Source organism: Pseudomonas sp. HK3 (assembly GCF_052920985.1).
In genome coordinates, this window is record NZ_JBREXD010000001.1 from 814045 (window position 1) to 871715 (window position 57671).

Genomic DNA, 57671 nt, shown 5'->3' on the forward strand with positions numbered 1-57671 from the left:
CTCTACATCTGCACAAGGGGCGGACTCGCCGAATAATTCGGCACCAATTAACATAGGTGCGCGACTGCTTAATAACGATTTTGCGCGAGTATGCAAAACAGAGCTGCAATAACTCAGGCGATTAATGCCTTCTTTCGCCCAACTATGGGCATCCATACGCGCAACTTGCGGCGTGATATCCGCACTCACACCCATTAAGCGACCCGTTAACTGATCGGTTACTTTAAAGGTGTGTAAATTTAGATCACTGCCAACACCCGTTAGCAATGATTCAAGAAATTCTAATTGTGGCGGGACAACCAGCTCATATCCCCAATTAGAAAAGGTATCTAATAGGGTACGGCGCATGGTTTCAAGCTGCTTTGCCTCGGGAGGCAAGAGTTCTTCGATACCGTCGGGTAACAACCAGCGATCGGCTTGATTCATACTGAACTCGCTCTTATCTCTAGGTAACTATGATTAAAAGCCCTACACCACAGAGCATGCTCACAAGGCCAACTATTCGCATCGTTTTATCGTCCATGGTGGCTATTTGAACCACCAAGCGACGCCAGCGACTGGGGTACAAAAAGGGAATGATGCCTTCCAGTACCAAAACCAGACTAAATGCGATTAGAATTTGCTGCCAAACAGAGCTGTCTATCATAAGGGTCGCTACATATACGCTCTATATCATCCTGATATCGCGATACACGGTACATCCTGTACATAAAAAAACCGGGGATTAGCCCGGTTTTGCGAATTCTACACGTTTTTTTACCGAATCCCAAGCAGTAAGCAAAGTCGCCCTGCCAGAACCCCTTTCGTCAAACTGAGCCACTCACACAATTGACCCCAAATTATAGTCACAATCTAATGAGCGTTTTCATAAACATAAAAAAAGGCCGCTTAAGCGACCTTTTATGGCTACATAATGGCTTGCGCCAGCTTACTTGCCCCTCATGTCCTTCATATACTTAAAGAAGTCACTATCAGGTTTCAGCAATAACACATCTTCTTGGCCGTTAAAGGTTTGCTCGTAGGCTTTCAAAGAACGTGTGAAAGAATAAAATTCAGGGTCACGGTTAAAGGCTTTAGCATAAATACCGGATGCTTTCGCATCACCTTCACCACGAGTTACTTCAGATTCTTTATATGCATTTGCGACTAATACTGTCTTTTGACGGTCAGCGTCGGCACGAATACCTTCAGCAAGCTCTTTACCTTGAGAACGAAGTTCACGAGCTTCACGCTCACGTTCTGCAGACATTCGACGGTAAACGTTGTTCATCAAGTCTTCTGGCAGATCTATACCTTTAACACGGGTATCTAGGATCTTAATACCAAACTGGCTTTCAGACTGCTGATTAAGAATCTTGGTCAAATGCACCATCAACTCATCACGCTCACCAGAAACCACTTCTTGAACGGTACGGTTAGCAAATTCAGCACGGATGCCATCATTCACTAAGTTAGCCAGTAAGCTAGCCGCTCTAAAACGATCACCTGATGTGGCTTTATAGAAGTCACGAACATTTTCGATTCTCCATTTTACAAAGCTATCAACAATTAAGAACTTTTTACCTGCCGTTAAGAAACGCTCAGGACGGGCATCCAAGGTTAAGATACGCGCATTAAACTTCTTAATGTCATCAATCATAGGCATTTTGATGTGAATACCTGGCTGAATATCATCATCAATGATTTCACCAAAACGCAGCTTAATCGCACGCTCAGTTTCATTCACCATGTACACGCTAGACAAACCAAACAGCACAATAGCAACGGCAACTACGCCAAGAACAATAGACTTAGGACTCATTATCGACCCTCCCTAACACGACCGGCTTGACGCTGACGTAACTCTTCAACAACTTGATCAGCGATACCTGAAATATCCGCATTAGAAGCGGTGCCAGAATCACGAGCACCTCGGTTTGACTCCATGATTTTATCCAATGGGATGTACATCATGTTGTTTCCGCCCTCTACATCAACCAGCACCTTGCTTGAATTACCATACACTTTGCTAATGCTATCTAAGTACAAACGCTCACGAGTAACTTTTGGCGCTTTGCGATATTCTTGATGCAATTTCACAAAACGATCCGCTTCACCTTCTGCTTGAGCAATTACTTGCTCTTCATAAGCATTGGCTTCTTCTAGCATACGCTGTGCTTTACCACGAGCCTCTGGCACGATGGTGTTGGCGTAGGCTTCAGCTTCGTTTACGTAACGCTCTTTATCTAGCTTCGCGCTTTGTACGTCATCGAATGCCGCTTTAACTTGCTGAGGCGCCGTCGCATCTTTGATATTGACTTTATCGATCTCAATACCCGTTTGGTAATTACTCATATATCGTTGCAAACGATCACGTACATTGCCTGCAAGTAACGTACGACCACTGGTTAGAATTGGGTCCATGTTTGTGCTACCCACTTCATGACGCAATGCCGATTCAGCTGCGTGAATAAGCGACTGCTCTGGGTCTTCAACACGTAATGAGAACGAAACAGGATCAACAACACGGTATTGAACGTTCATTGCTACTTCAACGACGTTTTCGTCTTGCGTTAACATAAGCTCTTTGAGTTCAGCATTTCGAACATTGGTCACATTGACAGGGGTCAAAATCTCAATAAACGGAATAATGAAACGCAGGCCAGGCTCTAATGTGCGGTCATATTTACCAACACTTAATACAACGCCACGCTCTTGTTCATCGATTGTGAACACAGACATGTAAACAAACATGCCGATCAAACCAACTAGGATCAAACCAAATAAACCGCCGGCACCAGAGCCGCCATTTTTTGATCCGCCAGTACCGTTTGATTTCTTACCACCAAACATACCGTTTAATTTGTCCATCAATTGCTTTAAGGCTTCATCTAAATCAGGTGGCCCTTGATTGTTGCCACCACGATTATTATTGCCCCAAGGGTCTTTGTCGTTTTTACCGCCACCAGGCTCATTCCAAGCCATAAGCACTCCATTTAGTTTTTTCATATTAAAAAATCATAACCATTTGTTTTTTATGATACGCCAAACAGTATCACTATTACTGCCAGAACTCTTTTTCTTTCGGAATAAATCGCTCTGACGAAATACCCGCTCGAGAAAGTAATTTAAGCATATCTTCTTTTTCTATACGCACATCTAAGACAAACTGACCACTTTCATCAATGGTTTCATTTAAAATAGCGCCCTGATCATACAATAATGCACGCAATTGCCCTTCTTTAGGGCTTAACTCTATCGTTTGTTCAAACAAATTATTGGTAAGCATTTCACCAATCACCTGATTGACAAGCTCAAGACCATTTGCGTCTTTTGCACTGAGCCATACGCGCCAAGGCATACCACTTTCGTCTCGATCAATACGCGACTTCTGCCCCGGCATTAAATCAATCTTATTAAAGACCTGCAGTGTTGGTCGATCCAATGAGTCTATCTCATCTAGCACGATCTCAACTTGTTCCATATTTAACGCACGATCATCATCCGCACAGTCAATCACATGAAGTAATAAATCGGCTTCACGGGTTTCTTGCAATGTTGCTTTAAAAGCGTCTACAAGTTTATGCGGCAGATGGCGGATAAATCCAACTGTATCGACCAATACAATCTCACCCAAACCTTGTACGGGTAAGCGGCGCAACGTTGGATCAAGAGTTGCGAACAATTGATCCGCTGCATAAACCTCAGCATTGGTAAGGGCATTAAATAATGTGGATTTACCCGCATTGGTATAACCGACCAAAGACACAGATGGAATAGACGAACGCTTACGCGCGCGACGACTCTGGTCTCGTTGGCTTTGTACTTTCTTTAAGCGGCTTTTGATTAGTTTTTCGCGATCACGCAATAATCGGCGATCCGCCTCAGATTGGGTTTCACCCGTCCCTCGCATACCATAACCGCCCTGCTGGCGATCTAGGTGCGACCAACCGTGAACAAGACGCGTGGCTTGATATTGCAACTGTGCCAGTTCAACTTGCAACTTACCCTCATGGGTACGGGCACGCTGAGCAAAAATGTCCAGAATCAAACCGGTACGGTCGACTACTCGGCATTCTAATTCGACTTCTAAGTTACGCTGTTGGCTTGGGGATAACGCATGATTGAAAAGAACAAGTTCAGCCTCGCAAAATTCGACGGCTTCACGAACTTCTTCGAGCTTTCCTTTACCAATGTAGGTTCTAGAATCTGGGGAACTGCGAGTGCCAGTAATGAGAGCAAGAGCGGCTAGCCCTGCACTTTGAACTAACTCTTCAAATTCACGGGGATCTTCCTTTTCAGCACCTTCAGGAAAATCAATGTGGACTAGTACTGCGCCTTCGCCGCTATCGGGACGATCAAAAAACAAGGCCTACCTCATATTAAATAATATCGCCCACTGTGGTGCACGATTGCAGGCACAAACAAGCGAAGTAATAGCAAAATAGCTCGCACCATAGACAACCTAGGCTGAATATCGTTCGAGCTATTTAGGATAATTCGATTATTCTTCGTCTTTATCTGTTGCCGGTAGGCGAACATTACGTGACGGCACAACAGTGGAAATGGCGTGTTTATAAACCATTTGGCTCACTGTGTTTTTCAGCACGATGACGAATTGATCAAATGACTCAACCTGACCTTGCAGTTTGATACCATTAACCAAAAAGATGGATACAGGAATACGTTCTTTACGAAGCGCATTCAGGTAAGGGTCTTGTAGGGAGTGCCCTTTTGACATTATTTTTATCTCCTAATGATTGAGCGATTCGCCCATGCCCTATGCAATTGTGCGCGGACTATGCCACAACTATGGCCTCGGATTCTACTATTTTCAAGGCAGAAGGCGCTAACTTTAATGGTTTAGTAACAAATCAATGACAATATGCCAACCATTTATTAAACCTAAGATAAGTATCTATCTACAAAGTGGTAGATGCCGACTTCAACGCTTGGTCATAAATCAATAAGAATGTGCCTTTGATTTATACCGTCTCAATTTTTTACTGCCTTTAAAGTAATAGACGCTTACTTAGTATTTAGTGAAATAAAACTCACGCACACTAAATTTAGCAGCAGCATAACAGACTATAAGGCGGGATTGGGCCAATTAAATTCACTCTTATTAAAACAATATGTTGTTTAAAGCGATGGAACTTCTGACTTCAAAATAGATAGCGCTGTTTTTACTAAATTAGGGTCTTCACTTTCTAGCCAGTTTAAGTTTTTCCAGCCTCGTAACCATGTCACTTGACGCTTAGCGAGCTGGCGTGTTGCGACCACTCCTTTAAAGATCATTTCGTCATAACTTAGTTGCCCATCAAGGTATTCCCATACTTGACGATAGCCCACTGCGCGAATGGCAGGCAAGCTTTCATGCAGGTCACCTCGTTGATACAACGTGCGTACTTCATCAACAAAGCCATCTTTTAACATTTGTTCGAAACGCATTTCGATACGCTCATGCAACGTTTTGCGCTCTTTGGGGCAAATGGCAAATTGCACAACTTGATAAGGGATACTTTTTTGCTGCTGTTGCGCCCAATGCTCGGTCAATGTTTTGCCTGTTAACCGATACACTTCCAATGCACGCTGCACGCGCTGAGGGTCATTCGGGTTTAAACGCGCCGCCGACTCTGGGTCAACTTGCGCTAATTTTTCATGAATAGCAGGCCAACCCATTTCTGCAGCCTCATCTTCTATTTGTTTGCGCACTGCGTCATCTGCTTCTGGTAAATCCGCGGCGCCTTCCAATAAAAATTTAAAGTACAGCATGGTACCGCCCACCAACACCGGCATATTACCTCTTGCTGTGACTTGCGCCATGCAGGTTAAAACATCTTCACGAAAATCTGCGGCACTGTATGGCTCTGACGGATCACGGATATCAATTAAGTGATGCGGATACTGGGCTAGCTCAGCGGTGGTGGGTTTTGCGGTGCCAATGTTCATATCTTTATACACCAGCGCACTGTCGACGCTGATTAATTCACACGGCAGCTCATCATAAAGCGCGCACGCTAGGGCCGTTTTGCCCGAAGCCGTTGGGCCCATAATAAAAATGGCTGGTGGTAATGGTGACTGTGACATTATTGCCCACGCATAAATAATTTATCTAACTCTTTCATTGAAAGCTGCGTCCAAGTGGGGCGACCATGATTGCATTGGCCGCTTCTCTCGGTGATTTCCATGTCACGCAGTAAACCGTTCATTTCAGCTATGGTGAGCTGACGGTTTGCGCGCACGGAACCATGGCATGCCATACTCGACAACACTTCGTTTCTAAACTCGGTCATGTGACGTGAGCCACCATGCTGACGATAATCTTCAAGCACTTTCACCACCAGCGCTTCGCTATTGGCACTGCGCAGTAATACCGGCATTTGACGAATCACTAAGCTTTCAGGGCCTAAACGCTCTAACTGAAAACCAAGCTTAGATAACTCTTGCGCTTGCTGCTCAGCAATATCGGCTTGCTCTTGGCTCACATGAATGGTCTCTGGCACCAGTAACGGTTGCGATGCGATGCCTTGCTCATCATAAGCTACCTTTAAGCGTTCATAGGTAATACGTTCGTGGGCGGCGTGCATATCGACCACGATTAAACCATGCTCGTTTTGCGATAAAATAAACACACCATGTAATTGCGCAACGGCATAACCTAATGGTGGAATTTCTTTATTGCCTGCCGTGTTCATGTCCATGGTCGCCATGGTATTGGTATTAGGCATAGGCTGTGAAAACGAAGAACCACTTGGCACGGCACCGCCTTGATGCAGCTGCCCATAATTTTGCATGTGCTCTTGCACTTGCCCAGGCGCAATCGATTGAGGCGTGTAATTATTTTGCCAAGGATTACCTGTGGCCTGCGCCTGTTGCAATGGCATATTGTTTTGCCCGGCAAACTCACCCGCGGCAATTCCCGTCACGTGTGGCTGGCTGTGCAATTCAGTGTTTGAATCGGCGTTTGGCTCTGGGGTTTCTGGACGCACTTCTCCAAGGGCTTTATGCAACGAGCGGAATAAGAAATCATGCACCAAGCGGCCATCACGAAAGCGAACTTCATGTTTGGTTGGGTGAACGTTTACATCCACCAGCGCCGGGTCTAATTCTAAATACAACACAAACGCGCTGTGGCGGCCATGATATAAAACATCTTGATACGCTTGGCGAATAGCGTGGGCCACAAGTTTGTCACGCACGATACGACCATTTACAAAAAAGTACTGCATATCGGCTTGGCTGCGGCTAAAGGTCGGCAAGCCAACCCAGCCCCATAATCTTAAGCCGGCACCTTCCATTTCGATGCTCACCGCTTCTTTCATAAATTGAGCGTTGAGCAAACTGGCCACCCGTTTTTCTTTATCAAATTCGGATAGGCATGGACGCAAACTGTGGATCACTTTTTGATTGTGACGCAATTGGAATGAGACATCATAACGGCTCAATGCCATGCGCTTAACCACTTCTTCTAAGTGGTTAAATTCGGTTTTTTCGGTACGCAAGAATTTGCGACGAGCAGGCGTGTTAAAAAATAAGTCACGCATTTCAATGGTGGTGCCCACAGGGTGCGCGCACGGTTTAACCTCGGTGGCCATGTCACGGCCTTCGGCTTGCACTTGCCACGCTTCGTCGCTTTCTTGTTCGTGAGAGCTTAATACCAAGCGCGAAACAGACGCAATGGATGCCAATGCTTCGCCGCGAAAACCCAAGCTTTGCACGGACTCTAAATCATCAAGGTCTTTAATTTTACTGGTGGCGTGACGGCTTAACGAAAGCGGAAGGTCGCCTTTTTCAATACCAAAACCATTATCACGGATGCGAATTAACTTAACGCCCCCTTGTTCAATATCCACTTCGATGCGATTAGCACCTGCATCTAGGCTATTTTCAACTAACTCTTTCACCACATTTGCTGGGCGCTCGACAACTTCACCAGCAGCGATTTGGTTAGCAAGACGAGGACTTAAAACTTCGATACGTTTCATGGTGTTCTTTTTGAGTTTGATGAATGTCCAACCCGTTAAGAGGCTGGCACTTTGATCACTTGGCCGACGCGTATGATACTGGTTTTTAAACCATTTAGCTCTTTGAGCGTCGACATGGATGTAGCGTGTCGCTGTGCTATGACAGAGAGCGTATCACCTGGCGCGATGACATATTCTCTTAAGCGATCACTGGTATTACGCACGCTCGCTAGATAGGTACCCGGCGGCGGATACTGCATAAAATAACGCTTGATGCCTTGATAAATCGAGGTGGCCATTCTGCGCTGATACGACGAGGTTTTTAATTTCTTTGCTTCGCCTGGGTTGGATAAAAATCCCGTTTCAATTAACAGTGAAGGAATATCAGGCGACTTTAAAACCGCAAAACCTGCTTGCTCCACCTTACGCTTGTGCAGCTTTGAAACCCCTCCCATGCTGTTAAGCACCATTTGCCCCAAGTCTAGGCTCACACTCAAGCTGGCCGTCATGGACAAATCCAATAGTACACCGGCCAATAAATCTTCTTTGTCGTCTAGGCTGACGCCGCCAACCCCACCGATTAAATCTGATGAGTTTTCTTTATCGGCCAACCAGCGCGCCGCTTCGGATGTGGCGCCTCGCTGCGACAAAGCAAACACGGAACTACCGCTTGCGCGATGACTGCTAAAGGCATCCGCATGAATCGATATAAATAAATCGGCATTCGATGAGCGGGCTTTTTTGGTTCGCTCTCGTAAACCAATGTAGTAATCACCTGTGCGCACTAACACGGGTTTAAAGCCTCGCTCTTTCTTTAATAAAGCCGCCAACTTTTGCGCAATGGCCAATACCACTTTTTTCTCGTAGATCCCACCATGGCCAATGGCACCAGGGTCTTCACCGCCGTGCCCCGCATCAATGGCAATAATAATGTCACGGCTTGTGGCTTGGGTTTGTTTTGCATCCAGTATGGGTTTGGATATGGTTAGTGGTCGCGTGCCGACGTTTCTAGGTAATAAATCTACCACCAGACGATGACTGTATTGATCATTGGGCGCCAGAGGAAAACTCTTGGCATCCACCGCGTGGCGTAAATCCAATACGATGCGCAGGTCTTTTTTATCACGCATGCCCCAACGCACTTTTTTAATGGGGCCAACTTTTAGGTCGAGGTCTTTGAGTGAGTCCAGCATTTTGCTGTTCTCAATATCAATCACCAAGCGATTAGGCGAGCTTAATGGGAAAATTTTATGTTCGAATTTCTCATTTAAATCAAAGACAAGACGTGAGTTATCGGGGGCGTGCCAAAGCCTAACCCCTTGCACATCGGCAAGCGTTAGGCTGGATATTGTCATTAATAAAACGGCTAATACGGTACGCACGTTACTTCTTTTTATTGGAATGAAACTCTATGCCCAAGCCATTAGCTGGGCGCGTCCTTTTTCGGAATGACTATTAAACGTCAATTCCCGACCTTGTTGCCAAGGTTCAATCACGATGTCGATATCGGCTTCAGGTAACACACCCGCCCCTTTTTCTGGCCATTCGATTAAGCACAATGTGTCATCTGCAAAATAATCTCGAACCCCCATAAACTCTAATTCTTCTGGGTCTGCTAAGCGGTACAAGTCAAAGTGGTAAACACGCAGGGTACCAAGCTCATAAGGTTCTACCAAGGTGTAAGTGGGGCTTTTTACATTTCCGTTATGACCCAAGCCCTGAATCAAACCGCGGCTCAAAGTGGTTTTCCCCATTCCTAGGTCACCATGTAAGTGAATCACTAAACCGGGCTGTAAAGACTTCGCCTTAGATTGGGTCCAATCTAGCATGGCCTGCTCATCGGTAAACTGCTGTGATATTTGGTCCATCTGTGTCTCTATCTATATGAATGACAATCAATTAATAACGACCGTAATTTGTCAATTTAGCAACTGGCGTAATTCAACTAGCAAATCACTGGCCAGTAAACTACTTTGTCCTTGTTTTGAGCCCTCGTCGGCAGCTGCGCTATGTAAACATACCGCGCCACTGATCACTTGATGGCAATGCTTAGGGAGTGCGTCCAAATGCTGAGCCATAAAGCTGGCGGCGATTCCGGTTAACACATCGCCCATACCGCCACTGGCCATGCCAGGATTACCATCTGTGCAAACGTTAATGCCTTTGTGATCACCCATGATGGAACCTGCGCCTTTTAATACCACATAACTGCTATATCGTTCACTTAATAGCCGTAATGCAGCAAAGCGATCTTGAGCGATTGTTGGTATATCGACCCCTAATAAGCGGGCCGCTTCCCCTGCATGGGGTGTCATCACACTCACTCGCTGCGACAAATTATGCTTAATATTCCCTTGTGCCAGTAAATTCAATGCGTCCGCATCCAGTACAACGGGCAACTGGGTTTGCATCACTTGTTGTAGCATTTGTTGACCCCAGCTACTTTGACCAAGGCCTGGGCCAATGGCTATAACATCCGCTTTGGCCAGCAAAGGTAATAACTGCTGGCCAGACTCGATACCGTGCGCCATGACTTCTGGCTGACGCGCCACAATAGCCGATACATGTTCTGGGCGAGTTGCCACACTGACCCGCCCTGCACCACTGCGCAATGCCGCCGAGGCACTTAAGCTTACCGCGCCCGCCATACCACTATCGCCACCAATAATCAGAACGTGACCAAAATCGCCTTTGTGTGCGGTGACTTTTCTTGGGTGAAAAAACGGCCCTTGTTGAATGCTGTGCCAATTAAGCAAACGCGAACTGGTTTGTAGGTGGGAGCGAACCGTTTTGGGTATCCCCAAATTAGCCATTCGAACTTGCCCAACGTAGTCAGGGGCATCGCCTGTGAATAAACCTTGTTTGTTGAGGAGCATCGTAACGGTGATGTCCGCAATCACAGCAACCTCTGCCACATAACCCGTTGTAGCGTTAACACCGGAAGGCACATCCAATGATAAAACAGGCAACGGACTGTCATTCACTTGCGTAATCAATTCGGCAACGTCTTCACTTGGCGCGCCAGTCATACCAACCCCTAAGAGCGCATCAACGATGACACAATTAGGCTTATACCAATTAATTTGTGCACTTGATATTACGCTTAACCCTGAGGTTATGGCTGCTTCAGCGGCCTGCTTGGCCTCGCCTTCTAAGCGATAAATAGGGCCGTCAAAGACGAGCTGAACATCGATGCCATGCTCTTGTGCAATGCTGGCCATTTCAAAACCGTCGCCGCCGTTGTTACCTTTACCGCATAACATGATGAGCTCTTGCACATTGGGCCATTCACTTAGCATGACAGCAAAAGCCGCTTGAGCCGCCTGTTGCATTAGCGCATAACCAGAAAACCCTAAGTCATCAATACAATGGCGATCTAGCTTTTGGCATTGCTGAGCGGTGTATAGCGCAATTCCCATATCTGATTTCAAGCGCAGTGCTGTTTGTGTCGTCATCCGTGCCTACCACAATCGTAAATAAGCCGATTATACCTGCATCACGCAAGTTCTCCATGGTTCAAATTAAAGGAGCGTTTACTCGTTTTTAAGAAAAATTGACGCCATGAATGATTTATTATCCAATTCGCGCCTTTGTGCTGATTGAAATTTAATGGATTAAAATGAAAGCCATTCTACTCGTTTTAACATTGTGTACCGCTCAACTAAGCTGGGCGTTGTCGTTTCCGACTGAGTTTGATAAAGACATAAAGGATTGTGAGGCGTTACTTGAAGACGTCGCGCAATCAAAATGCGGGAAAACCGCATTGGGGCTGTTAAAAGGGGTCTATTTAAAAATTGGGCTTAACTTTTCTAGACGCTCCATGAAATTTGAGAAAACAAATATCAACGAAACCTAATTTGAAATGGTCGGCGAGCTCACTCCATCACCCTTACTTTCACTTAGTTTAGGTGACAATTATTTCGAGAACTCAAACTTTGGCTATCAACTGGGTGGCAGTTATTTCTCAGACACCGCGTTTAAACAGAAAATATCTCGTGGCGATCACAGCAAATCGGTTGATCTACTCACTTACAGTAAAATGACGGTTTACGCATTTTCACCTACCTTGTTTTATACCTTTAGCCGAGAAGACGACACGCCAGACAATGCACTAACCACTGGCTTGGGGCTTAATGTTGGTTACTCCAAAGTAAAAGGCACCGCCTATGTCACTGATGATAAAACCAATAGCGCGTGTTACGCCGCCGGTTCAAATTTACTAAAAGGCACCGCGAGCAAGTCTGATATCAAGCAAAATTGTCGTCTTGATGATTATGATTCAGATGGTCTCAGTTATGGTGCGCGCCTGTATTTAGCCTATGAATTTGAAAAATGGATCACTGAGCTTTCAAGCAGTGTCTATATTCAGGGGATCGAACGCGGCTATAAGTTTTCGACCTATGACATAAGCCTAGGGATTTCACGCAAGTTGGGGTTTTAATAGCAGTAATTCATAGAGATAGCCTGCTAAGTGACGTAAAATTCAGCGTTTCTCTAAAAGGTTTCTTGTGTTTATGATCACCCCAGAACAAAGCCAAGCGCTGGCAAACGATATAAAAGTCTGGGGACAAGAGCTGGGCTTTGCCCAAGTGGCGATTACCGATGTGGACTTGCAAGCCCACGGCGAGCGCTTAGTCGAATGGCTAGATAAAGGCTACCACGGTGAAATGGCATACATGGCCGATCACGATGACATGCGTTACCGCCCTGAAAAACTCCATCCCGGCACCTTTCGCATTATCAGTTTGCGCATGGATTACATGGCTCCTGAAGTGGAGACCATTCGCGTACTGAATAACCCCAATCAAGCTTACATAAGCCGTTATGCATTAGGCCGTGATTACCACAAACTTATGCGCAAACGCATTACCCAACTGGGCAAAAAAATAGAACAAGCCATTAGCGAATTAGAGCTGTCGCCTAACTTTCGCGCCTTTGTCGACAGCGCACCAGTACTTGAACGCGGCCTTGCGCAAAAAGCGGGGATGGGTTGGATTGGTAAGAATGCCATGCTCATTAACCCAAAAGCTGGCAGCTATTTTTTCTTGGGGGAATTGTTCACTAATTTACCTCTGCCTATTGATGAGCCTTATAAAGAAATGAATTGCGGCAGTTGCACCGCCTGCATCACAGAATGTCCCACTGGCGCTATTGTGGATAACCACGTGGTCGATGGGCGTAAATGCATTTCGTATTTAACCATCGAATTAAAAACCGCGATCCCGGTGGCGCTGCGCAGCAAAATGGGCAATCGTATTTTTGGTTGTGACGACTGCCAACTGTGCTGCCCTTGGAATAAATTCACTAAGGCATCCCAAGAAAAAGATTTCACCCCGCGCCACAACCTAGACACGGCCACCCTGCTCGAATTATTTGCGTGGGATGAAGCCACTTTTTTAAGTAAAACCGAAGGCACCCCCATACGCCGTGCGGGCCATGAACGCTGGATACGCAACATTGCCGTGGCACTGGGTAATGCGCCGTATTCATCTGAAATCATTACAGCTCTAAACGATAAATCTCATTTCAACTCTGAATTAGTACAAGAGCACGTCAGTTGGGCACTCACGCAGCAGCTTTCTCATCAACGTTAAACCCCGCATCACACTAAAAGCAAACACCTGCAACCCCTGCAAATTGGCGATTTAGCTGTCACAATGTTATGGTTTGATGCATCACCACGCACTTAGATTGATATGAGTCGTAGGCTCAGGGCTAAAAATAAAAATCATTAGACATCTAAACGCGGTCAAAACGAGTACGAGCATCAACTGATTCGCTTAAACCAATAATTGACGCGTTATTTTTCAGCCCCATCTAAAACTCAAGCAATAAAAAGCCAAGGGCGGTTCAATGAAAACAAAATTATCTATACAGCATGTGTATAAGATTTTTGGTAAGAACCCGAAAAAAGCCATGAGAATGGTGGAGCAAGGGAAGACAAAAGATCAAATATTCGCTGCAATCGGACAAACTGTCGGTGTAAAAGACGCCTCCTTCGACATTTACGAAGGCGAGATTTTCGTCATTATGGGGCTTTCCGGTTCAGGTAAGTCCACCATGGTACGCATGCTTAACCGCTTAATTGAACCAACCCAAGGCAAAATATTTTTAGATGATACCGACATCGCCTTACTCGACGAAGAGGCGCTTCGCCAAATACGTTTGCATAAAATTTCCATGGTGTTTCAATCCTTCGCACTCATGCCTCATATCAGTGTGCGCGACAACGTGGCCTTCGGCTTAGATTTAGCCGGTGAAGTCTCCATTGAAGAGCGCCAAAAACGAGCCGATGCGGCTCTAGACCGTGTGGGTTTATTACCCAATGCAGATTCTTACCCAAGAGAGCTTTCGGGTGGTATGCAGCAACGTGTTGGCTTAGCCCGTGCGCTTTGTATTAATCCTGATGTATTGCTGATGGATGAAGCGTTCAGTGCCCTCGACCCGCTTATTCGTACCGAAATGCAAGACGAATTATTACGCTTACAAGCCGAAGATAAACGCACCATTGTATTCATTTCCCACGACTTAGATGAAGCGGTACGCATTGGTGATCGCATTGCCATCATGCAAGGTGGTGAAGTAGTTCAAGTGGGCACACCCGATGACATCATCAATAATCCCGCAAACGATTATGTGCGTTCGTTTTTCCGCGGTGTCGATGTCAGCACCGTACTAACCGCAAAAGATGTTGCTCGTCGCACACAGCAAACCTTAATCAAAAAGACATCCGATACCGGCATCAGCACAAGTTTACAGCTGTTAAAAGATAATGATCGTGACTTCGGATATGTGGTCGACGCCAGCAATCAGTTCATTGGCGTGGTATCAACAGATTCGCTCAAGAAAGCAAAGCAACAAGAAAAGCCTATCGAAAGCGCATTGTTAAAATCACCGCAAACGATTATGGCTGACATACCACTTGGGGATTTGATTTCTGATGTGGCTCAATCACCTTGCTCACCACCGGTTGTTAACGATCAAGGTAAGTTTTTAGGGGTGATTAGTAAAACCGTTTTATTAGAAGCACTGGATCGTCAAACAGGAGAAGCGCTATGAGCCAAGACAACCCATGGGGCACTCAAGAAAACAACAATGCCGATTATCTTGCTGATAAGTCTAACGAAGTCGCTCAAAGTTTTGATTGGACAGAGCCATTCAAAGTAGACGGTGGCATCGTGCCATTTAACGATATGGTAGATGCAACCCTTGATGCTGTGGTGCCTTTTTTACGCCCGTTGTTTCAGGCACTCTCGCAACCCATTGGTTGGATCTTAAACTCCATCGAAGCGTTTTTATTATGGGTACCCGCACCGCTTATCATTATCGCTTTAGCGTTAATGGCTTGGAAATTATCCACCCGTAATATCGCCATTGGCTCGTTTTTAGGCTTGTTAAGCATCGGATTAATTGGCGCATGGGATGATGCCATGGTGACGTTGTCACTCGTCATCACGTCGCTGTTCTTTTGCGTGATCATCGGCTTGCCCATGGGCATTTGGCTATCACGTTCTGACAAAGCGGTCTCAATCGTACGCCCTATTTTAGATGCCATGCAAACCACGCCCGCCTTTGTATATTTGATTCCCATCGTCATGTTATTTAGCCCGGGTAAAGTAGCGGGTGTTGTGGTGACCATTATTTTTGCGGTGCCGCCCATGATTCGCTTAACCAACTTAGGCATTCGCCAAGTCCCGGCTGACTTAATTGAAGCGGCCAAAGCATTTGGCACCAACCCAAAACAACTGCTGTTTAAAGTTCAGCTGCCTCTTGCTTTGCCAACAATTATGGCTGGGGTCAATCAAACCTTAATGCTTGCGCTTTCAATGGTGGTGATTGCTTCTATGATTGCCGTACCGGGTTTGGGTTTAATGGTGTTACAAGGTATTGGGCGAAACGACATAGGCATCGCGGCCGTTGGCGGTTTAGGCATTGTGGTTTTGGCCATCATTTTAGACCGAATCACTCAACACATTGGCCGCACTAAACATTAATTAAACACATGTTTTTGAATTAAACATTCATTTAAAAGGAAGCAGATATGACATTTATGAAATCATTAACCGCCCTGCCGGTTTTGTTGGCCGTCCTTATTTCAGGTTGCTCAGACAAACCTGATGCCGCCACTGAAACCAGCAGTGCCAATAAACCTGGTGCAGGTGTTAGCGTAAAAGGATTCCACAGCCCCATCGCTGAAGAAAAATTTCAAACCTTAGTGATTAACCGTGCACTTGCAGAACTCGGTTATGACGTTCAACCTATTTTAGAAGTTGAATACAACGCAGGCTACACCGCCATTGCACAAAATGACATTCAATGGGCCGCCATAAGTTGGGACCCTCTGCACAATGAAATGTTTAAAAATTCAGGCGGCAACGACAAAATCATTCGATTAGGTAAATACATTACCGGTGCGGCTCAAGGATATTTAATGGACAAAGCCACCGCTGAAAAATACAACATTGATACTATTGATGATTTGAAAGACCCAAAACTGGCTAAATTATTTGACTCAACTGGCGATGGCAAAGCAGACCTAACAGGCTGCCAACCCGGCTGGGGCTGTGAAGCAGTGATCAATCATCAACTTGATGCATTTGAATTACGTGATACCGTCAACCATGTACAAGGCAGCTATGCGGCTATTATTTCTGACACCATTGCACGCTACAAAGCAGGCCAATCAATTGTGTATTACACATGGACTCCTTATTGGGTATCCGGTGTATTAATACCAGGCCAAGATGTAATCTGGCTACAAGTGCCTCGCTCTGCACACCCACAAGGCACCGATACTCAGCTCGCTAATGGTGATAACTATGGGTTTAATGTAAACAGCGAACGAGTCGTTGTGAACAAAGCATTTGCTGATGCAAACCCTGCGGCTAAAAAACTATTTGAAGTGGCTAAATTAAATATCAACGCAATTTCAGCCGAAAACAAACTCATCGCTGATGGTGAAAACACCCTAGCTGATATTGAACGTCACACAACTAACTGGAATTGAAAACAACCAAGAACTGTTTGACTCATGGTTAGAGGCTGCAAGAAACGCCGCCATGTAAACAGACGGCTCAGCCAAATAAGAAGGAGCCTTATGGCTTCTTTTTTTGTTGCATTAAAATTAAATATTGCGGTATCGCGTCACACCCTAATCTTGATACCACATAGAAAGCGCAACTTGCTCCATTGCATACCATTGATCACCACTGGGTTTCCATTGTTCAAAATTTCGAGTTGCCGCCAACAAAAAGTCCATTAATCCTAAATGCTGACGCAATACCCGCGCATGCCGATGCGGCACCGTCGGGTGAAATAATCCGCTAAAACTCAATAACTGAATGGGCCGTTTTTTCACCCAATTCCAAGAGCCCATTTCTAATGTAATCGGTAATAAAGTGCGACCTTGCTGCTGACATTTACGGTGAAAATAATCCCACACATCACCATGACTTAAGTACGCCGTGGACTGCGGTTCAAATAAATAATTATGATTTGGATAATTGCGCTCCCATAAAACTTTAAGCGCCATATACACGGGCACATCACTAATAGGCTGACGCCTAAACGCATAAGGAATCCAAAGTTGATCTTTAAAACCAAAGCCACTGTGAATATCTAATGCAATAACAGGCTTATCTTTTGAGGTAATACGATCAATGACTTGTTCAAGTACAGCAAACTCTGTTTGCACCTCACCACCTTGTTTACCGCGATACCAAGGTAAGCGCGAACTGAACCGCTGCCCGCCTAATAAAAACGGCACAGGGTCTTCTGCCTCAATTGGCGCGTGGCGATTAATATCAATACCACTGGCATTTGAGCGCGTGTTTAAATACATACCAGCCGGGTTCACCATGGGTAAAATCACGAGCGCCACATCGGTTTCAAACTGGCTACGCCATAACCCATCCCAACGGTAACGCTGCAATAACGATTGCAACCACGCCAGCAAGGCTTGAGTCCCGATACGCTCGACACCATGAATAGCCGCGCTGATAAAAAAAGTGGTTTCACTTGTTTTAGGCGAGCCGATGGTCAACATAGGAATCGGCAATTGAATATTATGCACAGCAATATCAGCCAATAACTCTACACCAATCACATCTTGGTTTTGGCTAATAATTTTATCAAGCTCAAGATATTCCGGCACATAGGTTTTCAACTGACCTTTATGACACTGCACAAAATCATGCAATATCTGAGCGTCATTCAGTTGCGTTTCGTTATCATCGGCCAATGCTAATTTTGACTCAAAAACCGAACGGGTTGTTTCATTTTCAGCGGGGGGAGTGGGCGCCACGTTGACATCCATTTTGAATGTTCCTACCAATTCAGCCCAAACAACGATGGTTTAGACTCATAAGAAAAGTGTAGCTAATACTAAAGCAGGGCGGTGGTCATGTCCTGCCTGTCACAAAAATTTCACAAAGCAGAATTTCACCCTTCAAACTGTTATTATGTGGAGCATTCTTTGCCTAAAAGCGAAACCTCATGACCAATATCGCAGTGTTCGTAGATGTACAAAACATCTATTACACCACCCGTGACATGTACAAGCGCTCTTTTAATTATAAAAAGCTATGGGCTGATCTTAGCGAGCAAGGCACCATCACCCACGCCTATGCTTATGCCATCGACCGTGGCATTGATAGCCAAATAAAATTTCAAGATGCCCTGCGTAACATTGGTTTTGAGGTAAAGCTTAAACCTTTCATTCAACGGCGTGATGGCAGTGCCAAAGGGGATTGGGATGTGGGCATTACCATTGATATCATGGAATGCTCACCAGAGGTTGATCAAGTCGTATTACTAAGTGGTGATGGGGATTTTGCAATTTTACTAGAAAAAGTCCGCAATAAATTTAAAGTAAAAACTAAAGTCTATGGTGTAGAGTTTTTAACGGCGAATGGCTTGATACAAAGTTGCGATGAATTTGTGAATATAGAAAAAGACATGCTGCTGTAACCTTTTAAATAGCTAAACCATCTAAAAAAAAATTAAAGACATAATGCGCCATGCCGATATTTAATTTATCGAGCACAGGTGCACTTATGAAAATAACGTCATCCAATTTGGTGTTTAACCAAAACACACAAAAGCAACAAACCGCTGCGCGTGTGCTCGACTCCAGTATTTCTATTAACCGTGGCAGTGGCAGTGCTAATAGTGCTTCAGCGTCGATCAAGCAATCTCAACTCATTGAAGCGTTAAGCTTAATCAATAGCACCAGCATGAGTTTAATTAAAGATGCGGATGGTAATTTTCAAGTCGCACAAAACACGCATGCAATCGAATCCATTACCCGCCTCGCCCTGTTGATGATAATTACCGTGCGGGCATTATCATCAACAGGGCAAAATAGTGGCATGGCCATCGACGTGGCAATCAATCGTATATTTGCCTTTGAATCGAATACGGATATTCAAATGAATACGCTGGGAAAAGTCACCACAGAAGATGGTCGCGAGATTGATTTTTTATTAGAACTTAATTACCAACCGCGATATGCAAGTCACGCAAACCAGTCAATTCAGCGGCAGTCGAGATTTGATTGATCCGCTGGTGATTAATTTAACCGGCGGTCCGGCTCAATTAAGTGACAGTTATTTTGAATTTGATTTAAATGGCGATGGCCATACCGAAACCTTACATCAAACCGCCACAGGCACGGGGTTTTTAGTCTTTGATAAAAACGAAAATGGCATCATTGATGATGGCAGTGAAATGTTTGGCCCTCAAACCGGTTATGGGTTTGCCGAGCTAAGTGCGTACGATGAAGATGGTAATGGTTGGATCGACGAAAACGACAGCATATTCGCACAACTGTCTTTTATGGATTTTAATCAAGATGGTGAGCAACAACTGCAAGATCTTGCCACTGTTGGTTTAGGTGCCATTGCGTTGCAGTCAGCAGAAATGGATTTTGATCTTTACGATTCACAAGGTAACTTTCAAGCCCAAGTGGCACGCAGCGGTGTTGCATTAATGGAGAACGGTGCCGCCGTTAGTATTCAAGAAATTTATTATGCTGATCAAGCGTTTGGCCAAGGCCAATTAGAGCGTACAAGAGAAATAGATGTTAATAATACCGGTGCCATTACCCAGAATATTTCACCTTTAACTCAGTTTCAATTCAACAACAACATTGTTAATGCCCGAAATGCAGAGACCAGTGTAACCTTAGACTTACCGAACGACTCTAACCCCATTACACTCGACAATGTGCAGCTCAGTGATGTACCGCTCAATAATGCACAAACCGCAAGTCTCAACTCGAATGTCTTACCTTCACAGGTTCAAATTCAAAACAGTGTATTACTAGAGTCTAGCTCTACGACGGCTATTGATATGAGTGCATCTGAAAAACGGGCATCTGTTCAGGCGTATTTTCAAAATAGAATTAAAAACGAACAAAGTGATTTAATTGTCAACAATGACCCTCTGAATCAACACCATATACGCCAATCTAAACCTGATGATTTGACGCCATCCAAGGCATTTGAATGATAGCCAGTCGTTTTTTAAAGCAGAAAGCACCCAGGACAAAAAATTAGACGATTTAAAGCTATTAGTCGAAAATTTAAAACTGATTCGAGAGCGACAAACGACGATGCAAGATAAACTCAATATTTATCATCAGGTAGGCCAGTTAAAAGACGTTTAAAAAAACGCTGAGAAGTATTTTATATTTTACTTACAAGGCCATCATGGCTTTTAAGTAAATACCGTGACCAACCGTTAGTTGATTCGGCGTAACAACATAATCTTCTTCTGAGGTGGAGCGCCCACCTAATATAATACCGGTTAAACTCACCTCATAGCCCACACCCCAAGCTAAACCTGAGTTTTTATCAAATTCTAATAACCCATAATAACCAAGTTGAAAGGTAGACCGACTGGCTAAGCCAGAAAGACTGTCAGCTGAAACCGTGGAGTCCACATCATTATTGGCTCTGGCTATATTGGCATCTGAGGGCTCTATGGTCATATAACCGATCTCAGCAAACACTTCAGAATTAAACCCTGATTCGTATCCTGCCCCACCTGCCAAACGCTCCATTAATTGATTCGCCATGTAATACCCAAAAAACATATATTCGACTTCGGGGTCTATCCATGACACTTCACATACGCGGGTCGCACAATAGCTATCATCGAAAGCTAAATTCACAACGACTTTAGAAGGTTGGCTCCACTTTGCATAGGTTACGCCGGATTTTGAGTTCCAACTATCATAGCTGTACAGTTTAAAACCTTGGTAGTCGTATTCAAATTCGCTTTGTATCGGCTGGTAATCTAAATCGCTATCACTTTTGAAGCGCCCAGCAATTTTTCCTGATTCAATGCTCGCGCCCCAATCACCTAAACCAAACTTCACTAAAATATTACGACTGCGTTCTTGATCTTGATCTAAATCGGCAATGATACCAAAGAACATGTTATCGCCAACATTGAGAGTAAAGTCTAATGTTTGAAAACCCGAGTCGTCATAATCAATTGCAGAGGAGTCCTCACCTATATTTTCAAAGGTGAGGCTTTTGTATGTATAACCTAAGTAGCTTTGTGTTTGAGCGTAACTAAAATTGGAAACCATAAGAAAGATTAAAACTGATAATTTTTTCATAATAATTTCCTGATAATGTTAGTTAGATGCTCATAATGGTTTTACGGTAATACTGCATTTCTTCAATACTTTCACGGATATCATCTAACGCTTGATGAGACCCTTTTTTGGTTAAACCGGATAATTTTTCTGGTGCCCAGCGACGGGCCAATTCTTTTAACGTGCTCACATCAATGTTGCGATAATGGAAAAAATCTTCTAGCTCTGGCATGTATTTGTTTAAGAAACGACGGTCTTGATGAACACTGTTACCACACATAGGGCTAACGCCTTTGCCTATGTATTGCTGTAAAAAGGCGATGGTTTGTTTTACCGCTTCGGCTTCACTCGTTTTACTGTCTTTGACACGCTGTACTAAGCCAGAATTACCATGGGTTTTGGTGTTCCAGTCGTCCATGTTATCAATGATATTGTCTGGTTGGTGAATGGCTAACACAGGGCCTTCAGCTAGAATGTTTAAATCACCATCGGTAACAATTGTGGCAATTTCAATAATCACATCGGTGGCGGGCTCTAGGCCTGTCATCTCAAGGTCAATCCAAATTAGGTTATGCTTGTTTTCCATCTTGTGTCCTTTTTGCCTTGAGCACTGCTTTACGTGGCAAAGCACTATATAATTCATTAAAGACCAATTTGAACACATATCTATGTCAAAACGAAAGCTCAATAAACGTCAGACTTGGCGAATCAATAAGATCCAGCAAGAGCGCAGCGAGCGTGCCAATAAGAAAGAAGAGCAAATTCATGACGAACTAGAAGGTGGTGACCTTGGTCCCGAGCAGTCTGGGCAAGTTATCGCTCACTTTGGCACACAGGTATTAATCGAGGGTGACGATGGCGAGCAAAAGCGCTGTCACATGCGTGCCAACCTTGGCGGCTTAGTCACGGGCGATTCTGTCGTATGGCGCATAGGTAAAGACGAACACGGCGTAGTGGTTGCGCGTAATGAGCGAGAGTCTGAATTACGTCGCCCCAACATGTATGGCGAGTTAAAGAGTGTCGCGTCAAATATAGATTATATGGTCATTGTGGTGGCACCCGAGCCTTATGCTCACCGCAACTTAATTGACCGCTACCTAGTCGCCGCTGAGATGAGCGGCATTGAGCCGGTTTTATGTTTAAACAAAATCGACTTAATTAACGACGAGAACCAAGAGCACTTTTTGCACCTTGTGCACGATTACCAAGAAATTGGCTATCGCTTTATGCATGCCAGCACCAAAATTGAAGAGGGTTTAGAAGACTTAAAAGCATTCTTAAAAGACCGCATTAGTGTGTTTGTGGGCCAAAGTGGTGTCGGTAAATCCAGTATTATCTCTACCCTATTACCTGATGAAGACATTCGCGTGGGTGCACTAAGCGAGCAAAGCCGTAAAGGTAAGCATACCACCACAACCGCAACCCTGTTTCACTTCCCTAGCGGCGGCGATTTAATCGATAGCCCAGGGATTCGTGAGTTTGGTTTATGGCACATGGAAGAACATGAGATTCTTGAAGGCTTTGTTGAATTCAAACCCTTCATTGGCACCTGTAAGTTCCGCGACTGTAAACACAATGCTGAACCCGGTTGTGCGATCAAAAAGGCATTAGAAGATGGCCACATTAGCGAGCGTCGTTATGACAGCTACCAACAGATTATTAATAGCCTATTAGATGTGGCTATGCGCCCCCATTAAGTATCTGGTAAATCACCCATAACAAGCCATACTGATTGTAACTATTGTGTAGGTACTGTTAGATGCAACTTGTTATGTATATTAGTGATTATGACCGCCCCCTTAGTGACTTAAACAGTGACCTAAGGGCTATATTAAAGACGGCTATCACTCATAATTTAACGAATAATATCACTGGCATATTGTTTTTTGATAAAGGCAAGTTTATTCAAATATTAGAAGGTGAAGCCGAACACCTCACCCCTCTGCTTGATCGCATTCAACTTGATACACGTCATAAAAATGTCAATATCCTCATGAATGAGCCTATCGAAAAAAGAGAAATTGATAACTGGAGCATGAAGGCATTTGACCTGTCTGAAAACGAACCTCAAGACTGGGCATCGTTAGAAGAATTACGCGACGCTTACTTAAATACATTCAAGGTATCGAGCAAGCAAATATCCTCTTGGATTGAACACTTTATTAAAGACTACCCTCGTTTCAAACAAAATGAGCGTATTTAGATCATGTAATTTAAAAATAGAGTACTTATTTTTTGTAGTAACATGCTTATTTCATAAAACTTAATATTGTTTATGATGGGCAGTGAAGAATAACCCCACAGCCACGAAGCGGCTGATTAATTGGCTCTTTTATATTTATATTTTAATGCAAGAAAATTCGCTATTGCTACCGTTACGAAAATACCAAGTAAATTTACATCCATATAAACGCTTTTTGATAATTTATAAATGCATAAAGCATCGGTTAAACACATAAGATCACGCTAAGCAGAAGAATAATTAGCTATCATCGTAAGAAACAATGACGTCTATTTTTCTATTTATAGGCTTAATTATTATGTGTTTTTTACAAGCACAGATGTATTTCTTGAACCTGTCGTACGTTTTTTTGGATCATAGAAGGTATCAACAATTTGAAAAGAAGCTTTTCGCATCATCCCCGCAGATGCTAAGTTTTCTTCATGACGTTCAATATATACCTTTTCGCATTGTTCTTTTTTGGCTAATTCAATTGCCTTTTGCAGTAACGCAGTGCCAATGCCGTTACCATTATAATTTTTGTTCACTACCACATCATTAATGTATGCAATTGTTGAAAGATTCGTATATTGACTTAACTCAGGAGGACATGCTTCTTTAAAGATTAAAATCGCAAACCCCATTATTTCTTGCTCTTCTGCTAGGACAGCAAGTGCCTTGTCGTGTTGTATTAATTGAAATTGTAGATCTATGCTTTCATCTGTAATGTAATTCCATTCATTTGTGCCATCTCGAATTAAAATCTCTCTCATTCGTTCAAAATCAGCTGAATTCAACGGTCTTGAATGTACTTTCATATTTCACCTCTATCTGGCGCATAATGCTTTGTCATAAAAAACGTTACATCGTCACATCTATTGATGGGCCTACCTTAATGGCTTTGTTAAGGTTGTACCACATGATCACCAATTAGTTTATAGAACATTGATGATACGATATATTTCTTTTCCTGCACTTAATGTAACCTTTTATTCATCTTTCTTAATCGATGTAATTAGATGCTCTATTGGGTATCCACAAGTACACACAAAAAGATTCGGTATTACAGGAGAATAATGTCACTCAATATTAGTGCATGTAATTCATAACCCCCGAACAATCACGTAATCCAACAATTTGGGGCGCCATAGCTTCTATTCTGAACGTAGCACCATTTTTACTGCTTTCATAACTTGCTAGGGAAACTTTCGATTGAGCTTACCTGATTTATATAAGAGGGTTATGCCTATTGCCACCTCAAGTAACTCTATTATGATAAAGGATAATTGTGTATTGCTTATACCACCGACAAAATACGAGCCTACAAGTCTGAAACAAATAAATGAGATTATAATTATTGATGCAAGTAACGCAGAATAAACCCAAGTTTTACTAAAGTAATATAACAAAGCAATAGAAACCCCTATGCCGATCATTAGGCTGCAATAGATTAAAATAAATGCAATTTTCCCATCTGAGTCTAAAGCACTTAAACCTATTCTTGCTAGCTTAGAATCAACATCCAATAAAGCATTAAAGCCTGATACGACAAAATAGACTGACATTAATGCAATATAAATTTTACCAAACATATCTGTTTTCATTCATTAATCCTTGATTTTAACGATTTTTATAACACCCTATTAACAGGCTAAATATTGTTGACTAAATTTTTAACGAAGAAAAAAGCCAACTTCATATCGTCCATATTTAACCGCTTTCTATGTATAGGCACTGATACTACAATTCTTGATAAAACAATTTTAAACCTTTGGCTAACCCAACAGGAAAAGTCGAGTAATGGTCTGTACCCTCGACAATTTCATCACTGATGTATAATCCTTGATAATGCCTTGAACGCAGACGTTTTATAAATCTTACATGACCATCAACCATATCATTCCGCATTCCGTTTTCTGGCACTTCTAAAGCACCAGTAGCGACGAATATTTTGGCATTTAGTGAATTATTGGTTTTTGAAAATTCATTTTCTAAATCGAATATATAATCATTTTTGAACCACAAAGAAGGGCTCGTTAAAATATAGCGAGAAAACAGTGATGGTTTGGTTAATAATACCCATGCCCCAAAAGAGCCACCAAGAGAATGCCCTGAGAGTATTCTGTTATGAACGTCAATACGATAATTTTTTTCTACAAAAGGAAATACTTCCCTTTCAATAAATGCCAGATACTCAGTGGCGCCCCCCGTTACATACTTTTTCCAACTTTTATCCACAACAGGCGTAAAATCTCGTACGCGGCTATTCTGACCATTTTCTCCATGCGCAAAAGAGATTCCAACTACTATTGATTTATCCATGCTTGGAAAATGAGTCACACCTGCTGCAACTTTAAATGTATGGGGACCATCATTTAAATAAAGAACAGGATACTGTTTAGATTGATTCTTTTCTTCAAAATAATCACGAGGCACTTTAATATAAAGATCGTATTTACGATTCAAAATAGTAGATTCAATAGTCACAATCTCAGAATTTGATATTTCAAAAACCTGATCTTCATTCGCTGTAGCTGAGAGTACTGCACTGAACGAGAAAGACATACACAATATTTTTATAAGTATTTTATTCATCTTATGCCTAATTAGAGATATCTGAATTGCAGAGGAAAGTACATATTCCGTTTAAACACCTTGTTATTTGTGAATCAAGATTAACCATGCACCACTTTATTTGGGCATCTCGAATTGTGGCATTAAAACGACAAAACCTTCAGTAATTTCGTTTCTTAGCTTAGATAACGCTCGACTTTCTTCGGACTCATAAAAGCTTTTTGCTAGTTCTTTACTTTTAAATTTATAAACAACCATATGTGAGTATGGCGAAGAACCTTCTAAAAAATCTAAATAGTTGGCAATCACTAGTTCGCCACCAAATTTTTCAACTATTGGCGCGGATAATGGCCCTAATAGTTCGATTCTTTCTCTATCGAGAATATTATAATGATAAATAATATAATAATTCATTGCATACCTACTTTGACAGTTAACCATTTATTCTATATCTATGGCAGAGAAATATAATACAGGACACGCGACGTCTTTAAAAAATTAATTAAGGCACTCATGACAATAATAATTATGAATTTTTAAATTCTAGTACTAGACAAAAAAATCTTTCTAACGATTTTTCATGTTGGTTTCGATCAGCATTTTTTGAGTATGTATCCCAGTTGATATCTTGTGGAGATAATCCCATTTCTACGGCCAGAATCATATTTTGCCAGCCTGCTGTGGATTCATAAAATCCATACTTTTCTGCAACCCAATTATGGAACCCCGAAAACGCTGGAATCGTATTATTTTTAATGTTAGCAGTGTACATAGCGGCTTCGAAACCATTTATGTATGAGCGCAAATTTGATAATTTTTGCTCGCCAATATACATGCCAGTGCGAACGCTAATTTTATTGAGTAGATCGTAGAGGGTATATTCCATATGTACCACTTTGATGCTTAACGCCCGCAAGCACAGGAGAGTTTACGAATCCAGAAAGCTTGTTGGCGAATTGGCTGGCTTTATTATGTGTGGTTACTTGCATTGGTGCATTTCTTTATAGGGATGGCTATTTTCATAGTCACAAGTGCAGGTTTCGTAATGATAACTTCCCCCAGAATCTAGACAGGAGTCTGCAACAGGTCGCATCCAGTCAAGTGCTAGATAAATTGCTATAAGAAAAATAATCAGCACTAGTAAAGCACTTAAAATATATCCAAATACTTTCAAGAGTTTATCATTCCGTTACACCTAACGAGGCTGTAGAAAAACACACAGCCTAAATTTCATTATGAAAATAGGGTAAAAATCACTCTATAAATACGCCTCAGTTTAAAATCCATATAGATTTTACCATTAAACTTCCTTGAAATTTAACGTAGAGCGCGCTCTACTTTTCTCTTTGAGGTTTTTCTACAGCCTCAACGCTGCCAACAACGGTGGAGTATGCTGGCGTGATTTTTTGCGTATTTTAGCAAAAAACACGACAGTATACGGAATCCGTTTTGATTGGCCTTGTTAAATGGTTAACCTGAACCACGTACACAGCTCATTCAGTGCTGTAACCTGGGGGGGGCCATATTTAGTTGCTTTTTGATGCAGGAGCCCAATGCTGTTTTTTAGGATATCGGGCGACTCACTAGTGTTAGCTTTACGGCCAAGTTGTATCAAAAACTGTATATGATCATAAAACAGATCGCTTTCTAGCTCCGTGACAGCTAAGGCTACGATTGGATCAATAGCATCGAAAGCGTCATTACTGGAGCAATTGTTGAGTAATGATTCTGTTAACTTTGAACAAAACCACTCATCTTCCGCCCCTTCAGACCTATATTTCTCCATGCCTAATTTGTAGTACTCTGCGATCATGCTCATTGCCATTTAACGCCCTTGATAACCGGGCGAACGAAGTGAGTTCCGGCGACTGCAAGGAGCAAAGTTGATCAGTTTGTTATGCAACAACCTCTACCTTATATAGCAATTCCATTGGTGGTTGTTTGGAATCAATAAAAGACTTCAATTTTTCCAGAAACTCTCCAGAGGTCACTTTTCCAGTGACAAAGATAACGTCTTTCTCTGTGTGCCCTCCTACCATTACATCTTTATATGATTCGTTCGAGCGAAGTTCTTCATAAAATGACTGAGCCCAGTCATTAATTTTCAGAATAGACTGACCTTTATCAGTTTTTGACCACTCTAGGTCATCTGAAATTTCGTCATATTCTTCTTCAATTGATATAAGGAGGTCCTCGTCAACAATATCTCGAAGTTGATCGATTGCAGAACTGAGAACCTCTAAATCTTCACTGGATTCGACAGTAACCTTTAACCCCTTAAGGATTGAATCCGGGATAGTAATTTCAGCCTCTTCTAGTAAATCTTCAATCAGAAAATCAGCAATGTTCTTTTGAATTAGTTTTTCAGACCAAGGTTGGTTCATATTTTATTCATCCTTAAATTGCATAACGCCCGCCAGCAGGGGCGCAGAATGCGTCCCTCTGGCTGGCCTTGTTATGTGTCTGTGGAGACATTATCCCAGTCTTGATTCTCATAACCAGTCATCCAGTTTAAAGCGTAATGTTTTTCTCGAATAACTCCACCATCTAAGTTGTTAGGAGTTTCTTTTTTATTTATTTCAGCATCACGCACTTTCCAGTGTTGATCATAAATATTATCAAGTGTTGACTGGATTTCAGCTTCTGACCGCAACTTAGATTTTTCAAAAAAGGTAGTAGAATCTTTTAGAAAGAATTCGAAAATATCTTCAATTGCATCGTAATCGCATTGCTCTGAACTTGGAGATAAATCCGGCAAATGCCCCAAAGCCCATACGACAGCTTCCAAAGCCTCTACACGCCAGGAGGCATTTATAAGCTGTTTTTCGCTTACTTTTGCTTTACCAAACAGCTTCTTTTCATTAGGTGAGACTGCACCCCATAAGTTCTGGGATTTTAGCCAATCTCTAATCTCCACCCTATTTTCTCTATCTGAAGCTTCAACAACAGAAAATAGAACTATCGCACGCTCACTTATTTCTTTAAAACTACGCATTTAACTTCCTCCATGAAATTGATTCTTGCACGAATATATACATAACGCCCAGCACAGCGGTGAGTTAAACTGGCGCTTGTTTTGCGGTTTTTTGCAAAACAAGTGACAGTTTGACGAGTCCGTTGCTGCTGCTTGTTAAATGCTTACTCTCTACTTTCCACATAGTGAAAAATTTACTTTTTTAGTTACAGACTCTATTTCTTTATCAAATATAGTGCTGTTAGAACCGCTCAATGGGAAAGCCAAAATATATGACTTATTTTTAGTAAAACCCTCAATGATAGAATAAGCCTCAACTGTTGCGTACTTTCCATACCAAGAATAAGACTTCACAACAGGAGTAATACAATCGCCTCTTTTATATTTAGGCGAATTATCAGCCCAGGATAAGGGGCAGAAAGAAATTATTAATAACATTGTTAAAATTCTATTCACTTATTTCTCCAATGGCATTTAACGCCAAAAGCATGGGCGCAGATTTTTGCGTCCAATGCCTTTTTTTGTTATGAATTTATTGTGTAAATTGGTCAAGGAGATAATCTTCTTCCCCTGCCTTTAGCGTTACTTTTATGCCATAGTTCATCTGTGCACCACACCAAGCTTGTCGCTCAACGAACTCAATTTCAGCGTAAAAGTTTGCTAACACTGCTTCCTCTTGAGTCAATACAAAAAATTGAGTGTCTTTTTTTAAATCGACGACCACTTTTTCCGAAGTATCATCGTTAACAAGTTCAAAGCCATAACCTGAGCAAGGACCAACTCCACTCCCTTGATATGAAGACTCTCCTATCACTGTATTAAAGTCATCTTCCGTGCAGGGCATAGGATTAATAGCACAGCCCTCCGTTTGATCAAAATAGGAATTTAGCTCGTTATTTATTAATACGGTTGTCCCGTTTATCGTCTCATCATTTATCATTCTTTTTTTTATCAAATCAGAAAATGATAGTGCTTGAGATAGATCTCTGCCTTGATCGTCATTATCAGGGGTGCATGAGATCAAAGTGAATATAACTAAAAAAAGTGAATAATATTTCATTACTTATCCTTCATAACGAATTAGATATAAGGATTGAAGTGAATTTGGCATGCATTTGCGTAGCAAATTAAGTGACAACATTTAATTCAAGTCCTTATTATCGACTTGTTAAAAAAAGTTTTGAGTAGAAATCTATTAGGTCGACTTCCAAATCTGTTGATTACTGTAATTGATCGAAGCCGTTTTTGATTCTTCTCTTCTAGCGCTCTTTGCTGTCACGCAAAACTCGTTTTACTGCAGCGACGAGCGCTAGAAGCGTAAACTAATAATTCAAATTCGGCTATCTTTTTACTGTATTTTCATACAGTAGTACTATACGAAATTTACAGTTTTATAAATCCAAAACTTGTTTAACATTTTAATCATAAGACCTTGCAAGCTTTCCTACCTTGCAAGGTAAGGGCTACACATTATGTCTCTCTGCACTCAAAAGTACCAACTTTTATGAGCTGCACTCTAGCCCTTATCGTAAATCGAATGATACAAAAAACGGTATATAAAAAAGGAGCCGAAGCTCCTTTAATATTGACTCACTTTAGCGCTGGCCATTAAGCAATGGCTTGACCCATCATTAATGGGGAAGACGCTTTAATTTCATCTAAGAATTTAACCGCATCTTCTGGGAAACAAAGAATCACGGTTGAGCCTAGTTTAAAGCGACCCATTTCAGCGCCTTTCTCTAACTTGATTTCACCTTGGCTGTAGTCTTGTACTTGTGCTTGTTTTGGCAATGGGCAAACTTGGCCTGACCATACGGTTTCGATACCCGCTACAATCATGGCACCCACTAGCACCATCGCCATTGGGCCGAACTCGGTATCGAACATGCACACTAAGCGTTCATTGCGTGCAAATAAACCATCAACACCTTCTGCGGTGGCTGGGTTTACGCTGAATAAATCACCCGGTATATAAACAGTTTCTTTTAGTGTGCCCGCACATGGCATATGCACACGGTGGTAATCTTTCGGGCTTAAATAAATAGTAGCAAATTCGCCGTTCATATAAGGCGCGGCGCGTTCATTATCACCACCTAATAATTCGACAACGCTAAAATCACGACCTTTTGCTTGAAAGCAACGGCCTAATTCAATTTTACCAAGCTGGCTCACCGCGCCGTCTGCTGGGCTTACTAATTTGGCGTCGGCAATAGGGCGAGCGCCGTCTTTTAATTCACGGGTGAAAAAGTCGTTAAAGTTTGCGAATTGATCTAGGTCTTCTATTTTCGCTTCATCCATATTCACGTCATATTTAGCCGCGAATTTTTTAATAAAGGTACTTTTAATAAACTCAATTTTGGTACTCGCAAACCAACCAACTAAACGACTTAAGCTGTGTTGCGGGATGATGTATTGGCTTAAAACAAATAATGCGTTTTTATTCACTGTGTATTCCAATTGTGTCGAAAATTATTGTCCAGTCTCAATGGGTGTATTGGGGTCATTGCCCCATTCACTCCATGATCCCGCATAAGCCTGTACTGGCCAACCTAGCTGTTTGCAAATCACATAGGTTAAACCAGAGCGGCGGTGTGTTTGGCAATGGGTCACAATGGTTTTATCCCCAGTGATGCCCAAATCATTTAATTCTTTTTTTACATCCGCCAGATCACGTAATTGTAAATCATTACGCGTATCTAACGCGCGGATAAACTCATAGCTTTTTGCACCTGGTAAATGCCCTCCACGCGCACTCACTGCTTTTTCACCTGTGTATTCAGGGAGCGAACGCGCATCCCAAATGTCGATGCTGTTATCGGTTATGGCTTGAAGCAGCTGCGCTTTATCAATCGTCACACTCTCATCGATCGTGGCGACGGTGTAGTCACTGGGTGTGGCTTCGCTGGCATGGCTTTCAACCGGGCACTGTTGGGCTAACCAAGCATGAATACCACCGTTTAAAAAACTGTACTGTGTATGCCCAATGGCATCGAGCACCCAGATCATACGACCAGCCCAAGGGCCTCCGTCATCGTCATAGACCACAACGTGGGTATCTTGTGTTAAACCTAAGCGACTAAACAATAAGCTTAATTGCTCTTTGCTTGGCAATAAGCCCGGTGCTGGCGGCACGCCCAGCTGTATATGGCTCGGTGCAACATGAACAGCGCCCGGTACATGGGCTGCAGAGTAAGATTCTGCTTTACCTAAATCTAATATCAATAGATTTGCATGGTCCAACTCACTGACCAACTGGCTTGGTTCAATGATCAATGGCAACGTCATAGGGCATAGCCTCGATGTATTTGAGGGAGTATTTTAAACAAGCTTAAGGCATGTGTCAGGTTTTATCGGGACAATTTATAACGCTCAAGGGCGTGACTGGTACTTTGGCAGACTTTTTTGAAGGCTTGGTATTCTTGATCACTGATGGGTTGCTCAGCACTCGACACATCGGCATATACAACGCCCACAGGCCGATCGCCTGAAAACAACGACATGATCATGAAGTTTTTACTGTTTAACGTTTTGGTCGCATCAGCAGCTAACATATTCGTTGCTTGCTCAACATTCTCCCCATCCACTCTAAAACTCGCGCTTTTCACCACAAGCTTGCCGAATAAGCGATTCTCTTTTAAATTAATTTTAAGACTGCGAATCGGGTCGCTGCTTTCAACCCCAAAACAATACACAGGGCGTAAGCAATCAGCTGTTTTATTGAGTATGCAAATAAATCCACGGCGCATGCCAATGCCTTTATGAAGGGCTTTATTACAGCTTAAGAAAATATTATGTATGTCGTCAAAGTCTGATATTTTTTTATTTAAATGCTGCAACACATCCACAATCACATCACGCTTGACGGCTCTTGGTGGAATCTCTTTTAATTTTAAAACACGTTCGCCACCGCGTTGGGCCTGCATGTTTTTCGACGCATGCGGATCTGACTTTGGCACATCAAACCAACATGTATACGCAGGGCGAACCCAAATAGGTTGGTTAATTTTTTGTTGCGGCCATAGTAGCGATACCGCAGGTGGTAATACTTGTTCGACCATTAATTGTCGGCTCATTTTAATGGCTAGCTGATGGTTCTGCGCTGTCACATGCCCAAGATCGACGCCACTTAAGTGCGACAATACCCGCTCACTTCGTAGTACTCTGTGGCACATCCAGCCTCTTTGCACCTGTTGTGCAAGGTGATTAAGCAACAACATAATGGTTGTCGGTTTGCTTTTTAAATGTCGCAGTACATGGTCGTCATCACTAAAGCGCATGTGTTGATCGCTCAACATTTGAGACCATTGCCTTAGGCTAGGCCATTGTGCACGCTCTAACATTTGTTGGGATAACTCGGGTAGCTGGATCTGACGACCAATCATGCGGTATACATCTTCAAGCAAGCAGCCAAATATTGATTTTTCTACATTCGCGCTGCCTTCAAAATCATGTTGCACTCGATATTGCCATTCACTCATTTTGCCATAACCCACATGCCACATGTACCACGTAGGTGCCCCCGCTAAAATAGTCGCCCATTTTAACTTTTCACCAGAACCGCTATGGGTTTGCTGCGCCCAATGATCCACAAGCGTACCAGCCAAAGTACTCACCGCTTGGGCTTGTAGGTAGCCTTTTTGCTGCGCATCACTTTTATGAAGCGTCATTTTGGGTGCTTGTTTAATGTAATGAATCACGCCCTGCATGCCCAACATGGTCATCACATGATTCAAGTTCAAAATGGCTGTATCAGAATTGGCACTTTTGCGATTAGCCGCTAAGAATAAATGCAGGCACAAAGCAGGGTCTCGCTCAATGGTGTGGGCCATATCAGCAAGAGACGCCCCCGATTTAATTTGCTTAGTAAGCAGCTGGGCTGAGACTTTTAAGATGGGCAATTGAGCTGATGTGGCCAATTCAAGCCAAGCTCGCGCCCCTTTCGTGGTTTTTACTTCCATTCGATTTGAGGAAAGCCCTTTTCTAAACTTTAATTAACTATAGTCGGACTTTGAGCAAACTGGCCCACGGATTTGTCCTTTAATTTTTTAAAGACAAACGGGCTTAGAGGGACAACAGGAATGTTATTCATAGTTGGTTTATTTGTTGTGTGCTTCAGTGTGGTCTACGGCTACATTGGAAGCCATGGTGTACTCGCTGCGCTTTGGCAGCCCTATGAGTTCTTGATCATATTAGGTGCCGGCATTGGCGCTCATATTATTAGCAACCCCGGCCCCATACACATGGATACCTTTAGAGTATTGCCGCAGGTGGTTACCGGTGGCAAAGCCAATAAAGCCATGTACATGGATTGCTTAAGTTTAATTTACGACATTCTTAATAAAAGTCGCAAAGAAGGCATGATGTCTATCGAAAGCGACGTAGAAAACCCACAACAAAGTGGTGTGTTTTCAAAATACCCTGCGATTCAAAACAACCATGCTTTAGCCGATTTCATTGCTGATTACTTTCGTTTAATTGCAGCCGGTAACATGCAAGCCCACGAATTAGACGCACTAATGGATATGGAGATCGACGCTCGGCTGCACGAGTTAACTGGGCCTGCTACTGCCATGCAAAAAATCGCAGACGCCATGCCCGGCTTCGGAATCGTAGCCGCAGTATTGGGGATCGTGATAACCATGGGCGCCATTGATGGCCCCATGGAAGAATTAGGCCGTCACATCGCCGCCGCATTAGTCGGCACCTTCTCTGGCATCCTGTTTGGTTACGGTTTCTTTGGCCCCATCGCCAGTAAAATGGAACACAATGCCCACGAAGAAATAAAGCTCTATGAATCGGCCAAAGCGACCATAGTTGCATCAGTGAATGGCTTGCCTCCACAGCTGGCCGTCGAGTTTGGCCGTAAAGTACTCTTCTCTCATGGTCGGCCAACCTTTAACGAGCTCGAATCAAAAGTAAGAGGCCGTTAATGATAAACACCCCCGCGTGATTTGAGGTCATAACATGGATAAGTTTGACCAACAGAACATCATCATCAAACGCGTAAAAAAAGGCGCCCATGCTCACCATGGTGGCGCATGGAAAGTGGCGCTTGCTGACTTTGCCATGGCTATGATGGCGCTGTTTTTAATTCTATGGTTAATCAACTCATCTAACGAAGAAGAAATCGCCGCTGTCGCCGGCTACTTTAATGACCCAGCCGCCTATGAAGATGGGAAAAGGGTCCCCAGTAAATGGGTCATTGATTTAGGCGGTAGCCCCTCGGTACAAAATAATGTGGCCACCAGCCAAACCGTCGACCCAACACAAGTGTTGCAAGCAGAAGAAATTGAAAGTGCCGCCGAGGCTATTGAACAAGCACGCCTAGAATCAATGGAGGCGGAGTTCCAAGAAAAAATCAATGACAGCGCCACGCTGAGCCCCTACAAAGATCAAGTGAAGGTGGATATCACCAGCGAAGGGTTGCGTATTCAAATTGTGGATAAAACCAACCGCCCCATGTTTGACCCAGGTTCATCGCGCTTAAAATATTATGCCGAAGATATTTTGTACGAGTTAGCCCCTATTCTAGGTTCTGTGCCCAACCGCGTGTCGATTACTGGTCACACCGATAGCAGCGGCAACTCCAATGTTTGGGACGCAGGTAACTGGGAGCTTTCCGCTAGTCGAGCCAATGCCGCTCGCCGCGCACTGGGTGATGCGGGGCTGCCAGAAGTTAAAATTGCACAGGTGGTCGGCATGGGGGATAAAGCGCATTTTAATATTGAAGACCCAACCGACCCCATTAATCGACGCATTGCCATTGTGGTGCTAAACAAACGCACTGATAAAGCGATAGCCTCCCGTGCGGGTGGTTACAACGCTGATAAAGACGCACAAGATGCGGAAGGTGATGTTGGCGAGGTCGATGAAGAGCGCGACGAAGCCGTCAGTAAAACCGGTAGCATATTGCAAGAACTTCAAGAACGCAGCAAGGATACAAAACAATATGATCAAGCACCGCCCGATGTACAAGATGATGCGTTCTGGTAATCGTTTAATCGCATACGTCATTATTATGCTGACCGCCTTTGCCACTTACGCAAAGGCTGAGCCCGTGGCAAAAGTCGTATTTATTAAACCCAAGATGATGATTGAATCAGATAAGGGGATAACCAAACTCGCGCAAGCGAGGGGATGATATTTTTCGACTCGATACAATTCATACTCAGCAAAACGCACGAGCAATTATCCGCTTTAGCGACAGCACGGTACTGACGCTAAGCAGTGATACGACCATGCATATTGATGACTTTATTTTTAACCCGAATAAAAAACAGGCTAGTTTTGAGTTCATTAAAGGTGCATTTCGAATTGTCACTGGGGCTATAACAAAAGCAGCCTCACCCAACTTTACCGTCAACACACCCATCGGCACGATTGGCATTAGAGGCACTGATTTTTGGAGCGGTAATTTACAAGATGATCAAAGCATTGATGTGGTATTACTAGAGAGTGATCACACATTAGAAATTAGCAATGAATTTGGTAAAGTCGTATTAACTCAAGCTGGCGAAGGCACGACGCTAAAACCGAATATGCCGCCTTTATCCCCTCGTAAATGGCCACAAAAAAAACTCGATAAAGCCCTTAATTTAACGCAAACCAAGCAGCCTTAGCTATGTGGTTCAGCGTTTAAAAAATAAAATTCAGACTTTACCAATAACACATGGGGTTGTTTGTATATTCGAAGGCAAGCTAATCCTATTGTAACGTCGCTGAAACTGACTCACCCTATTCTAAAATTGAACACGTTCTCTCGCACAATGATCACTTGCGCTGACCCGATTAGTTTAGCCAAAGGTACATAAAGTGAATGCTTAAATCTTAAGAGTATAATTTTTCATTGAATAAGCTCACTATGATATATAATGACACACTGTGTTATTAACAAAAAAACGAATATTTTATATCACCGATTTTGTCTTTGTATTTTAAACTACCTAATAAGAGATATAGATATATCTTATTAGTCTGCTGATAATATAGGGTTGAAAATTATAATGTGGACCTGCCGTGTCATCCAATAGTTCGTTAGAGTCTCAAAAAAACCCGATTTTAAGCGGCTCAATTGTGAGCAATTTTTTTGCGTTGTTTATTCCATCGATTATTGGCTTGCTGGCATTCTCTTCTGCATCATTAATCGACGGTATTTACATTGGTAACTTTGTCGGTGCAACCGCATTAGCCGCCATTAATCTTTTGATTCCGTTTCTGACCATCGTATTTGGCATCGGCTACATGTTAGCGGTTGGTGGCTCGGTGCGCGGTGGTAAATATATAGGCCAAGGACACTTTAATCGAGCGTCATCGGTCTTTAGTAAAATACTGATTATTTGCATATCTATGTCTTTAATCACAGTATCTCTAGGTCTGTATTTTGAAGAAGGCCTCTTTCGAGCATTAGGTGCCACACCAGAATTAATGCCATTAATGAGTGAATATTTTCGTATACGCTTTCCATTCATGATTGCCGAAATGTTTATCATTGTAATGTATTACTTTGTGCGCATTGATGGTTACGCGAATTTCTCGGCCATTGGGATTTTAATGTCGTCGATCATTAATATTATTTTGGACTATTTTTTTGTAGTAGAACTTGAGTGGGGACTAGCCGGTGCGGCATGGGCCACAGGCTTTGCACAAATATCGGCTTTTGTGTTTTTTACCACTTATTTCATGTCTAAAAAACGAAAGCTATATTTTAGATTTAAGCAACAAAATTGGCTAGAGGTGATGCATGCCAGCTTTAATGGTTTATCTGAATTCATCAACGAGGTGAGTGGCAGTATCATTGCGTTTATTTTGAATTGGCTACTGATTACAACGGCCGGTACGAACGGTGTCGCGGCCATTACTATCATTAACTATTTATTATTCATCGGCATTATGGTGGTGTATTCAATCTCTGAAGCTTGCCAGGTATTTGTCAGTCAAAATTTTGGAGCGGGTAACATTGAACGCATCAAACAATACACGATAATCACTGCAATCGCCTGCGCGATTACCAGCTTTGTTTTCATCTTGTTGTTACTTGGCTTCACAGAACAAATGGTTTCTATGTTCTTAAACGATGATAGCGAGGACGCGGCTAAGCTAGCCATTGATTACGTAGACATCTTATGGCCAATCTTTTTAGTGAATGGTTTTACTATTTGTATTTCGGCCTACCTAACCGCCCTTCATGCGGCAAAAGAATCTGCCACCATCGCATTATCTAGAGGGCTTATTCTGCCAAGTTTATTGATATTTATACTCTATTACTATGCCCCAAGCATTCCTTTCTTGTGGGCACTGCCCATAGCAGAAGGTTTAACCTTTTTACTGGCGATGGTGTTATTTTTACGCAATCAACCCCATAAGCATATCGACTCAGTTAAGCACGATTAAAATCAAAGCTTAATACGTCTTTTATAGATGAGCTATTTTGCTTAAGCATTAAAATACGATCTAACCCAATTGCAACGCCGCTGCAATCGGGTAAACCTTGTTCAAGTGCTGCCAAAAAATGCTCATCTAATACTCGGGTACTGCCATAACGTTCAGCCTGTGTTTTAAATCGATTTTTCTGCTCAGATAAGTCCACCAATTCGTGGTAACCATTCGCAAGTTCTAAGCCGTTCACATATAACTCAAACCGTTTTGCCAATGGGTTACTGTCATTGTCTTCGAACGTTCGGGCTAGCGCCGCTTGACTGGCAGGGTAATTAAAAATAAACACCATAACACCTTGCGGTAAACTCGGCTCGACCACATGGCTCATAATGATATCTAAACACTCATCACGACTGAGCGTTAAATCCTGACCTACAAACTCGGTTACACGATCTCTCAGCTCAATATCGTCAGCATTAAATACATCTAAATTCGCATATTGCTTAAGCGCTTGTGCATAACTTAAATCAATACGACGCTGAAGATATAAAAAGTCACCCACTAACTGGGCCACTTCGTCCATTAATGTTTTTAAATCAAACGCCAAGCGATAGTATTCCAGCATGGTGAATTCAGGGTTATGCCTGCGCCCCACCTCGCCATCGCGAAAAACTTTACAAATTTGATAAATATCGCCGCTGCCCGCTGCTAGCAAACGCTTCATTGGGTATTCTGGGGAGGTGTGTAAATACATAGGTTGATCGCAAGCTTGTGCGATAACAGGCTGCAAATTGGCATCATCAACTGCGGCTTTTGACAACACAGGGGTTTCCACTTCCATCACATCGCGCAAACGAAAAAACTCGCGCACATACGCGTTTAACTTTGCACGTTGTTGGAGTGATTCAATAGAAGCGGAAGGTTGCCAAGGCATTATTAAGTCCCTTTATGTAAAGTGCTCATTACACTGGACAAGCGACGCTCAAACAGAAAACACGTCACGGTGTTATCCAGTGTCATTATGTTTGTAGGTTGAATATTGTCAGGTGTAAAAAAGGTGGGCCACCCTACCATTTAATAGGCTTATCGCTCACTGAGGTGTAATACAGTAAATAAATAAGTCGGGCATTGCCCGACAGATTGATCGCAAGCGTCGCTTTGGTTTTCTAAAACTTACTCGCCTTTAGCGCGAGAAACATAATCACCAGTACGTGTATCGATACGCAGAACCTCACCGATGTTGATGAACAATGGCACACGCACCATGGCGCCTGTGGTCAAGTAAGCTGGCTTAGAACCACCTTGAGCAGTATCGCCTTTCAGACCTGGATCTGTCTCAACCACTTCAAGTTCAACAAAATTTGGTGGGGTTACAGAAATTGGCGCGCCGTTGTACAAAGTAACTTCGTACTTCTCTTGCTCTTTTAGCCAGTTTTTGGTGTCGCCTACTGCATCTGGGTGAGCGGGATACTGCTCAAATGAGCCATCTGTGGCCATGAAGTGGTAGAACTCACCGTCGGTGTATAGATATTCCATGTCGTAATCCATTACGTCTGCACCGTCTAGTTTTTCACCAGACTTAAACGTACGTTCCCAAACACGACCGGTTTTCAGGTTACGCATTTTCACACGATTAAAGGCTTGGCCTTTGCCTGGCTTAACAAATTCGTTCTCTAAGATGGAGCATGGGTCGCCATCTAACATCACTTTAAGGCCGGATTTAAACTCGTTAGTTGAATAGTTCGCCATGGAAAGTCACCGATTAGCTTGGAGTATCAAAAAATTAAGGGCGCTATAATACCCCATATCAAAGGCTTTAGGCAGTAGCTAGAAATTCGCTATATCGCACAAAGCCATGTGCAAATGACGCAAAATAGCCCAAAATACACTATTTGCTCTATATAAACGGTTTAAAGCCGTCTTTGGTTGCCGCGTTTGTCATGAATACACCACACATCAATATTCACTCTATCACTGCCAGTGGCGATGAAAGTCCATCATGGCAGCAGCAACTCGCCAATATCTCTTATAGCGCCCATGAGTTGCTAACCTATCTTGAGTTGCCAAAATCGTTGCTACCGGCGGGTATTGAAGGGGCTAATGATTTTCCGATTCGTGCACCAATGGCGTATATAAATCGCATCGAAAAAGGCAATGTACACGACCCGCTGCTCCGCCAAATTTGGCCATTGCTTGAAGAAACGCAAACACCACCAACCGGCTTTGTGCTTGACCCATTAGGTGAAGCCAGCAGCAACACAACACCTGGTATTGTGCATAAATACAAAAATCGTGTGTTATTAATTGTGAATGGCAGTTGCGCCATTCATTGTCGTTATTGTTTTCGTCGTCATTTTCCTTATGACGATAACCGCTTAAGCCGCCAGCAGTGGCTTGATACACTCGAATACATAAAACAGCGCCCAGAAATTAATGAAGTGATTTTAAGTGGCGGTGACCCACTATCCAGTTCAGACAAACGTTTATTTGATTTAATCGACGCGATTGAAGCGATTCCCCATGTAATTCGCCTACGTATTCATAGTCGCTTGAGTCATAAAATAGCGGATGATGTCAGGGTGGGTAACGGTAATGGGGCCACCCTCTTTTATTTGTTTACGAAATAGTGGTACAACTGAACCTGAGCTACCCAGTACATTGCCAAAGCGCACCATGCAAAATAGTGTTTCGGTTTGACGTTTTGAAAGGGCTTGTAATACCAATTCTGCAAGGCGCTTGCTTGCTCCCATTACATTGGTTGGTCGTACAGCTTTATCTGTACTGATAAGTACAAAGCGCTCTACACCTGCTTTAATAGCCGCTTCTGCACAATACCAAGTACCGAATACGTTGTTGCGTACACCTTCGACAACATTGTGCTCTACCATGGGTACATGTTTGTAGGCGGCAGCGTGATAAATAGTTTGCACACCAAAGGTAGTGAATATGGTTTCTAATCGGTTTTGCTTTTGTACTGAGCCTAAAATAGAGATAACTTGAGTTTCGCATTGCTCATTGTTTTGACAGTAGTGATTCAGCTCTTGTTCTATGCTGTAAAGGCTGAATTCATTGAGTTCTAATAAAATTAACTTATTGGGCTTCTGAGTGATAATCTGCCTGCATAATTCAGAGCCAATACTGCCGCCAGCACCTGTGACTAAAACCACCTTGTCCTTGATGTTTTGGCTAAGAAGATTAGCGTTCGGTGAAACACAATCACGGCCAAGTAGGTCTTCAATTTCTACATCTTTAACTTCTTCTATTTTTGCCTTGCCGCTGATTATGTCTTGTACAGCTGGTGTGGTAAGGATTTCTAGCTGGTTATACGCGAGGTTTTCTATAAGTTGTTTGCGTTTAGAGGTAGTGGTATTGCCTAGGGCCAGTAGGATTTTTTTGACTGAAAATTGTTCTGTTAATAGTTGAACGTTTTTTGATGGGTGAACTTTCAAGCTATTTATAACTGTGCCTTGCTTCTTTTTGTCGTCATCTATTAATGCAACTGGACGAAATTGGTCGCTGTTGGTGAGTGCGTTTACAAGTGCAATACCTTGGCTGCCAGCACCGTAAACTAATACTGATTCACGGTTTGAATTGTTTAGCTGGCTGACAATGTTGCGAATAAATAATCGCGGCATGCCCAATAATGCAAACGCAGTGAACCAATAAATAACGATGCTGGATCTTGGTAAGTTGGCTTGATTGATAAATGATGAGCTTGCTAGTACAAGGGCAGAAATGGTGATTCCCATTGCCAAGTTGCTAAATGCTTTGGCTGCCATGAAACGTACAACTGCACGATAAAGCCCTAGTTTTATAAAAATAGCAGTCGTTATTAATGTGGTGCTTAGCATTACCAAGAGTAATGCGTGGTTTACGCTTATAAGCCATTCACCATACCTGAGAGCAAGTGCAGCATATATTGCTATTGGTATGGCAAATAAATCAAAACTGAGAGTTATGATGCGCTTAGTTGAGCGGGGAGCGTTAAGCAGGAAGTCTAGCATTGAATAGCCTCATCTCGATCCTGAGACTTAGTATAGCGTATAAAAGTGGCTCCCCGAACTGGACTCGAACCAGTGACCAATAGATTAACAGTCTACTGCTCTACCAACTGAGCTATCGTGGAACAACTGATGCGTATGTTATTGATTTTTCGACTATTGTCAAGAATAGACTATAAAATTAAACCCTGCATGGTTGGTTTATGGGTTTATTTCAAATTATGCTGAATTCTAATTAGCATGGAGGGTTTTGTTTGTGGTTCTTGTTTGTAAATTTGTTAGTATCCGCTTTTTGTTTTAGGTGTGTGAAATGAACTCAGTGTTTGGGTCTAAAATTGAATCTAGCCAATCTGTGAAGGTTTGGGTTCTATTTATTTTATTTTCACTATTTTTAGTCTCGCTTTTGGTTGTACCGGATATTGCGAAGATCTTTGCTGTTTTTTTGTTGGTCTTTGGTGTAGTTGATGGTACTAGGTTTATTAAAGCTGGCTTTAAACACGGGCTTTGTGCACCTGAGCGTTACCTAGTTTGGGCTTTTGCTGGCTTTTCACTGGTTTCAGTCGTCAGCTTTATCTATTGGCCTTATACGAAGGCAGCTCATTATCATTTTGAAGATTACTTGGTCTTTATATTAGTGATACCACTTTTTTTAGTGATGCGTCAGGTTAAGTTTAGCTTGTCTCATCTTATTGTTGTTCTTGCTTTGATTGCTGTTTGTTTAGGTTGTTTGTCTCTTTTTCAGTACTGGCATATGAAGACGCAAGGTGGTTTTGTGCTTACCTCTGGAAGCCCAATGGCGCAGTTTTGGCTTCGCCCGAGTGGTGGTGTGAACCCTATGCGTTATGCCGCGATTTGTTTGATTTTTATGGGGTTTGCCATTAATGCTGCTTTGTTTGTGCGTAACAAGCCGGTTGCCTTGAAGGTATTGCTTGCTCTGGCTGTTATGGGTTCTGCTATTGCGTGTATGCTGGCTCAAGTGAGAGGGTCGTGGTTGGCGTTAATTGCGATGCTGGCTGTTTATATTTTGGTGCTCTTTTATGTGGGTCATAAAAAGTTACTACTTGGGTTTCTTGTGGTTTGCGTGTTTGGCTTGGGGGTATTAATTCAGCAGCCGCAGGTGCAGCAACGTTTAGACAGTACGGAGCAATCACTACAACGCTATCTCGACGGGAACTCTCATACTTCTTTGGGTGCGCGACTGGATATGTTCAAGGCCGCGTGGATTTTGATAAAAGAGCACCCAATATTTGGCCATGGGTTGAATAGCTATAGTGAAAAGGCTACTGAGATTCGCCTAGCCACGCCAGGTATGAATCGTGAGGTAGGTATGTGGAGTAATCCGCATAATGAGGTTCTTCAAGTAATGGTTGAAAAGGGAGTTATTGGCCTAGCAACATTGATCGCTATTTTTGCAAGTTGTGCCTATTTGTTTATTTCAGCTTATCGAAATAATAAAGACAATAATGCCGTTGCTTATTTTGCCTTTGGTGGTTTGATTATTTTGGTAGTGTATTTTATGGCGGGTTTGAGTGTGGCGCTATTTGAGCATAATGTGTTTAATCAGTTTTTTACCATTGTGATTTCTGTATTTGCTGGGCAGGTTTATGCGCACAGGGATGTTGCGATGGATGAAAGTGTGGCGAGTAGTTTGTAGGTGTTTTTTTAGGTTTTAATCTGCAGGTGCGGCTTAAGCTGCTTTTTCACCCGCGGGTGCGGGTTCGTACGTTTTATCATTCGCATACCCAAAACACTTACTTCGTTCGCGGGGTATACTGGGTGTGGGTTCGTGCTTTTTATCACTCGCGGGTGCGAGTTCGTACTGTTAGGTGGCTATTTATCGCGAGCAGTAATCAAAACATTCACTATGTTTATGGGGTGTGCTAGCTCGCTCATATAGTTTATTTTGGCCCTATAAACAAAAAAAACCGCCTAGGCGGTTTTTTTTTCTAAGAGCGAGTTTGAATATTAACCAAGCGCTTTTGTTAATCGCTCAATTGCTTTTTCAAGGTTGCTTTCACTAGTAGCAAAGCTAATACGCATGTGCCCAGATGTGCCGAATGCGCTACCTGGTACAAGTGCTACGCCTGCTTCTAGAAGTTTCTCGGCCAAGTCTGTGTCTGTTTCACAGTTTAGCTTCTTTTGTGCGCCAGAGAAGTCTGGGAACAAATAGAAAGTGCCGTCACCTTTTAAGCATTCAATGCCGTCTATGGCGTTTAAAGCTTCGACCATGTAGTCATGGCGTTGCTTAAATACTTTAACCATCTCTTTAACGCATTCTTGGTCGCCATCAAGCGCGGCTTGTGCGGCTACTTGCGAAATAGAGGTTGGGTTTGAGGTGCTTTGGCTTTGAATCTTTTTCATGGATGCAATTAATGCAGTAGGGCCTGCCGCATAACCGATGCGCCAGCCTGTCATGCTATATGCTTTTGATACACCATTTAATACGATGGTGCGTTCATATAGGTCTGGGTTGGCTGTGACGATATTGTTGAATGGTTCGTCGGTCCATAAAATTGGCTCGTACATGTCATCAGTGGCGATGAGTACGTCAGGGTATTTGCGTAAAACAGTACCAAGGGCTTCCAATTCGGCTTTGTTGTAAGCCATGCCGGAAGGGTTTGATGGGCTGTTTAGTACCACTAATTTTGTTTTAGGGGTGATGGCCGCATCTAATTGCTCTGCTGTCATCTTGAAGCGTGCTTCAGCGCTTGTTTCAATGACAATCGGTACGCCTTCAGCCATTAATACCATATCTGGATAGCTTACCCAGTAAGGTGCAGGGATGACCACTTCGTCTCCAGCATTTAATAGGGCTAGGCTTAAATTGAAAAAGCTTTGCTTGCCGCCGCACGATACTAAAATTTGGTTGGCTTCATAGTTTAAGCCGTTGTCGCGTTTGAACTTGCTAATGATGGCTTTTTTAAGATCAGGTGTGCCGTCAACGGCGGTATATTTGGTAAAACCTGAGTTAATAGCATTAATTGCCGCTGTTTTAATATGCTCTGGCGTATCAAAATCTGGCTCGCCGGCGCCTAGGCCAATAATATCTTGGCCAGCAGCACGCAATTCCGCAGCACGATTGGTTACGGCTAGGGTAGGTGAGGGCTTAATGCTTTGAACACGATCAGATAGTTGCAGGTTCAAGGCCACATCCTTAACAAAATAGGGTTTAAAGTAGTGCTTACCCGTGGGTTTAAGCGGCCGTATTCTAACGGATCTTGTTTTATATTGCGAGAATATGTTGTTCTGTGTAGGTGTGTGGCTAGGCTTAACTGCTTGCTTTTGTTGGTTTTTTGGGCGTGTGACTTAAGGTGTTTCTGTGTGTTTTGATACTGATTCGTCGTTAGGGTTTTGATTTTGAGCTATATGAATATTGCTAATTCATTGTATTCAGGATTCTGCGCTCGTAAACTAATCGGCTAGCAGTGATGGGGACGAGATTTCTCGTACGAGTTGGTTTATGTCAAAAACCTTTGAAGTAAAAAGTAAATATGCACCGGCGGGAGACCAGCCAAAGGCCATTGAGCAACTAATGGATGGTTTGAACTCAGGCTTAGCGCGTCAAACGCTTCTTGGGGTGACGGGTTCCGGTAAAACCTTCACCATGGCGAATATAATTGCCCAATCGCAGCGTCCAGCCATTGTGCTTGCTCATAATAAAACACTTGCCGCTCAACTTTATGGTGAGTTTAAGGAGTTTTTCCCTAATAACTCGGTTGAATACTTTGTATCTTATTACGATTATTACCAGCCAGAAGCGTACGTGCCATCCAGTGATACTTTTATAGAGAAAGACGCATCCGTAAACGAGCATATCGAGCAAATGCGTCTGTCGGCCACCAAGTCTTTATTGGAGCGTCGCGATACTATTATTGTTGCAACTGTGTCCGCTATTTATGGGTTGGGTGATCCTGAGTCGTACCTGAAAATGGTGCTGCACCTTGATAAAGGCGATGTAATTGATCAGCGTGGTCTCTTGCGTCGTTTGGCTGAGTTGCAATATAAGCGTAACGACGTGGATTTCTATCGAGCTACTTACCGTGTGCGTGGTGATGTGATTGATATATTTCCTGCCGAATCCGAAAAAGAAGCGGTGCGTGTTGAATTGTTTGATGATGAAATTGAACAGCTGAGTGTCTTTGACCCGCTGACGGGTGAGGTATTGCGCAAACTGCCGCGTGTTACTATTTTCCCTAAAAGCCATTACGTTACACCAAGGGAGACCTTGGTGGATATGATTGACCATGTAAAAGCTGAGCTTAAGCCGCGTTTAGAGCAGTTGCGCAGTAATAATAAGTTAGTAGAGGCGCAGCGTCTTGAGCAGCGTACAGTTTACGACCTAGAGATGATCCAGCAGCTGGGTTATTGCAATGGTATCGAAAACTACTCCCGTTATTTGTCAGGGCGTGAGTCGGGCTTGCCGCCGCCTACATTATTTGATTATTTGCCCGATGATGCACTGATGTTTATCGATGAAAGCCATGTGACCATTCCGCAATTTGGTGCAATGTACAAAGGCGATCGTTCTCGTAAAGAAACCCTTGTGGAGTTTGGTTTTCGCTTGCCATCTGCATTGGATAACCGCCCGATGAAATTTGAAGAATGGGAGGCGATTTCACCGCAAACTATTTTTGTTTCCGCTACGCCAGGTAAATATGAGGCGGCGCATCAGGATGCGGTTGTTGAGCAATTGGTGCGTCCAACTGGGTTAATTGATCCGGTGATTGAAATTCGTCCAGCTACTACTCAGGTGGATGATGTACTAGGTGAAATTCGAACCCGCACCGCACTCGGAGAGCGTATTTTAATTACGGTACTCACGAAACGCATGGCTGAAGACTTAACCGACTTTTTAGCTGAGCATGGGGTACGTATTCGTTATTTGCATAGTGATATTGATACGGTTGAGCGTATCGAAATTATTCGGGATTTACGCCTTGGTGAGTTTGATGTGTTAGTGGGTATTAACTTATTGAGGGAAGGGTTAGATATTCCAGAGGTGGCTTTGGTTGCTATATTTGATGCAGATAAAGAAGGCTTTTTACGCTCTGATAAGTCATTGATTCAAACCATTGGTCGCGCTGCACGTAATGAGAAAGGTAAGGCCATTCTTTATGCAGAGAAGGTTACGGATTCGATGAAGCGTGCGATAGGTGAGACGGATCGGCGTCGTGAAACACAAGTCGCGTTTAATCTTAAGCATGGCATTACGCCAACCTCTGTTCGTAAGAGTGTGGAAGATATTCTTGAGGGTGCGGTTACGCCTGGCAAAAAAGTGGGCAGTAAAAAACGCAGTAAGGCGTCGATGGAATCAGTGGATGATGCGATTGAATTTATGACTGTGGGAGAGATTGATAAGCGCATAACAAAAGTAGAAGATGCCATGTTGGCCTCTGCTCGTGAGTTGAAATTCGAAGAGGCGGCGCGATATCGAGATGAGCTTGAGCGCCTGAAGTTACAGTTAATTAAAAATAGTTGAGGTTGTACGGGGCGCGAGCTTCAGTGCTAGGTGGGGCTTTTCTGCCGAGTCATTGTGTTGCGGGCCGAGCGAGGGGGGAAGTGCTTTGAGAGCGCGGTAATAAGATGGGTGGTGAGATTTCGATTGCCATCGATCTAGATAAGGCTGCGATCAATAGTCGCCAAGAGTTTCTGGTCTACATGTTCGGCACCGCTGATAGTTGGTGTGAACGTGTATTGATTAAAGGCATAAAACCAATTGGGGCTGACCGTGTGAATCTAACAGTCGTAAATGATGACGAGCGTGTTTATTATTATGACGATGCACTAGCGCCAAACTAAGTAAGCAGAGATGCGTATTTTGCTTATTTGGTAACGTTGATATGCCGAAAATATGCCGAAAAAATAAAAGGTGTAACTAGGAAGTGTCTGCAACCCTCTAGAATTAAGGGTTTAATGGTAGTCGCGACTAGATTCGAACTAGCGACCCCCACCATGTCAAGGTGGTGCTCTAACCAACTGAGCTACGCGACTAAAATACGATCACTTATAACTTAAATCGTGATGCGCGCTGAATTTTACGTATTTTTTGTGTCTTTGCAAGCTAAGTGTTTATTTAGATTGGTTTTTTTCTGTCGCTCGCGGTCTCAAATATTCCCCTAAAAGCCGAAGTCTGCTTTAATACGGCGCTTAAATTTATTTCAATGCTCGGATGTTTTCGCTGGGCGATGCAGTTAGCGGTACTTGGTAGGTACAACAGCTGCTGCATAAGCAAGCGAAGTCGGCATTTCGCACATAATGTGTCGAGCTAAATACCATGTGTGACTTTGTAGGTCACACCACTGAATATAGGAACATTATGCCTGTTATTACTCTGCCTGACGGCTCCAAGCGCGAATTCGATGCCGCTGTATCTGTCATGGATGTAGCCGCCGATATTGGCTCTGGTTTAGCAAAGGCTACCATAGCCGGTGCGGTTAATGGCCAGCTGGTCGATGCTTGCGACATGATCGAGCAAGATGCGGATTTACGTATTATTACCGCAAAAGACAGCGAAGGCCTTGAGATTCTGCGTCACTCTTGCGCCCACCTTCTGGGTCACGCCATTAAACAGTTATGGCCAAATGTAAAAATGGCCATCGGCCCAACCATTGATAACGGATTCTATTACGATATTGATGCCGACTTTCCAATCAATGAAGACGAGCTCAAGCAGCTTGAAAAGCGCATGATGCAATTGGCGAAAACCAATTATCAAGTCATAAAAAAAATAGGCTCTTGGCAAACCGCTCGCGATACCTTTGAAGAGCGTGGCGAGTCGTACAAAATTGAAATCTTGGATGACAATATAGCTAAGGATGATCAGCCAGCGCTGTATCACCACGAAGAATACATCGATATGTGTCGTGGCCCTCACGTACCGAATATGAAATTTTGCCAAAACTTCAAACTAATGAAGGTGGCAGGCGCCTACTGGCGTGGTAATTCAGATAATAAAATGCTGCAGCGTGTTTACGGTACGGCTTGGGCAGACAAAAAAGCGCTTAAAGCATACCTAACCTTGCTAGAAGAGGCCGAAAAGCGTGACCACCGTAAATTAGGTAAAACGCTTGATTTGTTTCATTGGCAAGAAGAAGCGCCTGGTATGGTGTTCTGGCACGGTAAAGGTTGGACCATCTACACTGAGCTTGAAAAATTTGTTCGTCAAAAGCTTACTGAATATGGCTATGACGAAGTAAAAGCGCCAATGATTATGGACCGCACATTATGGGAGCGCTCTGGTCACTGGGATAAATTCGCAGATGCCATGTTTACGACGGTATCTGAAAAACGCGAATACGCTATCAAGCCAATGAACTGTCCGGGCCATATTCAAATTTTTAATCAAGGTTTGAAGTCTTATCGTGATTTGCCATTGCGCTTGGCTGAGTTTGGCTGTTGTCACCGTAATGAGCCATCAGGCGCCTTGCATGGTTTAATGCGTGTGCGTGGATTTACTCAAGATGATGCGCATATTTTCTGTATGACTGAGCAAATCTTAGAAGAAGTGAATGGTTGTATTGCCATGATCTTAGACACTTATAAGACATTTGGCTTTGAAGATGTGGCGGTTAAATTGTCCACACGCCCAGAACAGCGAATTGGCAGTGATGAAGTTTGGGATAACGCCGAGCAAGCGTTGGCGGATGCGCTTAAATCGAGCGGCCTTGAATTTGGTTATCAGCCAGGCGAAGGTGCTTTTTATGGCCCTAAGATCGAATTTGCTCTAACGGACTGTTTAGGTCGTGAATGGCAGTGCGGTACGATCCAGCTAGATTTCTCTATGCCGGGCCGTTTGGGGGCTCAATATGTGGATAAAAACGGTGATCGTCAGACACCTGTTATGATTCATCGTGCGATTTTGGGTTCACTTGAGCGATTCATTGGTATCTTGATTGAGCAATATGCGGGCAGTATGCCAACTTGGTTATCACCGGTTCAGGCAGTTTTGCTCAATATTACGGACAATCAGGCCGAATATATCAAAGAAGTTGCAAAAACTTTGTCTCAAAACGGTATTAGAGTGCAATCGGACTTGAGAAACGAGAAGATCGGCTTTAAAATCCGTGAGCACACTTTACAGAAGGTTCCCTATCTATTGGTAGCAGGGGACAAAGAAGTGGCTTCTAACGCTGTCGCCGTACGAACACGTACTGGTGAAGACCTTGGATCCATGAGTATCGAAGACTTTGCCAAGCTGCTACAAGATGATGTAGCCAAGCGCGGACAGTAGATTTTAATAAAACGGAGTAATAACAATTAGACGCGATAATAGAAATAGCCGAGCTCGTCCTGAAAAGGCATCTATAAACGAAAACATTAAAGCTCGGGAATGCCGACTAATTAGTGCTGACGGGGAACAACTGGGCGTAGTGCCTATGGATGAAGCCCTGAAGCTTGCTCAAGAAGCCGTACTCGATTTAGTACAAATTGCAGATGGTGATCCGATCGTATGTAAGATCATGGATTTTGGCAAAAAACTCTACGAAGAGAAAAAGCAAAAAGCCGCTGCAAAGAAAAAGCAAGTTCAAACCCAGGTTAAGGAAATTAAATTCCGTCCTGGTACTGAAGATGGAGACTATCAGGTGAAAATTCGCAACCTGACTAAGTTTCTTGAGCATGGGGACAAGACCAAGATTACGTTACGTTTTCGCGGTCGTGAGATGGCTCACCAAGAATTGGGCATGCAACTACTTAAGCGCGTTGAAGAAGATCTCAGCGAAATCGCTAACGTAGAACTGCGTCCTAAGATGGAAGGTCGTCAGCTAACCATGGTGTTAGCACCCATTAAAAAGAAGTAGTTAGGTCTGTAACGAGCGTCGTTGTCATAGGCAACTAAGTCAACGACCACCTGCTGCTGTTATTAACCAATGCGGATGAGATTTTATTAGCATGTCTAACAAAATTAAAAGTCATAGTGGTGCTGCAAAGCGCTTCAAAAAGACTGGTAACGGCTTCAAACACCGTCAAGCACACCGTGCACACATCTTGACCAAAAAAAGCACCAAGCGTAAGCGTCAGTTACGTTCTCAGTTGCAAGTACACGCATCTGATGTACCGCTAATCAAGCGTATGCTACCTGGCGTTTAATAATTTATTTGGTTAAGAGGAGTTCAATATGGCTCGTGTAAAACGTGGTGTGGTAGCACGCCGTCGTCATAAAAAAGTTTTAAAGCAAGCTAAAGGTTATTACGGTGCACGTTCTCGTGTATTCCGCGTAGCTAAGCAAGCGGTTATCAAAGCTGGTCAATATGCTTACCGTGACCGTCGTCAGCGTAAACGTCAATTCCGTGCTCTATGGATTGCGCGTATCAATGCTGGTGCACGTATCAACGGTTTGTCTTACAGCCGCTTTATTAACGGTCTGAAAAATGCCTCTATCGAGATCGATCGTAAGGTGTTAGCTGATTTAGCCGTTAATGAAAAAGGCGCTTTTGCGGCATTAGTTGAAAAAGCTAAAGCCTCTCTGTAAGCACCAGCTGACAGTTCGACCTTTTAAAGATCGACAGTTACAAGAAATTTAATGTTTAAATTGTCTTGTCTCGAATAGGGGAAGCGCCATAGGCACTTTCCCTATTTTTGTTTAAAAAATTGAAAAATAAAACAATGACAATGCAGGGCGAGAGCTAAGCCGTGTTTTGGCTTATGTGTCACCCGTCTCAAATGTTTTATCTGTATCGCCCTCAATATTGTCATTGTGTGGCAGTGGCTTAGGCCTAAATGAACAGCATCTGTGAAGGTGCTTTTTGGAGCAGGAAAATTGGAAAACCTACAGAATTTGGTAACCGAAGCACTGGCAAAAGTAGAGCAAGCGCAAGACGTGCAAGCGCTAGATCAAGTGCGTGTCGACTACCTAGGCAAAAAGGGTGTGCTAACGGCGCAGCTTAAAACGCTTGGTAAATTAAGTAATGAAGAGCGCCCAGCAGCTGGCGCGAAGATTAACGAAGCCAAGCAGCAAGTAGAAGACGCTATTCGGGCTAAAAAAGCGGAATTAGAAAGTGCGGCACTTGCTGAAAAGCTCAAGTCTGAAAGCATTGATGTCACACTACCGGGTCGTGGTCAGCAAGCTGGTGGCCTGCATCCTGTTACACGTACCTTGCAGCGTATTGAAAACTTCTTTAAACACGCGGGCTATAATGTCGCGGTGGGCCCAGAAGTGGAAGACAATTTCCATAACTTCGATGCGCTGAATATTCCTGCGCACCATCCTGCTCGCGCTATGCATGACACCTTTTATTTTGATGCGCAGCAATTACTGCGTACCCATACTTCGCCTGTGCAAATTCGTACGATGGAAGTACAAGAGCCGCCTATTCGTATTATCTGTCCGGGTCGTGTTTATCGTTGTGATTCAGACCAAACACATACGCCTATGTTTCATCAGGTAGAAGGTTTATTGGTTGATAAAAAAGTAAGCTTTGCGGATCTAAAAGGCACGGTAGAACAATTTTTGCGTACCTTCTTTGAAGATGACAACTTAAGTGTGCGTTTTCGTCCATCTTATTTCCCATTCACTGAGCCTTCCGCTGAGTTTGATATTCAATGGGCATCAAGTAAAACGGGTTGGTTAGAGGTAGGTGGTTGCGGCATGGTGCATCCAAATGTGTTGCAAGCCAGTGGTGTGGATCCTGAGCAATACATGGGCTTTGCCTTCGGTCTAGGGGTAGAGCGCCTAGCTATGTTGCGTTATGGCGTGAACGATTTGCGTTTGTTCTTTGAAAACGATGTGAAATTCTTAGAACAGTTTAATTAATACTTGTTTTTATCGCCCGCAAGCGACCTCCCACATGTTTTGATTTAGGTGGTACTTGTGGGATGGCGCACCCAAAGCATTCGCTTCTCTCATGGGGCATGCTACTTGCGCGCGACAAATTTTAAAGAATTCAGGAAACATAATTATGAAATTCAGTGAAAGTTGGTTAAGAGAATGGGTTAGTCCAAACCTAACCACCGACGAACTTGTTGAGCAAGTGACCATGGCGGGTCTAGAAGTAGATGCTGTCGATCCAGTGGCGGGTGAGTTCAGTGGTATTGTAGTTGCGCAAGTGGTGAAATGTGAACAACACCCTGATGCAGACAAATTAAGATTATGCCAAGTAACCGATGGCGCGGATACATTCCAAATAGTGTGCGGAGCACCGAATGTACGTGAAGGCTTAAAAGTACCAATGGCAAAAATTGGTGCAGTATTGCCAACGCCAGATGGTAAAGGTTTCAAAATTAAGAAAGCCAAATTACGCGGCGTAGAAAGCCACGGCATGTTATGCGCTGAAGCCGAACTGGGTATGTCAGAACAGTCTGATGGCTTGATGGAGTTGGCAGCGGATGCGCCGGTTGGTCAAGACGTTCGCGAATACTTAAATCTTGATGATGCCATCATCGAAGTGGATTTAACCCCAAACCGTGCAGACTGTTTAAGTGTTAAAGGTTTAGCACGTGAAGTGGGCACATTAAACAATGTGGATGTTAAGCCATTCAACATTGAAGTAATGGCCGCGCAAATTAACGATACGCTACCGGTTATTTTATCTGCATCACAAGCGTGCCCTAAGTATGTGGGTCGTGTTGTAAAAGGGGTTGATGTAACGGCGACGACACCATTATGGATGGTTGAAAAACTGCGTCGCAGTGGTGTTCGCTCAATTGATCCGATTGTGGATGTCACCAACTATGTTCTTTTAGAGCTAGGCCAACCAATGCATGCATTCGATTTGGCTAAAATCGATGGCGGCATAAATGTTCGCATGGCGGCCGATAAAGAAAAGCTTACATTGTTAGATGGTCAAGAAATTGAATTAAGCAGCGACACCTTGGTAATTGCCGATAACTCAAAAGCATTGGCTATTGCGGGTGTTATGGGCGGCGAGCATTCTGGTGTGAATACTGAAACCAAAGACGTTTTCTTAGAGGTGGCTTACTTCGATCCGATCGTCATTGCTGGTAAAGCGCGTAATTATGGTTTGCATACCGATTCCTCTCACCGTTTTGAGCGTGGTGTGGATTACCGTTTACAAAATGACGCCATGGAGCGTGCAACTCAGCTAATCGTTGAAATTTGTGGCGGCCAAGCGGGTCCTGTTGTGAATACTGAAGATGAAGCAGCCATGCCAGTTGAGGCAACGGTTGAACTACGCGCGCAACGAGTGGTTGATGTATTGGCATTGGAATTACCAGCGACAGAAATCGAAACCATGCTGACTCGTTTAGGTATGACAGTAACAGCCAATACAACTGGCTGGACAGTGAATGTGCCAAGCTATCGCTTTGATATCAGCATTGAAGCGGACTTGATTGAAGAAATTGCTCGTATTCACGGCTACAACAACCTGCCAGTTACCACGCCGATGGCAGCTCTGGATCTGCAAAGTGAGCCTGAAGTGATTACCCCGATTAACACCCTTAAGCAGTTTTGGGTGAGCCGTGGTTATCAAGAGGCGATTACTTACAGCTTCGTTGACCCTAAAGTGCAAAAGTTGGTTGATCCGCAAGTGGATGGTTTGACATTGGCGAACCCAATTTCAGCCGATATGGCGGTGATGCGCTCTACTTTGTGGGTAGGCTTAATCAAAGCCGCTGAGCACAATCTTAAACGTCAGCAATCCGATGTACGTTTATTCGAAACCGGTTTGCGCTTTGTACCAAGCGGCGACGAACTTACCCAAGAGCCAATGTTAGCGGGCTTGGTTTGTGGTAGTCGCTTTTCTATGGGTTGGTCAAATGGCTCTGAGAAAGTGGATTTCTATGACCTTAAAGGGGATTTAGAAGCCATGCTAAGCATCAATGGTGATACTGAGTATCGTTTTACTGCAGGGGAGCATCCAGCGCTGCACCCAGGTCAGTGCGCGGCTGTTTTTAAAGGTGATAAGCAGGTTGGTCTATTAGGTGCTTTGCATCCGGTATTGCAAAAGCAACTGGGCATTAAAACGCCATTGTTCGTATTTGAGCTGTTATTGAATGACGTGACGTTGGGACAACTACCACAATTTGCGTCCGTTTCTAAATTCCCTGAGGTAAGTCGTGATTTGGCCTTCATAGTAGAAGAAGACGTTCATTGGTCTCAAGTGGAGCAAATCATTGGCGAACAAGCAGGTGAAAGCCTGACAAATGTCACACTTTTTGACGTGTATCGCGGCCAAGGTATTGAAAATGGTAGAAAAAGTCTTGCTTTAGGCTTGACGTGGCAAGATCCTTCACGCACTCTTAATGATGAAGAAATAACCAGTTCGGTTGACAAAATCGTCGCTAAACTGGCTGAAGGATTAGGTGCCCAACTACGAGGTTAACATGACCGCGATCACCAAGGCTGATATGGCAGAGAAGCTATTTGACGAACTTGGAATAAATAAGCGCGAAGCCAAAGAAATGGTAGATGTCTTTTTTGAAGAGATTCGTACTTGTTTGACCGAGAAAGAACAAGTTAAGCTTTCTGGATTTGGAAATTTTGATTTAAGAGAAAAACGCCAGCGTCCTGGGCGTAACCCTAAAACCGGTGAAGAGATTCCGATTTCTGCCCGTTGTGTGGTGACGTTTAGACCCGGTCAAAAATTAAAAGTACAAGTTGAGGCCTATAACGAAGAATAATTTCGTTGTTGTTTGGTGAAAAAAAGAGCAGCCTAGGTTGCTCTTTTTTATGTCTGTTATTTACAGATTAAGTTATTTGATTAATTTAAACGTTTGGTTGAAATGTTTATTTGGCCGTATTGTTTACATTATGTTTATCACGGGCATAAAAAAACCAATTGATTGCTCAATTGGTTTTAGAGGTTAACTTGGTTATGTGCTTGTTAGCGTCCCGCTTTTAAGTTCGCCCAAAAACGAGTTTGTAGTTTGCTAATCTTAGGTCCGTGAACCGTAAGTGGGAATAGCTTAGCTTGTACCTCTTCGCTTGGGTAAATGCTCGGGTTAGACGAGATTTCTTCATCTAAAAGCGCTTTAGACGCTGGTACACCATTTGGATACCAAACATAGTTTGAAATATCCGCCATCACTTTAGGGTCTAATAAGTAGTTAATGAACTTGTAAGCATTATCAGCATTTTTTGCTTCTTTTGGTATGGTTAGCATATCAAACCATACTGATGTGCCTTCAACTGGAATCGTATACGCTATTTCAACACCATTTTCAGCTTCATCTGCACGATCCATTGCTTGCAAAATATCACCAGACCAGCCAATTGCGACACAGATGTCACCGTTGGCTAAATTACTAATGTATTGCGAAGAATGGAACTGAGTAATAGAAGGGCGAATGGCTTTTAAGAGTTGCGTCGCCTTACTATCTTTATAGTCAGCAGGATTTTTAGAACCAGGATCCATGCCTACATAATGTAAGGCAAGCGGCAAAATCTCATCCGCGCTATCTAGCACCGATACACCACAGCCTTTTAGCTTGGCAAGATTCTCTGGTTTAAATACCAAGTCCCAGCTATTAACGGGAGCGTCTTTACCGAGTGCTTTTTCAACAAGCTTAACATTGTAGCCAATGCCTGTTGTGCCCCATAAATAAGGGATGCCGTATTTATTACCTGCGTCTAGCCCAGATAGCGTTTTCATTAGACCTTTATCTAAGCCCTTATAGTTCGACAATTTAGTACGATCTAAAGGTTGGAATACACCAGCCTGAATTTGGCGAGCCATGAACGTAGCAGAAGGCACTACGATGTCATAGCCCGAGTTACCGGCTAGCATTTTCGCTTCTAATACTTCGTTACTGTCGAAAACATCGGCGACCACCTTGATACCTGTCTTTTTTTCAAGAGTCAGCAATGGTGTTTTCAGCGATGTAGTCAGACCAGTTATAAAAGTTTAATACGTTTTCTGCGTAAGCAGAAAAACTGGTGGCTAAACCTAACGCGAGTGCGGCTGCCGTCTTTTTAACGTGCGGCAAAGTGTATGCTTTCATCGAGTCTACCTCTTGGTTGTGTGTTTTATATTATTATTCGATTTTTATTATTATTTCACGAGGCCATTTTGATTAA

Annotated in this window: 58 protein-coding genes, 2 tRNA genes and 1 pseudogene (1 of these 61 running past the window's edge); 27 read left to right on the top strand and 34 right to left on the bottom strand. The window is 43.2% G+C overall.

The features are described 5' to 3' along the window. The 11 genes from ACU6U9_RS03885 to ACU6U9_RS03935 form a co-directional block, all read right to left on the bottom strand. On the bottom strand, nucleotides 1-426 hold the start of the coding sequence (locus tag ACU6U9_RS03885; RefSeq protein ID WP_446733755.1) for an ATP phosphoribosyltransferase regulatory subunit. Its footprint begins 738 nt before the window's first position; 426 of the gene's 1164 nt are visible here — the first part of the coding sequence; its start codon is at nucleotides 424-426; its stop codon lies beyond the left edge, outside the window. Between the two features lie 19 nt (nucleotides 427-445). Then, nucleotides 446-646: a DUF2065 domain-containing protein gene (locus tag ACU6U9_RS03890; RefSeq protein ID WP_446733756.1), complete on the bottom strand. Its 201-nt coding sequence runs from the start codon at nucleotides 644-646 to the stop codon at nucleotides 446-448. Between the two features lie 282 nt (nucleotides 647-928). Then, nucleotides 929-1801, bottom strand: coding sequence for a protease modulator HflC (gene hflC, locus ACU6U9_RS03895; protein ID WP_446733757.1), 873 nt, complete (start codon nucleotides 1799-1801; stop codon nucleotides 929-931). After that, nucleotides 1801-2964 carry an FtsH protease activity modulator HflK gene (gene hflK / locus ACU6U9_RS03900; RefSeq protein WP_446733758.1) on the bottom strand — a complete coding sequence of 388 codons (1164 nt, stop codon included), beginning with the start codon at nucleotides 2962-2964 and terminating at the stop codon, nucleotides 1801-1803. The genes hflC and hflK overlap by 1 nt, the downstream gene beginning before the upstream one ends. 76 nt (nucleotides 2965-3040) lie before the next feature. Then, nucleotides 3041-4348, bottom strand: a complete 1308-nt coding sequence (gene hflX / locus ACU6U9_RS03905) for a ribosome rescue GTPase HflX (protein ID WP_446733759.1) — start codon at nucleotides 4346-4348, stop codon at nucleotides 3041-3043. A gap of 135 nt (nucleotides 4349-4483) precedes the next feature. Further along, nucleotides 4484-4720: an RNA chaperone Hfq gene (gene hfq, locus ACU6U9_RS03910; protein WP_446733760.1), complete on the bottom strand. Its 237-nt coding sequence runs from the start codon at nucleotides 4718-4720 to the stop codon at nucleotides 4484-4486. Nucleotides 4721-5121: 401 nt separating this feature from the next. Next, nucleotides 5122-6069 (bottom strand): tRNA (adenosine(37)-N6)-dimethylallyltransferase MiaA, encoded by a 948-nt coding sequence (miaA, locus tag ACU6U9_RS03915; protein ID WP_446733761.1) that lies wholly within the window; start codon nucleotides 6067-6069, stop codon nucleotides 5122-5124. Further along, a complete protein-coding gene (mutL, locus tag ACU6U9_RS03920) occupies nucleotides 6069-7967 on the bottom strand; it encodes a DNA mismatch repair endonuclease MutL (protein ID WP_446733762.1) in 1899 nt (632 codons plus the stop codon). Before mutL ends, miaA begins: the two co-directional genes overlap by 1 nt. A gap of 35 nt (nucleotides 7968-8002) precedes the next feature. Then, nucleotides 8003-9301 carry an N-acetylmuramoyl-L-alanine amidase gene (locus ACU6U9_RS03925; protein ID WP_446735051.1) on the bottom strand — a complete coding sequence of 433 codons (1299 nt, stop codon included), beginning with the start codon at nucleotides 9299-9301 and terminating at the stop codon, nucleotides 8003-8005. Nucleotides 9302-9355: 54 nt separating this feature from the next. Next, nucleotides 9356-9814, bottom strand: coding sequence for a tRNA (adenosine(37)-N6)-threonylcarbamoyltransferase complex ATPase subunit type 1 TsaE (tsaE, locus tag ACU6U9_RS03930; RefSeq protein WP_446733763.1), 459 nt, complete (start codon nucleotides 9812-9814; stop codon nucleotides 9356-9358). 51 nt (nucleotides 9815-9865) lie between these two features. Continuing rightward, nucleotides 9866-11401, bottom strand: coding sequence for an NAD(P)H-hydrate dehydratase (locus tag ACU6U9_RS03935; protein ID WP_446733764.1), 1536 nt, complete (start codon nucleotides 11399-11401; stop codon nucleotides 9866-9868). A 164-nt stretch (nucleotides 11402-11565) separates the two neighbouring features. Here ACU6U9_RS03935 and ACU6U9_RS03940 point away from each other — a divergent pair, with 164 nt between their 5' ends. The 6 genes from ACU6U9_RS03940 to proX all read left to right on the top strand — a co-directional run bounded on the left by ACU6U9_RS03940 (nucleotide 11566) and on the right by proX (nucleotide 16953). After that, nucleotides 11566-11802, top strand: a complete 237-nt coding sequence (locus ACU6U9_RS03940) for a hypothetical protein (RefSeq protein ID WP_446733765.1) — start codon at nucleotides 11566-11568, stop codon at nucleotides 11800-11802. A 6-nt stretch (nucleotides 11803-11808) separates the two neighbouring features. Then, on the top strand, nucleotides 11809-12387 hold the full coding sequence (locus tag ACU6U9_RS03945; RefSeq protein ID WP_446733766.1) for a hypothetical protein: 579 nt from the start codon (nucleotides 11809-11811) through the stop codon (nucleotides 12385-12387). Between the two features lie 73 nt (nucleotides 12388-12460). Next, nucleotides 12461-13540: a tRNA epoxyqueuosine(34) reductase QueG gene (gene queG / locus ACU6U9_RS03950; RefSeq protein WP_446733767.1), complete on the top strand. Its 1080-nt coding sequence runs from the start codon at nucleotides 12461-12463 to the stop codon at nucleotides 13538-13540. 259 nt (nucleotides 13541-13799) lie between these two features. Next, entirely contained in the window at nucleotides 13800-15005 is a 1206-nt protein-coding gene (gene proV / locus ACU6U9_RS03955; protein WP_446733768.1) for a glycine betaine/L-proline ABC transporter ATP-binding protein ProV, read from the top strand. After that, complete coding sequence (proW, locus tag ACU6U9_RS03960) at nucleotides 15002-15940, top strand: glycine betaine/L-proline ABC transporter permease ProW (RefSeq protein ID WP_446733769.1); 939 nt, start codon at nucleotides 15002-15004, stop codon at nucleotides 15938-15940. Before proV ends, proW begins: the two co-directional genes overlap by 4 nt. A gap of 47 nt (nucleotides 15941-15987) precedes the next feature. Continuing rightward, nucleotides 15988-16953 (top strand): glycine betaine/L-proline ABC transporter substrate-binding protein ProX, encoded by a 966-nt coding sequence (gene proX / locus ACU6U9_RS03965; RefSeq protein ID WP_446733770.1) that lies wholly within the window; start codon nucleotides 15988-15990, stop codon nucleotides 16951-16953. A 144-nt stretch (nucleotides 16954-17097) separates the two neighbouring features. On the opposite strand, the gene ACU6U9_RS03970 is transcribed toward proX, so the two are convergent. Next, entirely contained in the window at nucleotides 17098-18261 is a 1164-nt protein-coding gene (locus tag ACU6U9_RS03970; protein ID WP_446733771.1) for a M14 family zinc carboxypeptidase, read from the bottom strand. A 179-nt stretch (nucleotides 18262-18440) separates the two neighbouring features. Between ACU6U9_RS03970 and ACU6U9_RS03975 the strand changes: the two genes are divergently transcribed. The 3 genes from ACU6U9_RS03975 (at nucleotide 18441) to ACU6U9_RS03985 (ending at nucleotide 20456) form a co-directional block, all read left to right on the top strand. Next, nucleotides 18441-18914 (top strand): LabA-like NYN domain-containing protein, encoded by a 474-nt coding sequence (locus tag ACU6U9_RS03975; protein WP_446733772.1) that lies wholly within the window; start codon nucleotides 18441-18443, stop codon nucleotides 18912-18914. 86 nt (nucleotides 18915-19000) lie between these two features. After that, nucleotides 19001-19504, top strand: a complete 504-nt coding sequence (locus ACU6U9_RS03980) for a hypothetical protein (RefSeq protein ID WP_446733773.1) — start codon at nucleotides 19001-19003, stop codon at nucleotides 19502-19504. Continuing rightward, a complete protein-coding gene (locus ACU6U9_RS03985; RefSeq protein ID WP_446733774.1) occupies nucleotides 19455-20456 on the top strand; it encodes a hypothetical protein in 1002 nt (333 codons plus the stop codon). The genes ACU6U9_RS03980 and ACU6U9_RS03985 overlap by 50 nt, the downstream gene beginning before the upstream one ends. Before the next feature lie 187 nt (nucleotides 20457-20643). Here the strand turns inward: ACU6U9_RS03985 and ACU6U9_RS03990 are convergent, their stop codons facing one another. Together ACU6U9_RS03990 and orn are read right to left on the bottom strand one after the other, a co-directional pair. Then, nucleotides 20644-21573, bottom strand: coding sequence for a hypothetical protein (locus ACU6U9_RS03990; RefSeq protein WP_446733775.1), 930 nt, complete (start codon nucleotides 21571-21573; stop codon nucleotides 20644-20646). A gap of 22 nt (nucleotides 21574-21595) precedes the next feature. Next, nucleotides 21596-22138, bottom strand: coding sequence for an oligoribonuclease (gene orn, locus ACU6U9_RS03995; RefSeq protein ID WP_446733776.1), 543 nt, complete (start codon nucleotides 22136-22138; stop codon nucleotides 21596-21598). A gap of 82 nt (nucleotides 22139-22220) precedes the next feature. Between orn and rsgA the strand changes: the two genes are divergently transcribed. Both rsgA and ACU6U9_RS04005 read left to right on the top strand, forming a co-directional pair. Further along, nucleotides 22221-23249 carry a small ribosomal subunit biogenesis GTPase RsgA gene (gene rsgA, locus ACU6U9_RS04000; protein ID WP_446733777.1) on the top strand — a complete coding sequence of 343 codons (1029 nt, stop codon included), beginning with the start codon at nucleotides 22221-22223 and terminating at the stop codon, nucleotides 23247-23249. Between the two features lie 62 nt (nucleotides 23250-23311). Further along, nucleotides 23312-23755, top strand: coding sequence for a BLUF domain-containing protein (locus ACU6U9_RS04005; protein ID WP_446733778.1), 444 nt, complete (start codon nucleotides 23312-23314; stop codon nucleotides 23753-23755). Between the two features lie 335 nt (nucleotides 23756-24090). Here ACU6U9_RS04005 and ACU6U9_RS04010 read toward each other — a convergent pair whose 3' ends face one another. From ACU6U9_RS04010 to ACU6U9_RS04070, 13 genes are all read right to left on the bottom strand, one after another. Then, nucleotides 24091-24591 carry a GNAT family N-acetyltransferase gene (locus ACU6U9_RS04010; protein WP_446733779.1) on the bottom strand — a complete coding sequence of 167 codons (501 nt, stop codon included), beginning with the start codon at nucleotides 24589-24591 and terminating at the stop codon, nucleotides 24091-24093. 378 nt (nucleotides 24592-24969) lie between these two features. Next, on the bottom strand, nucleotides 24970-25377 hold the full coding sequence (locus ACU6U9_RS04015) for a hypothetical protein (protein WP_446733780.1): 408 nt from the start codon (nucleotides 25375-25377) through the stop codon (nucleotides 24970-24972). A gap of 136 nt (nucleotides 25378-25513) precedes the next feature. After that, entirely contained in the window at nucleotides 25514-26368 is an 855-nt protein-coding gene (locus tag ACU6U9_RS04020) for an alpha/beta hydrolase (RefSeq protein ID WP_446733781.1), read from the bottom strand. A gap of 96 nt (nucleotides 26369-26464) precedes the next feature. Beyond that, entirely contained in the window at nucleotides 26465-26761 is a 297-nt protein-coding gene (locus tag ACU6U9_RS04025) for a DUF1330 domain-containing protein (RefSeq protein ID WP_446733782.1), read from the bottom strand. A gap of 112 nt (nucleotides 26762-26873) precedes the next feature. Further along, nucleotides 26874-27233 (bottom strand): hypothetical protein, encoded by a 360-nt coding sequence (locus ACU6U9_RS04030; RefSeq protein WP_446733783.1) that lies wholly within the window; start codon nucleotides 27231-27233, stop codon nucleotides 26874-26876. A gap of 576 nt (nucleotides 27234-27809) precedes the next feature. Continuing rightward, nucleotides 27810-28172: a hypothetical protein gene (locus ACU6U9_RS04035; protein WP_446733784.1), complete on the bottom strand. Its 363-nt coding sequence runs from the start codon at nucleotides 28170-28172 to the stop codon at nucleotides 27810-27812. A 70-nt stretch (nucleotides 28173-28242) separates the two neighbouring features. Continuing rightward, nucleotides 28243-28731 carry a hypothetical protein gene (locus tag ACU6U9_RS04040; protein ID WP_446733785.1) on the bottom strand — a complete coding sequence of 163 codons (489 nt, stop codon included), beginning with the start codon at nucleotides 28729-28731 and terminating at the stop codon, nucleotides 28243-28245. 71 nt (nucleotides 28732-28802) lie between these two features. Then, entirely contained in the window at nucleotides 28803-29342 is a 540-nt protein-coding gene (locus ACU6U9_RS04045) for a DUF4272 domain-containing protein (RefSeq protein ID WP_446733786.1), read from the bottom strand. Between the two features lie 150 nt (nucleotides 29343-29492). Continuing rightward, the gene (locus tag ACU6U9_RS04050) at nucleotides 29493-29777 is read right to left on the bottom strand and encodes a hypothetical protein (protein ID WP_446733787.1); all 285 of its coding nucleotides are present in this window, start codon (nucleotides 29775-29777) and stop codon (nucleotides 29493-29495) included. 76 nt (nucleotides 29778-29853) lie between these two features. After that, on the bottom strand, nucleotides 29854-30381 hold the full coding sequence (locus ACU6U9_RS04055; RefSeq protein WP_446733788.1) for a hypothetical protein: 528 nt from the start codon (nucleotides 30379-30381) through the stop codon (nucleotides 29854-29856). A 548-nt stretch (nucleotides 30382-30929) separates the two neighbouring features. Beyond that, nucleotides 30930-31766 (bottom strand): archaetidylserine decarboxylase, encoded by an 837-nt coding sequence (gene asd / locus ACU6U9_RS04060; protein WP_446733789.1) that lies wholly within the window; start codon nucleotides 31764-31766, stop codon nucleotides 30930-30932. A gap of 24 nt (nucleotides 31767-31790) precedes the next feature. Then, nucleotides 31791-32606 carry a sulfurtransferase gene (locus tag ACU6U9_RS04065; RefSeq protein WP_446733790.1) on the bottom strand — a complete coding sequence of 272 codons (816 nt, stop codon included), beginning with the start codon at nucleotides 32604-32606 and terminating at the stop codon, nucleotides 31791-31793. Between the two features lie 62 nt (nucleotides 32607-32668). Beyond that, complete coding sequence (locus ACU6U9_RS04070; RefSeq protein WP_446733791.1) at nucleotides 32669-34279, bottom strand: hypothetical protein; 1611 nt, start codon at nucleotides 34277-34279, stop codon at nucleotides 32669-32671. Between the two features lie 120 nt (nucleotides 34280-34399). Here ACU6U9_RS04070 and motA point away from each other — a divergent pair, with 120 nt between their 5' ends. The 5 genes from motA to ACU6U9_RS04095 all read left to right on the top strand — a co-directional run bounded on the left by motA (nucleotide 34400) and on the right by ACU6U9_RS04095 (nucleotide 38711). Continuing rightward, nucleotides 34400-35251: a flagellar motor stator protein MotA gene (gene motA, locus ACU6U9_RS04075; RefSeq protein WP_446733792.1), complete on the top strand. Its 852-nt coding sequence runs from the start codon at nucleotides 34400-34402 to the stop codon at nucleotides 35249-35251. Between the two features lie 34 nt (nucleotides 35252-35285). Beyond that, complete coding sequence (motB, locus tag ACU6U9_RS04080) at nucleotides 35286-36314, top strand: flagellar motor protein MotB (RefSeq protein ID WP_446733793.1); 1029 nt, start codon at nucleotides 35286-35288, stop codon at nucleotides 36312-36314. Then, nucleotides 36271-36462, top strand: coding sequence for a hypothetical protein (locus ACU6U9_RS04085; protein WP_446733794.1), 192 nt, complete (start codon nucleotides 36271-36273; stop codon nucleotides 36460-36462). Before motB ends, ACU6U9_RS04085 begins: the two co-directional genes overlap by 44 nt. Before the next feature lie 19 nt (nucleotides 36463-36481). Beyond that, complete coding sequence (locus ACU6U9_RS04090) at nucleotides 36482-36940, top strand: FecR family protein (protein ID WP_446735052.1); 459 nt, start codon at nucleotides 36482-36484, stop codon at nucleotides 36938-36940. Nucleotides 36941-37337: 397 nt separating this feature from the next. Beyond that, entirely contained in the window at nucleotides 37338-38711 is a 1374-nt protein-coding gene (locus ACU6U9_RS04095; protein WP_446733795.1) for an MATE family efflux transporter, read from the top strand. Here ACU6U9_RS04095 and epmA read toward each other — a convergent pair. Both epmA and efp read right to left on the bottom strand, forming a co-directional pair. After that, on the bottom strand, nucleotides 38698-39630 hold the full coding sequence (gene epmA / locus ACU6U9_RS04100) for an EF-P lysine aminoacylase EpmA (protein WP_446733796.1): 933 nt from the start codon (nucleotides 39628-39630) through the stop codon (nucleotides 38698-38700). The genes ACU6U9_RS04095 and epmA overlap by 14 nt on opposite strands. A 239-nt stretch (nucleotides 39631-39869) precedes the next feature. Continuing rightward, complete coding sequence (gene efp / locus ACU6U9_RS04105; protein ID WP_446733797.1) at nucleotides 39870-40445, bottom strand: elongation factor P; 576 nt, start codon at nucleotides 40443-40445, stop codon at nucleotides 39870-39872. Between the two features lie 191 nt (nucleotides 40446-40636). Between efp and ACU6U9_RS04110 the strand changes: the two genes are divergently transcribed. Further along, nucleotides 40637-41323, top strand: coding sequence for a radical SAM protein (locus ACU6U9_RS04110; RefSeq protein ID WP_446733798.1), 687 nt, complete (start codon nucleotides 40637-40639; stop codon nucleotides 41321-41323). Here the strand turns inward: ACU6U9_RS04110 and ACU6U9_RS04115 are convergent. Both ACU6U9_RS04115 and ACU6U9_RS04120 read right to left on the bottom strand, forming a co-directional pair. Next, on the bottom strand, nucleotides 41228-42700 hold the full coding sequence (locus ACU6U9_RS04115) for a polysaccharide biosynthesis protein (protein ID WP_446733799.1): 1473 nt from the start codon (nucleotides 42698-42700) through the stop codon (nucleotides 41228-41230). The genes ACU6U9_RS04110 and ACU6U9_RS04115 overlap by 96 nt on opposite strands. A 46-nt stretch (nucleotides 42701-42746) precedes the next feature. After that, nucleotides 42747-42822: transfer RNA gene (locus ACU6U9_RS04120), tRNA-Asn, on the bottom strand. A 185-nt stretch (nucleotides 42823-43007) separates the two neighbouring features. Here ACU6U9_RS04120 and ACU6U9_RS04125 point away from each other — a divergent pair. Beyond that, nucleotides 43008-44351, top strand: a complete 1344-nt coding sequence (locus ACU6U9_RS04125) for an O-antigen ligase family protein (protein WP_446733800.1) — start codon at nucleotides 43008-43010, stop codon at nucleotides 44349-44351. A 311-nt stretch (nucleotides 44352-44662) separates the two neighbouring features. Here the strand turns inward: ACU6U9_RS04125 and ACU6U9_RS04130 are convergent, their stop codons facing one another. After that, nucleotides 44663-45841 (bottom strand): pyridoxal phosphate-dependent aminotransferase, encoded by a 1179-nt coding sequence (locus ACU6U9_RS04130; protein ID WP_446733801.1) that lies wholly within the window; start codon nucleotides 45839-45841, stop codon nucleotides 44663-44665. A 316-nt stretch (nucleotides 45842-46157) separates the two neighbouring features. On the opposite strand from ACU6U9_RS04130, the gene uvrB reads away from it, so the two are divergent. Both uvrB and ACU6U9_RS04140 read left to right on the top strand, forming a co-directional pair. Next, complete coding sequence (uvrB, locus tag ACU6U9_RS04135; protein ID WP_446733802.1) at nucleotides 46158-48176, top strand: excinuclease ABC subunit UvrB; 2019 nt, start codon at nucleotides 46158-46160, stop codon at nucleotides 48174-48176. A 104-nt stretch (nucleotides 48177-48280) separates the two neighbouring features. Next, on the top strand, nucleotides 48281-48496 hold the full coding sequence (locus ACU6U9_RS04140) for a hypothetical protein (protein ID WP_446733803.1): 216 nt from the start codon (nucleotides 48281-48283) through the stop codon (nucleotides 48494-48496). A gap of 115 nt (nucleotides 48497-48611) precedes the next feature. Here ACU6U9_RS04140 and ACU6U9_RS04145 read toward each other — a convergent pair. After that, nucleotides 48612-48688 (bottom strand) — tRNA-Val (locus tag ACU6U9_RS04145). A gap of 325 nt (nucleotides 48689-49013) precedes the next feature. Here ACU6U9_RS04145 and thrS point away from each other — a divergent pair. The 7 genes from thrS (at nucleotide 49014) to ihfA (ending at nucleotide 56275) form a co-directional block, all read left to right on the top strand. After that, nucleotides 49014-50927, top strand: coding sequence for a threonine--tRNA ligase (gene thrS / locus ACU6U9_RS04150; RefSeq protein WP_446733804.1), 1914 nt, complete (start codon nucleotides 49014-49016; stop codon nucleotides 50925-50927). A gap of 19 nt (nucleotides 50928-50946) precedes the next feature. Next, on the top strand, nucleotides 50947-51495 hold the full coding sequence (gene infC / locus ACU6U9_RS04155) for a translation initiation factor IF-3 (RefSeq protein WP_446735053.1): 549 nt from the start codon (nucleotides 50947-50949) through the stop codon (nucleotides 51493-51495). 91 nt (nucleotides 51496-51586) lie between these two features. Further along, the gene (gene rpmI / locus ACU6U9_RS04160) at nucleotides 51587-51784 is read left to right on the top strand and encodes a 50S ribosomal protein L35 (RefSeq protein WP_283786862.1); all 198 of its coding nucleotides are present in this window, start codon (nucleotides 51587-51589) and stop codon (nucleotides 51782-51784) included. A 28-nt stretch (nucleotides 51785-51812) separates the two neighbouring features. Next, nucleotides 51813-52166, top strand: coding sequence for a 50S ribosomal protein L20 (rplT, locus tag ACU6U9_RS04165; RefSeq protein ID WP_283786860.1), 354 nt, complete (start codon nucleotides 51813-51815; stop codon nucleotides 52164-52166). A gap of 288 nt (nucleotides 52167-52454) precedes the next feature. After that, nucleotides 52455-53447 (top strand): phenylalanine--tRNA ligase subunit alpha, encoded by a 993-nt coding sequence (gene pheS, locus ACU6U9_RS04170; RefSeq protein WP_446733805.1) that lies wholly within the window; start codon nucleotides 52455-52457, stop codon nucleotides 53445-53447. 145 nt (nucleotides 53448-53592) lie between these two features. After that, nucleotides 53593-55977, top strand: coding sequence for a phenylalanine--tRNA ligase subunit beta (gene pheT / locus ACU6U9_RS04175; RefSeq protein WP_446733806.1), 2385 nt, complete (start codon nucleotides 53593-53595; stop codon nucleotides 55975-55977). A gap of 1 nt (nucleotide 55978) precedes the next feature. Beyond that, a complete protein-coding gene (gene ihfA, locus ACU6U9_RS04180; RefSeq protein ID WP_283786854.1) occupies nucleotides 55979-56275 on the top strand; it encodes an integration host factor subunit alpha in 297 nt (98 codons plus the stop codon). Between the two features lie 203 nt (nucleotides 56276-56478). Here ihfA and ACU6U9_RS04185 read toward each other — a convergent pair. Further along, nucleotides 56479-57595 (bottom strand): annotated as a pseudogene (locus ACU6U9_RS04185) (extracellular solute-binding protein). Between the last annotated feature and the right edge of the window lie 76 nt (nucleotides 57596-57671).

What these genes read in the sequence shown, in the direction of transcription:
- efp (WP_446733797.1), bottom strand. Translation starts at nt 40,445, where the DNA reads ATGGCGAACTATTCAACTAACGAGTTTAAATCCGGCCTTAAAGTGATG.
- rsgA (WP_446733777.1), top strand. Translation starts at nt 22,221, where the DNA reads ATGTCAAAACGAAAGCTCAATAAACGTCAGACTTGGCGAATCAATAAG.
- rpmI (WP_283786862.1), top strand. Translation starts at nt 51,587, where the DNA reads ATGTCTAACAAAATTAAAAGTCATAGTGGTGCTGCAAAGCGCTTCAAA.
- ACU6U9_RS04070 (WP_446733791.1), bottom strand. Translation starts at nt 34,279, where the DNA reads ATGGAAGTAAAAACCACGAAAGGGGCGCGAGCTTGGCTTGAATTGGCC.
- motA (WP_446733792.1), top strand. Translation starts at nt 34,400, where the DNA reads ATGTTATTCATAGTTGGTTTATTTGTTGTGTGCTTCAGTGTGGTCTAC.
- ACU6U9_RS04020 (WP_446733781.1), bottom strand. Translation starts at nt 26,368, where the DNA reads ATGAATAAAATACTTATAAAAATATTGTGTATGTCTTTCTCGTTCAGT.
- proX (WP_446733770.1), top strand. Translation starts at nt 15,988, where the DNA reads ATGACATTTATGAAATCATTAACCGCCCTGCCGGTTTTGTTGGCCGTC.
- uvrB (WP_446733802.1), top strand. Translation starts at nt 46,158, where the DNA reads ATGTCAAAAACCTTTGAAGTAAAAAGTAAATATGCACCGGCGGGAGAC.
- ACU6U9_RS03970 (WP_446733771.1), bottom strand. Translation starts at nt 18,261, where the DNA reads ATGGATGTCAACGTGGCGCCCACTCCCCCCGCTGAAAATGAAACAACC.
- ACU6U9_RS03925 (WP_446735051.1), bottom strand. Translation starts at nt 9,301, where the DNA reads ATGACAATATCCAGCCTAACGCTTGCCGATGTGCAAGGGGTTAGGCTT.
- ACU6U9_RS04015 (WP_446733780.1), bottom strand. Translation starts at nt 25,377, where the DNA reads ATGAAAACAGATATGTTTGGTAAAATTTATATTGCATTAATGTCAGTC.
- ACU6U9_RS04045 (WP_446733786.1), bottom strand. Translation starts at nt 29,342, where the DNA reads ATGCGTAGTTTTAAAGAAATAAGTGAGCGTGCGATAGTTCTATTTTCT.
- ACU6U9_RS03935 (WP_446733764.1), bottom strand. Translation starts at nt 11,401, where the DNA reads ATGACGACACAAACAGCACTGCGCTTGAAATCAGATATGGGAATTGCG.
- rplT (WP_283786860.1), top strand. Translation starts at nt 51,813, where the DNA reads ATGGCTCGTGTAAAACGTGGTGTGGTAGCACGCCGTCGTCATAAAAAA.
- ACU6U9_RS03975 (WP_446733772.1), top strand. Translation starts at nt 18,441, where the DNA reads ATGACCAATATCGCAGTGTTCGTAGATGTACAAAACATCTATTACACC.
- ACU6U9_RS03980 (WP_446733773.1), top strand. Translation starts at nt 19,001, where the DNA reads ATGAAAATAACGTCATCCAATTTGGTGTTTAACCAAAACACACAAAAG.
- ACU6U9_RS04085 (WP_446733794.1), top strand. Translation starts at nt 36,271, where the DNA reads ATGATCAAGCACCGCCCGATGTACAAGATGATGCGTTCTGGTAATCGT.
- ACU6U9_RS04040 (WP_446733785.1), bottom strand. Translation starts at nt 28,731, where the DNA reads ATGAACCAACCTTGGTCTGAAAAACTAATTCAAAAGAACATTGCTGAT.
- hflC (WP_446733757.1), bottom strand. Translation starts at nt 1,801, where the DNA reads ATGAGTCCTAAGTCTATTGTTCTTGGCGTAGTTGCCGTTGCTATTGTG.
- motB (WP_446733793.1), top strand. Translation starts at nt 35,286, where the DNA reads ATGGATAAGTTTGACCAACAGAACATCATCATCAAACGCGTAAAAAAA.
- ihfA (WP_283786854.1), top strand. Translation starts at nt 55,979, where the DNA reads ATGACCGCGATCACCAAGGCTGATATGGCAGAGAAGCTATTTGACGAA.
- proV (WP_446733768.1), top strand. Translation starts at nt 13,800, where the DNA reads ATGAAAACAAAATTATCTATACAGCATGTGTATAAGATTTTTGGTAAG.
- ACU6U9_RS04025 (WP_446733782.1), bottom strand. Translation starts at nt 26,761, where the DNA reads ATGAATTATTATATTATTTATCATTATAATATTCTCGATAGAGAAAGA.
- ACU6U9_RS04065 (WP_446733790.1), bottom strand. Translation starts at nt 32,606, where the DNA reads ATGACGTTGCCATTGATCATTGAACCAAGCCAGTTGGTCAGTGAGTTG.
- ACU6U9_RS04005 (WP_446733778.1), top strand. Translation starts at nt 23,312, where the DNA reads ATGCAACTTGTTATGTATATTAGTGATTATGACCGCCCCCTTAGTGAC.
- epmA (WP_446733796.1), bottom strand. Translation starts at nt 39,630, where the DNA reads ATGCCTTGGCAACCTTCCGCTTCTATTGAATCACTCCAACAACGTGCA.
- ACU6U9_RS04035 (WP_446733784.1), bottom strand. Translation starts at nt 28,172, where the DNA reads ATGGCAATGAGCATGATCGCAGAGTACTACAAATTAGGCATGGAGAAA.
- proW (WP_446733769.1), top strand. Translation starts at nt 15,002, where the DNA reads ATGAGCCAAGACAACCCATGGGGCACTCAAGAAAACAACAATGCCGAT.
- tsaE (WP_446733763.1), bottom strand. Translation starts at nt 9,814, where the DNA reads ATGGACCAAATATCACAGCAGTTTACCGATGAGCAGGCCATGCTAGAT.
- ACU6U9_RS03940 (WP_446733765.1), top strand. Translation starts at nt 11,566, where the DNA reads ATGAAAGCCATTCTACTCGTTTTAACATTGTGTACCGCTCAACTAAGC.
- mutL (WP_446733762.1), bottom strand. Translation starts at nt 7,967, where the DNA reads ATGAAACGTATCGAAGTTTTAAGTCCTCGTCTTGCTAACCAAATCGCT.
- hflK (WP_446733758.1), bottom strand. Translation starts at nt 2,964, where the DNA reads ATGGCTTGGAATGAGCCTGGTGGCGGTAAAAACGACAAAGACCCTTGG.
- hfq (WP_446733760.1), bottom strand. Translation starts at nt 4,720, where the DNA reads ATGTCAAAAGGGCACTCCCTACAAGACCCTTACCTGAATGCGCTTCGT.
- ACU6U9_RS03990 (WP_446733775.1), bottom strand. Translation starts at nt 21,573, where the DNA reads ATGAAAAAATTATCAGTTTTAATCTTTCTTATGGTTTCCAATTTTAGT.
- ACU6U9_RS03985 (WP_446733774.1), top strand. Translation starts at nt 19,455, where the DNA reads ATGCAAGTCACGCAAACCAGTCAATTCAGCGGCAGTCGAGATTTGATT.
- ACU6U9_RS04140 (WP_446733803.1), top strand. Translation starts at nt 48,281, where the DNA reads ATGGGTGGTGAGATTTCGATTGCCATCGATCTAGATAAGGCTGCGATC.
- ACU6U9_RS03890 (WP_446733756.1), bottom strand. Translation starts at nt 646, where the DNA reads ATGATAGACAGCTCTGTTTGGCAGCAAATTCTAATCGCATTTAGTCTG.
- ACU6U9_RS04110 (WP_446733798.1), top strand. Translation starts at nt 40,637, where the DNA reads ATGAATACACCACACATCAATATTCACTCTATCACTGCCAGTGGCGAT.
- ACU6U9_RS03945 (WP_446733766.1), top strand. Translation starts at nt 11,809, where the DNA reads ATGGTCGGCGAGCTCACTCCATCACCCTTACTTTCACTTAGTTTAGGT.
- ACU6U9_RS04125 (WP_446733800.1), top strand. Translation starts at nt 43,008, where the DNA reads ATGAACTCAGTGTTTGGGTCTAAAATTGAATCTAGCCAATCTGTGAAG.
- miaA (WP_446733761.1), bottom strand. Translation starts at nt 6,069, where the DNA reads ATGTCACAGTCACCATTACCACCAGCCATTTTTATTATGGGCCCAACG.
- ACU6U9_RS04055 (WP_446733788.1), bottom strand. Translation starts at nt 30,381, where the DNA reads ATGAAATATTATTCACTTTTTTTAGTTATATTCACTTTGATCTCATGC.
- queG (WP_446733767.1), top strand. Translation starts at nt 12,461, where the DNA reads ATGATCACCCCAGAACAAAGCCAAGCGCTGGCAAACGATATAAAAGTC.
- pheT (WP_446733806.1), top strand. Translation starts at nt 53,593, where the DNA reads ATGAAATTCAGTGAAAGTTGGTTAAGAGAATGGGTTAGTCCAAACCTA.
- ACU6U9_RS04010 (WP_446733779.1), bottom strand. Translation starts at nt 24,591, where the DNA reads ATGAAAGTACATTCAAGACCGTTGAATTCAGCTGATTTTGAACGAATG.
- orn (WP_446733776.1), bottom strand. Translation starts at nt 22,138, where the DNA reads ATGGAAAACAAGCATAACCTAATTTGGATTGACCTTGAGATGACAGGC.
- ACU6U9_RS04030 (WP_446733783.1), bottom strand. Translation starts at nt 27,233, where the DNA reads ATGGAATATACCCTCTACGATCTACTCAATAAAATTAGCGTTCGCACT.
- thrS (WP_446733804.1), top strand. Translation starts at nt 49,014, where the DNA reads ATGCCTGTTATTACTCTGCCTGACGGCTCCAAGCGCGAATTCGATGCC.
- ACU6U9_RS04115 (WP_446733799.1), bottom strand. Translation starts at nt 42,700, where the DNA reads ATGCTAGACTTCCTGCTTAACGCTCCCCGCTCAACTAAGCGCATCATA.